Here is a 56,771-nt window from a genome sequence, read left to right as displayed (position 1 = left end):
ACATCCCACCACGCCTGGGCCGGGGGTGGGCCCGACACTGTGTCTGCCGTTTCGGTCTCGACGTAGACACATGTGGGAACGGTCGCCCGTCGTGCGTCCGCGAGGGCTTCTCGCAGGTCACGTACGGTGCGGGGGCGTAGCACCCGCATGCCGAGCGAGGCGGCGTTGGCGCCGAGGTCGACGGGGAGCGGCGCGCCGGTGAAGCGGCCGTCCGGGTCGCGGTGCCGGTAATCGGTGCCGTACCGCTCGGCGCCGACGGCCTCGGAGAGGCCGCCGATGGAGGCGTAGCCGTGGTTCTGCAGGATGACGAGCCGCAGGGGCAGCCGCTCCTGTACGGCGGTGACGATTTCGGTGGGGTTCATCAGGTACGTACCGTCGCCGACGAGCGCCCAGACGGGTCTGTCGGGCGCGGCGAGCAGCACGCCGAGGGCGGCGGGGATCTCGTAGCCCATGCAGGAGTAGCCGTATTCGACGTGGTACTGGTCCGGCGAGCGGGGCCGCCACAGCTTGTGGAGGTCGCCGGGGAGCGAGCCGGCGGCGTTGATCAGGATGTCGCTCGCGTCGACCAGGGTGTCGAGTACGCCGAGTACCTGGTTCTGGGTGGGGCGGGCGTCCTCGTCGGGGTGGGCGTAGGCGGCGTCGACGCGGGACTGCCAGCGGAGCTTCTCCTCGGCGTACTCGTGGACGTAGTGCGGGGTGACGTGGTGCGGGTCGAGGAGCGCGTGGAGCTGTTCCAGGCCTTCGCGGGCGTCCGCCACGAGCGGGAGCGCGGCCATCTTGTGGGAGTCGAAGGCGGCGATGTTGAGGTTGACGAACCGCAGGTCGGGGTGGCCGAAGAGGGTGCCGGACGCGGTGGTGAAGTCGGTCCAGCGGGTGCCGACGCCGAGGACCACGTCGGCGGTGCGGGCCAGGTGGTCGGCGACGGCGGTGCCGGTGTGGCCGATGCCGCCGACGTCCTGGGGGTGGCCGTGCGGGAGCACTCCCTTGCCGGCCTGGGTGGAGGCGACGGGGATGCCGGTCAGCGCGGCGAAGTCGTGGAGCGCTTCCTCGGCGCCGCTGTACCTGGCCCCGCCGCCGGCGACGATCAGCGGACGGGTGGCCCGGCCGATCGCCTCGACGGCGGCGTTCAGTTCGTCCTCGTCCGGGGAGGGGCGGCGGACCCGCCAGACCCGCTCTGCGAAGAAGTCCTCCGGCCAGTCGTACGCCTCCGCCTGGACGTCCTGGGGCAGCGCGAGGGTGACCGCGCCGGTCTCCACGGGGTCGGCGAGGACCCGCATCGCGGCGAGCGCGGCCGGGATCAGGGCCTCGGGCCGTCCGATCCGGTCGAAGTAGCGGGAGACGGGCCGCAGGCAGTCGTTGACCGACACGTCGCCGGCGTGGGGGAGTTGGAGCTGCTGGAGGACGGGGTCGGCGGGGCGGCCGGCGAAGGTGTCGCCGGGCAGCAGCAGGACCGGGAGGTGGTTGATGGTGGCGAGGGCGGCGCCGGTGACGAGGTTGGTGGCGCCGGGGCCGATGGAGGTGGTGACGGCGTGTGCGGAGAGCCGGTTCGACTGGCGGGCGTAGCCGACGGCGGCGTGCACCGCGGCCTGTTCGTTGCGGCCCTGGTGGAAGGGCATGCGGTCGGCCTCTTCGACCAGGGCCTGGCCGATCCCGGCGACGTTGCCGTGTCCGAAGACGCCCCAGGTGGCGGCGATCAGCCGGCGCCGTTCCCCGTCGCGTTCGGTTTGCTGGGCGGCGAGGAAGCGGACGAGCGCCTGGGCGACGGTCAGCCGGATGCTCATGCGTATCCCTCCGTGTGATCCGGGTGGAAGCAGATCTTCCACTCCCGTTCGGGTCCGGGGCCCGCCATGACGTTGAGGTAGTAGAGATCGTGACCCGGCTGGGCGATCGAGGGGCCGTGCCAGCCGTCCGGGACGAGGACCGCGTCGCCGTCGCGGACCTCGGCGAGGAGGTCGGCGCCGCCGGGGCGGGAGGGCGAGATCCGCTGGTAGGCGAGGGCGCCCGGGCCGGCGATCTCGTAGTAGTAGATCTCCTCCAGGACGGATTCGGCGCCGGGCCGGTGCTCGTCGTGCTTGTGCGGCGGGTAGGAGGACCAGTTGCCGCCGGGTGTGACGACCTCGACGGCGATGAGCCGGTCGCAGGCGAAGGCGTCCGCCGAGGCGAAGTTCCGCACCCGGCGGGCGCGGTCGTCGCTGCCCCGGGTCTCCACGGGAACCTCCGGCGCGGGGCCGTAGCGGGCGGGGAGTCGTCGCTCGCACTTCGCTCCTGCCAAAGCGAAGCGGCCTCCCGCACCGGAGGCGATCTGGGCGTGGGCGTCGCGCGGTACGTAGGCGAAATCGGTCACTCCGTCGAACACGCTCGCGCGGCCCCGGAGTTCGAGGATCTCGCCGTCGACGCGCACGCTACAGGCACCGGCGAGGGGAAGCACGACCCATTCGCCTTCTCCGCTGTCGAACGCGTGTGTCTCCCCCGGTCCGAGGGTGAGCACCCGGAGGGCGGAGTACGTCCATCCGGCCCGTCCGGGGTCGATGTCGACCGTGTACGGGCCGTGGGCGGCGGTCCCGGCGGGCAGGTGGAGGGAGCGGGGCGGGGCGGCGCTCGGGGCGGGGCGGTCGGGGCTCATGCCGGATCCCTACCCCCTCTCGGGGATCGTTCCCGTGCCCGTCGCGAGGGCTTCGGCGATCTCGGAGGCGTACGGCATGGCGGAGGAGCAGGGGAGGCGGCCGGCGACGATCGCGCCGGCGGCGTTGGCGTGGCGCAGGGTCCGTTCGAGGTCCCAGCCGGCGAGCAGGCCGTGGACGAGCGCCCCGCCGAACGCGTCGCCCGCGCCGAGGCCGTTGACGACCTCCACGGGCAGCGGCGGCACCTCGGCGCGGGTCCCGTCGGCGGAGAGCGCGAGGACGCCCTCGGGGCCCTGTTTGACGACGGCGAGCCGGACCGAACCGGTCGCGAGGAGCGCGCGGGCGGCGGCGTCCGGGGCGCGTTCCCCGGTCGCCACCTCGCACTCGTCGAGGTTGCCGACGGCGACGGTCGCGTGGCGGAGCGCCTCGGCGTAGTACGGGCGGGCCGCCGCCGGGTCGGTCCAGAACACCGGTCGCCAGTCCAGGTCGAGGACGGTCGTGCCCCGGCCCGCGCGGGCCCGCAGTGCCGCCAGGGTCGCGGTGCGGCTCGGCTCGGCGCACAGGCCGGTGCCGGTCGCCCAGAAGACCCGGGCGGCGCGGATCGCGTCGAGGTCCAGTTCGTGCGGGTGGATCTCCAGGTCGGGGGCCTGGGGGCGCCGGTAGAAGTAGAGGGGGAAGTCGTCGGGCGGGAAGAGCGCGCAGAAGGTGACGGGGGTGGGGTACGCGTCGACCTCGGTGACCCAGCGCTCGTCGACGCCGAAGCCCTTGAGCTCCCGGCGCAGGAAGGTGCCGAAGGGGTCGGCCCCGGTGCGTGAGACGAGGGCGGTGCGCCGGCCGAGCCGGGCCGCGGCGACGGCCACGTTGGCCGGGGAGCCGCCGAGGAACCGGCCGAAGCTGTCGACCCGGTCGAGTGCGACGCCGCTGGTCAGCGGGTACAGGTCCACGCCGAGGCGCCCCATGGTGATCAGCTCGTACGGCTCCGTCTCCACCCGCCACCTCTCGGCTCCGGCCCCGCCACCAGGTCTAGTCGTCGGCCGGGAGGACTGTCAACGATATGTCCGGACATCCGGACGACCGTCTTGACGCTCTCCCCGGCCCCGGTCAGGGTGGCATTCATGACGAAACCGTCGCCACCGTCCCGTATCCGTGTCGGCTCCGCCCCGGACTCGTGGGGGGTGTGGTTCGCCGACGATCCGCGGCAGGTGCCCTGGCAGCGCTTCCTCGACGAGGTGTCGGGCGCCGGCTATACGTGGATCGAGCTCGGTCCGTACGGCTATCTGCCCACCGATCCGGCCGTCCTCGCGGAGGAGACCTCGCGGCGCGGCCTGCGGGTCTCGGCGGCGACGGTCTTCACCGGGCTGCACCACGGTCCGGACGTCTGGGACCGCACGTGGGCGCACGTGGCCGAGAACGCGGCCCTCGCCCAGGCCGTGGGCGCCGCCCATCTGGTCGTCATCCCGTCGTTCTGGCGGGACGACCGGACGGGCGAGGTCCTGGAGGACCCGGTGCTCACCGCGGGGCAGTGGCGGGACCTGACCCGGCTGACGGAGCGTCTGGGCCGTGAGGTGCGCGAGCGGTACGGGCTGCGGATCGTGGTCCATCCGCACGCCGACACCCATCTGGACGGCGAGGAGAGCGTGACGCGCTTCCTCGACGCGACCGACCCGGAGGCCGTCGCGCTCTGCCTGGACACCGGGCACTACGCGTACGCCGGCGGGGACAGCGTCAAGCTCATCGAGACCTACGGGGAGCGGATCGGCTACCTCCACCTGAAGCAGGTCGACCCTGAGGTGCTGGCGGGGGTGGTGGCCGAGGGGGTGCCGTTCGGGCCGGCGGTGGCGCGGGGCGTGATGTGCGAGCCGCCGTCCGGGGTGCCCGCCCTCGAACCGGTGCTGGCCGCCGCGCGGGCCCTGGACGTGGACCTGTTCGCGATCGTCGAGCAGGACATGTACCCGTGCGAGCCGGACGCCCCGTACCCGATCGCCCTGCGCACCCGGCGCTTCCTCCGCTCCTGCGGCGTGTGAGGGGCACCGGGGCGCGCTCCGGGCGCCGGGCCGGGCGCGCGACCGGCGTACGGCTGGGCGCGCGACCGACGTACGGCTGGGCGTGAAGCCCGGCGCATACCCGCCTGACCAGGGGTGACGCACGGAGACACACCGGTGGACGCGTGTGCCGCTTCCGTCACACAGGTCCCTTCGCCGTCACACATGTCTCCGTTACGCGGGTTTTGCGTCACAGACGGTCGACAGGCGCTCTCCTCCTGTCGGGAAGGCCGTTGCACCGGGCACAGGCTCATCGATCGCTTGATCGCCAACGCCCGCCCGCAGCGCCCCCGAACGGCACCCCCTGCCACCGCTGCGCGGCGCGCAGGGAGGTACCGGGCATGACGGACAGAAGGCTCTGGTCGTACAAGGACATCGCCGCACACATCCGGGTGCAGCCCGACACGGTCCGCTCCTACCGGAAGCACGGACTGCTGCCGCCGCCCGACCATGTGGAGTCGGGCAAGCCCTACTGGTACGTGGACACGATCCGCGTCTGGGTCGCCGGCCGCCCCGGCAACCGGGCCCGCCGCGACTGACGGGCCGTCCCGCGCGGGTCACTGCGCCGGGTCCGAAACGCTCCGGGCCCGGCGCCGTGCCGTCTCACCGGCGCGCGGTCGCGGTCTCCCGCCGCTCCCCCGACGGGCGGGGGCCCTCCGGGTCCGGCGCGGGACCGGACGCGTCCGACTCGCTGATGCCGAAGCGGTCGTGGAAGCGGCGCAGCGGTGCCGGGGCCCACCAGGTGAGGCGGCCGGTCAGCTTCATGACGGAGGGGACGAGGAGGCTGCGGACCACCATCGCGTCCATGAGGACGGCGAGGGCGACGCCCAGGCCGAGCATCTTGGTGTTGGTGACGCGGGAGGTGCCGATGGCGACCATGACGACGGCGAGGATCACTGCGGCGGCGGTGATCAGGCCGCCGGTGTGGCGCAGCCCGAAGCGGACGGAGTGCTCGTGGTCGCCGGTGACGTCGTACTCCTCCTTGATGCGGGAGAGCAGGAACACCCCGTAGTCCATGGAGAGTCCGAAGGCCACGCAGAACATGAGGACGGGCAGGGTCGTCTCGATGTCGCCGGTGGAGGTGAAGCCGAGGAGTCCGGCGAGGTGGCCCTCCTGGAAGACCCAGACGACGGCGCCGAACATCGCGGTGAGGCTGAGGGCGTTGAGGACGACGGCCTGGACGGGGATGACGACGCTGCCGGTGAGCAGGAAGACGAGGAGCAGGGTGGCGAGGACGACGATCGCCGCCGCCCAGGGCAGCCGCTCGGCGAGGGCGTCCTTGGAGTCGACGAGGACGGCGGACTGGCCGGTGACGGAGGTGTCGAAGGGGGCCGGGACGGACCGGAGTTCACCGACGACCCGCTGGGCGGCGTCGCCGACGGTCTCGCCCTCGGGCACGACGGTGAAGTAGGCGTGTCCGGCGCCGCCGCTGCCCGTGGTCACGGGTCCGTCGGCCCGGGCGACGCCGTCGAGGACGGTGATCCGCTCGCGGAAGTCCGCGTACTGCGCGGGGGTGGCGGGCCCCTCGGCGAGCACCGTGATCCCGCCCCCGGGGTTGCCGGGGAAGCCGTCCCGCAGCTGGTCCTGGACGACCCGGGAGGAGGCGGTGACGGGGAGCTGGCGGTCGTCGGCCGTGCCGAACTTCACGCCGAGGAAGGGCAGTCCGAGGAGGACGAGCCCGGCGGTGGTGAGGACGGCGAAGACCGGCGCCCGGCGCATGACGAGGTCGGCGGCCCGCGCCCAGCCGGCCCCGTCGCCGGTGCGCCGCGGCCGGCCGCGGCGCAGGAGGCGCCGCAGGTCGAGGGCGTTGACCCGGTCGCCGAGCAGCACCAGGGCCGCCGGGAGCAGGGTGAGCGCGGCGGTCGCGGCGAGGAGGACGACCGCGATGCCGGCGTACGCGAAGGAGCGCAGGAAGTACTGCGGGAAGACCAGCATCGCGGAGAGCGAGACGGCGACGGTGAGGGCGGAGAAGAGCACGGTCCGGCCGGCGGTGCGCAGGGTGGTGCGGACGGCGGTGTGCGTGTCGGCGCCGGCCGCGAGCTCCTCGCGGTAGCGGCGGACGACGAACAGCGCGTAGTCGATGGCGAGTCCGAGTCCGAGCGCGGTCGTCAGGTTCTGCGCGAAGACGGAGACGTCGGTGAACTCGGTGATGCCGCGCAGCACCGCGTTGGTGCCGAGGATGGCGACGATGCCGACGCCGAGCGGCAGCAGGGCGGCGACGGCGCTGCCGAAGACCATGACGAGCAGGACGAGGGTGAGGGGCAGGGCGATGAGCTCGGCCCGGAGCAGGTCCTCCTGGATGACGGTCTGCATCTCGTGGCGGACGGCGAGGCCGCCGCCGAGGGAGACCCGGACGGGGCCGTGGGTGCCCCGGTACTCGGGGGCGATCCGGTCGAGTACGGCGGCGGCCGCCTTCTCCTCGCCGGCGATCCGGGCGGCGATGACCGCCTGGCGGCCGTCCTCGGAGCGGAGGGCGGGCGAGCCGGTGGACCAGTAGGAGCCGACGCCCTCGACGCCCGGCTCGGCGGCGAGCCGCTCGGCGAGCCTCCGGGCCTCGGCGGCGACGGCGGGCGCGTCCACGGCGGCCGCGCCGGCGGCCGGACCGGCTCCCGTCGCTCCGGCGTCGCCCGCCGCCCCCGGCTCCGCCGTGTCGACGAGGAGGAGCAGGTTCGGCTGGGAGCCGGGGAACTCCCGCTCCAGCGTCTTCGTCGCGTACGTGGACTCGGCGGCCGGGTCCTCCCAGCCGCCGCTGCCCATGCGGTCGGCGACCCCGCCGCCGGCCAGGACCGCGAGGGCGGTGAGGACGAGCGCCACGAGGAGGGTGAGGCGCGGCCTCGCGGTCACGAACCGCGTCCATCCACCACCCGGAGACCGTCCCTGGCCTGGGGCTCCGGCCCCGCCGGGCGTTGATTTCTTGACTTCGGCCATGACGCGGTGTCCCCTTCACCTGACCCCTGCGCTCGCTTCCCGGCAGGTCGCATGGGTCGCCCATTGCCATAGACTGGCAAACACGAGTGATCACTCGCATTTTCCAAGAATGCGAGCGACCTCTCGTGTTTGTCAAACGTGCCGAGGAGAGCTGGGGACAGTCATGTCCGAAGACACGCCCGAGGAACCGAAGCCGCGCCGCCGCCAGGCACGCGGTGAGCGCCGCATCGCACAGCTGCTCTCCGCCGCCGCGAACGTCTTCTGCACGAACGGCTACACGGCGACCAGCACCAACGCGATCGCCCGCGAGGCGCACGTGTCGCCCGGCACGCTCTACCAGTACTTCCCGAACAAGGAGGCCATCGCGATCGAGCTCGGCGGGCGCCTCCTGCACGAGATGCGGGCGGCCCACGGCCAGGCGTTCACCCCCGAGAACCTGACCCTGCCGCTGCCCGAGCTGCTCGACGTCGTGGTCGACCCGATGATCGAGTTCAACTGCGAGAACCCCGTCTTCCTCGCCCTGATGCACGGCTCCGAGGTGCCCGGCCGGATCGCCGAGGAGCACGACGCCCTGCACGCGTCGCTGCTCACCAGCGTGCAGGGGGTGATCGCCCACTACGCCCCCGCGCTGACCGCCGAGGAGCGCTCCCGCATCGCCGACATGACGTTCGCGATCTTCAAGGGCGGCCTGGGGCTGGTGCTCGCCGCGCCCGCGGGAGCCGAGCGGGACGCGACGGTCGCCGAGCTGAAGCGGGTCCTGCTGCGCTACCTCTCCCCACTGGCCGACGGGTCGGTCACCACGACTCCGACCCGCTGACCGCCTCGGACGGCAGCGTCTCCTCCCCCGCCCCCGCCCGCAGCCGCAGCGCGAGCAGCGGGAAGGCGAGGACGGAGAGCATGCCCGCCCCGACGAGCGCGGCCGCCTCACCCGCCGTGAGCGCCTCGTCGTCCACGCCGATCGTGGTGATCGCGACGACGAGCGGCAGCGCGGTGGAGCCGTAGAGCACGAGCCCCGTCCGGTCCTTGCGGTCGAGGTCGCGCGGCGCGAGGAACCAGATCGGGCCGCCGCGCACGGCGAGGAAGAGCAGCAGGAAGACCGGCAGCAGGAGCAGGGCCCTGCCCCCGTCGAGGAGGGAGTCGAGGTCGAACTCGATCCCGGTGACGACGAAGAAGACCGGGACGAGGAAGCCGAAGCCGACGCCCTCGATCTTCTCCAGGATCTGCGGCCCGGAGTCCGGCGCGGCCCCGGTCAGCACGAGCCGGGTGATGAGCCCGGCGGCGAAGGCGCCGAGGAGCACGTCGAGCCCGAGCGCCGTCGACGCCCCGAGCATCAGGGCGAGCAGCAGGAAGACGAACCGGACCGCGAACTGGCCGCTGCTGTGCAGGGTCTTGGCGATGACCTTCGAGAACCACGGCGGGCGGGGCCGCAGCGCCCAGTAGACGGCGCCGGCCGTGAGCGCGGCGAAGACGGCGAGGAGCGCGGTCGACTCGGCGGCACCCCGGCCGCTGAGCAGCAGCGCCATCGCGATGATGGGCCCGAACTCGCCGACGGCCCCGAAGGCCATGACCACCGAGCCGAACCGTCCGTGCAGCTCTCCGGCGTCCCGCAGCACGGGCAGGACGGTGCCGAGCGCGGTGCTGGTCAGGGCGACGCCGATGAAGACGCCCTTGGTGTACCCGCCGCCGAGCAGGACGCCGATGGAGAGCCCGAGCACGAGTACCCGCCCACCACCCGGACCCCATCGCCGCCCGCGGGCCCACCGACCCCGCCGGCCCCGCAGCCGCGCCCCGGACTCTGGAAGCGCTGCCTCCGGGGCGGCCTCGCGCTCTGGATCCTGACGGCCGCCGTCACGTACGCCACCGAGAACACCACCCTGCTCCCCACCCTCATCCTGCTCGACAGCTTCCTCGTGCCCGCGGTCTTCGCCCTCTGGGCGTACGAGCGGCACGGCCGCGACCTCGGGGTGCCGGTGATCCTGGGCTGCTTCGTCACCGGCGGGGTGCTCGGCGTGCTGGGCGCCTCGGTCATGGAGTACCACCTGCTCCACCCGTCCCTGTGGATGTTCCTGGGAGTCGGCCTCATCGAGGAGGCCGTGAAGCCGCTCGCCCTGATGTTCGTGGTGCGCCGCCACCCGAGCCTGCGCGGCTACCGCGCCGGCCTCGTCCTCGGCGGCTCGGTCGGCTTCGGCTTCGCCGCGTTCGAGAGCGCCGAGTACGCCTTCAACGCCGCCGTCACCATGGACGGCATCGACCTGCGCTCGCTCCTGGAGACCGAGATCCTGCGCGGGGTCCTCGCCCCCTTCGGGCACGGCCTGTGGACGGCGATCGCCGGTGCGGTCCTGCTGGCCTTCCGCCGCCCCGACGGGCGCTTCCGCTTCACGGGGCCCGTCGTCGGCACGTACCTCGGGGTCGCGGCCCTGCACGCGCTCTGGGACTCGACGCACGGCATCGCGCTCTGGCTGGTGCTGCGGATGACCACCACCGGCCTGGACCGTTCGCTGTTCGCCCAGGGGTACATCCCGCGGCCCACCGCACAGCAGGAGCACCTGTTCACGCTCTTCTCGGTGGCCGGGCTCGTCCTGGTGACGTCGGTGGGCCTCGTATGGCTGAGATCACTTGCGCGCCGGGGGTCCGGCCCGAGTGGAATCCATACCCCCTAGGGGTATAGTCTCGGTATCGTAAGAGCCTGAATCCCCCAGGAGGAGAGCGCCATGTCCGCAGAGACCAAGACCGAACTCACCACCGTCTACCAGGTCAAGGGCATGACCTGCGGCCACTGCGAGGGCGCGGTCTCCGGCGAGATCTCCGCGCTCCCGGGCGTCTCCTCCGTCACCGCCGTCGCCAAGACCGGCGAGGTCACCGTCGTCTCCGACACCGCCCTCGACCGCGAGGCCGTGGCCGCCGCCGTCGACGAGGCCGGCTACGAGCTGGTCTGACACCGTCGAACAGGGCTCCGCAGGGTCGTACCGTTACCTGGTACGGCCCTGCTCCCGTTTGGAACCGCACATGCCCAGCACCACCGTCACCGAGCTGACGATCGGCGGGATGACCTGCGCCTCCTGCGCCGCCCGCATCGAGAAGAAGCTCAACCGGATGGACGGCGTCACCGCCACCGTCAACTACGCCACCGAGAAGGCGCATGTCGAACACGTGCCGGACGTCGGCGTCGACGAGCTGATCGCGACGGTCGTGAAGACCGGCTACACCGCCGAGGAGCCCCTCCCTCCGGTGCAGGACCCGGAGGAGCCCGAGGAGCCGGCGGACCCCGAGCTCGCCTCCCTCCGACAGCGGCTCACGGTCTCGGCGCTGCTCTCCGCGCCCGTGGTCCTGCTCGCCATGGTCCCCTCGCTCCAGTTCGACAACTGGCAGTGGCTGTCGCTCACCCTCGCCTCCCCCGTCGTCGTCTGGGGCGGCCTGCCCTTCCACCGGGCCGCCTGGACCAACCTGCGCCACGGCGCCGCCACCATGGACACCCTCGTCTCCGTCGGCACCCTCGCCGCCTACGGCTGGTCGCTCTGGGCCCTCTTCCTCGGCGACGCCGGCATGCCCGGCATGCGGCACGGCTTCGACCTCACCGCCGACCGCGCCCACGCCTCCTCCTCGATCTACCTGGAGGTCGCCGCCGGCGTCGTCACGTTCATCCTGCTCGGCCGCTACCTGGAGGCCCGCGCCAAACGCAAGGTGGGCGCGGCGCTGCGGGCCCTCATGGAACTCGGCGCCAAGGACGTGGCCGTACTGCGCGCCGGGACCGAGGTGCGGATCCCGGTCGCCGAGCTGCGGACCGGAGACCTCTTCGTCGTACGCCCCGGGGAGAAGATCGCCACCGACGGCACCGTCGCCGAGGGCGCGTCCGCCGTCGACGCCTCCCTGCTCACCGGCGAGTCGCTGCCCCTCGACGTCACCGAGGGCTCCACGGTCACCGGCGGCTGCGTCAACGTCTCGGGCCGGCTCGTCGTCCGGGCCACCGAGGTCGGCGCCGGCACCCGGCTCGCCCGGATGGCACGGCTCGTCGAGGACGCCCAGAACGGCAAGGCCGAGGTGCAGCGGCTCGCCGACCGCGTCTCCGCCGTCTTCGTCCCGGTGGTGCTGCTCATCGCGCTCGGCACCCTCGTCGCCTGGCTCCTCCTGACGGACGACCCGACCGCGGCCTTCACCGCCGCCGTCGCCGTCCTGATCATCGCCTGCCCCTGCGCCCTCGGACTCGCGACCCCGACCGCCCTCATGGTCGGCACCGGCCGCGGCGCCCAGCTCGGCATCCTGATCAAGGGCCCGGAGGTCCTGGAGTCCACCCGCCGCGTCGACACGGTCGTCCTCGACAAGACCGGGACGGTCACCACCGGCCGGATGCGGCTGACCGGCGTGCACGTGCACGGCGGACGGTACGGCACCGACTCCGCCGACGAGACCGAACTGCTGCGGCTCGCGGGCGCCCTCGAGCACTCCTCCGAACACCCGGTCGCCCGCGCGATCGCGGCCGGCGCCGCCGAGCGCTGTGGAGAGCTCCCCACACCGAAGACCTTCGAGAACGTGCCCGGCCTCGGCGTCCGAGGCTCCGTCGACGGCCGGCTCGTCCTCGTCGGGCGCGCCGCCCTGCTCACGGGCGAGGGCGTCGAGGCCCCCGCGACGACGGAGCCCGGCGCCGTGCACGTCGCCTGGGACGGGGTCGCCCGGGGCACCCTGACCGTCGCCGACACCGTCAAGGACACCAGCGCCGAGGCCGTCGCACGGCTGCGTGGCCTGGGCCTGCGCCCGGTGCTCCTCACCGGCGACCACCAGGCGGTCGCCGACGCCGTGGCGGCCGAGGTGGGCATCGACGAGGTGATCGCCGGAGTCCTCCCCGAGGAGAAGGCAGAGGTCGTACGCCGGCTCCAGGCGGAGGGCCGGACGGTCGCCATGGTGGGCGACGGGGTCAACGACGCCGCCGCGCTCGCCACCGCCGACCTCGGCCTGGCGATGGGGACGGGCACGGACGCCGCCATCGAGGCGAGCGACCTGACCCTGGTCCGGGGCGACCTGCGGGTCGCGGCCGACGCCATCCGGCTGGCCCGCCGGACCCTCGCGACGATCAAGGGAAACCTCGGGTGGGCCTTCGGCTACAACCTGGCGGCGCTCCCCCTCGCGGCCGCCGGACTCCTCAACCCGATGATCGCCGGCCTCGCCATGGCCTTTTCGTCCGTGTTCGTCGTATCCAACAGCCTTCGTCTCCGTCGCTTCACGTGATTTCACCTACACGTGACGCACAGGACCTTCACAAAGAGATCTAGATCACAGATATTGGGGGGTAACCATCTGGGCTGTTCGCGAGTCTAAGTGGGCGATGCCGAGAACGTCTTGGGGGACGTTCATGGAATGTCTTGGGGGACGTTCCAGGCAAGCGTTGGCCGGGGCACGTGCACCGGGGAGCTTTGAGCGGCCCTCCCGTACGTACCCCGGCAGACCGCATCGCGCCCCACCCGCGTAGCTTCTGCACACCCGCAGACGCCCGGCCCGGATCCCGTGGGGGGAATCCGCACCGGGAAAAGGGAAGCGCCCCGCCCGTCGACCCGTGGGGGGATCGACGGCGGGGCGCCTCTCGTTCTCTTCGAGGCCCGTTCGCCTCCGGGGCGCTGGAGCCGGTGTCGAGACGACGATCGTGCTCGACCCTCCTTCGTCGGGCCTGCGCGCGTTCGTCGTCTCGACACCGACGCGCCCCTTCGGCTCACTCGCCGGGCGCGTCGGGTGAGGTCCGCGTCAGCGGGCCTCGACCGGGACGAAGTCGCGGAGGACCTCGCCGGTGTAGATCTGGCGCGGGCGGCCGATGCGGGAGCCGGGCTCCTTGATCATCTCGTGCCACTGGGCGATCCAGCCGGGGAGGCGGCCGAGGGCGAAGAGGACCGTGAACATCTCGGTCGGGAAGCCCATGGCGCGGTAGATCAGACCCGTGTAGAAGTCCACGTTCGGGTAGAGGTTGCGCGAGACGAAGTACTCGTCGGAAAGCGCGTGCTCCTCCAGCTTGAGCGCGATGTCGAGCAGCTCGTCGGACTTGCCGAGGGCCGAGAGGACATCGTGCGCCGCCGCCTTGATGATCTTGGCGCGCGGGTCGAAGGACTTGTACACCCGGTGGCCGAAGCCCATCAGGCGGACGCCGTCCTCCTTGTTCTTCACCTTGCGGATGAAGGAGTCGACATCGCCGCCGTTGGCCTTGATGCCCTCGAGCATCTCCAGGACCGACTGGTTGGCGCCACCGTGCAGCGGGCCCCACAGGGCCGAGATGCCGGCCGAGATCGAGGCGAACATGTTCGCCTGCGAGGAGCCGACCAGACGCACGGTGGAGGTCGAGCAGTTCTGCTCGTGGTCCGCGTGCAGGATCAGCAGCTTGTCGAGCGCGTTGACGACGACCGGGTCCAGGTCGTACTCCTGCGCCGGGACCGAGAAGGTCATGCGCAGGAAGTTCTCGACGTACCCGAGGTCGTTGCGCGGGTAGACGAACGGGTGGCCGATCGACTTCTTGTACGCGTACGCCGCGATCGTCGGCAGCTTGGCGAGCAGCCGGATCGTGGAGAGGTGACGCTGCTCCTCGTCGAACGGGTTGTGGCTGTCCTGGTAGAAGGTGGACAGCGCGGAGACCACCGAGGACAGCATCGCCATCGGGTGGGCGTCCCGCGGGAAGCCGCGGAAGAAGTTCTTGACGTCCTCGTGGACGAGCGTGTGCTGCGTGATCTCGTTCTTGAAGGTCGCCAGTTCGTCGACCTTGGGCAGCTCACCGTTGATCAGCAGGTACGCCACCTCAAGGAAGGTGGAGCGCTCCGCAAGCTGCTCGATGGGGTAGCCGCGGTACCGCAGAATGCCCTGCTCACCGTCGAGGTAGGTGATCGCGGATTTATAGGCGGCGGTGTTGCCGTATCCGCTGTCCAGGGTGACCAGTCCGGTCTGGGCTCGGAGTTTCCCGATGTCGAAGCCCTTGTCGCCGACGGTGCTCTCGACCACCGGGTAGGTGTATTCACCGTCCGCGTACCGCAGTACTACAGAGTTGTCGCTCACGTCATCCCTCACCGACGTAGTGCCTCTTCTTCGAGGTGCCCTGACTGTCTCTACCATCCCCCATTTGGCTCAGGAGAGTGCACTCGGGGTCGCTCATTGGGCCATTCGGCGGCACTCAGTGCCGCCAACCTACACATCCTGCCCCCTTCGCCCCGGTTCCGGTAGCCCCCGTGATCTTTCACACGAGGGACTCCCCTGTGAGCCGGTGGGCCAGTGCGGTAAAGCGCCTGCCCGCGGAGACCGTACGCACCGCCTGGGCGATCGCCCGGCGGGAGCCGACCAGCACGACCAGCTTCCGGGCCCGGGTCACGGCCGTGTAGAGCAGGTTCCGCTGGAGCATCATCCAGGCGCTCATGGTGACCGGAATCACCACCGCCGGATACTCGCTGCCCTGCGAGCGGTGGATGGTGACCGCGTACGCGTGCGCGAGTTCGTCCAACTCGTCGAAGTCGTACGGCACCTCCTCGTCCTCGTCCGTCCGCACGGTCAGCCGCTGTTCGACGGTGTCCAGCTCCGTGACGACGCCGACCGTGCCGTTGAAGACCCCGTTGGCCCCCTTCTCGTAGTTGTTGCGAATCTGGGTGACCTTGTCGCCGACCCGGAAGACCCGGCCCCCGAACCGCTTCTCCGCGAGGTCCGGACGGGCCGGCGTGATCGCCTGCTGGAGCAGGCCGTTGAGCGAGCCCGCGCCCGCCGGGCCGCGGTGCATGGGGGCGAGGACCTGGACGTCCCGGCGGGGGTCGAGGCCGAACTTCGCCGGGATCCGGCGGGCGGCGACGTCCACGGCGACCCGGGCGGCGTCCTCGGTCTCCTCCTCGACGAACAGGAAGAAGTCCGGCAGGCCCTGAGTGAGGGGCGGGGTACCGGCGTTGATCCGGTGGGCGTTGGTGACCACCCCGGACTGCTGCGCCTGCCGGAAGATCCGGGTCAGCCGCACGGCCGGTACGGGGCTGCCGGGGGCCAGCAGGTCGCCGAGGACCTCACCGGCGCCGACCGACGGCAGCTGGTCGACGTCTCCCACGAGCAGCAGGTGGGCACCCGGTGCCACCGCCTTGACCAGCTTGTTCGCCAGCAGGAGGTCGAGCATGGAGGCCTCGTCGACGACGACCAGGTCGGCGTCGAGGGGCCGGTCCCCGTCGTAGGCCGCGTCACCGCCCGGCTTCAGCTCCAGGAGCCGGTGGACGGTGGAGGCCTCGGCGCCCGTCAGCTCGGCGAGCCGCTTGGCGGCCCGGCCGGTCGGCGCCGCGAGCACCACCTTGGCCTTCTTCGCCCGCGCCAGCTCCACGATCGAACGGACCGTGAAGGACTTGCCGCAGCCCGGGCCGCCCGTCAGGACCGCGACCTTCCGGGTCAGCGCGAGCCGTACCGCCTCCTCCTGCTCGGGCGCCAGCGAGGCCCCGGTGCGGTCGGCGAGCCACGCCAGCGCCTTGTCCCAGGCCACGTCCCGGAAGGCCGGCATGCGGTCCTCCTCCGTCCGCAGCAGCCGTCGCAGCCGGCCCGCGAGCGACAGCTCGGCCCGGTGGAACGGCACCAGGAACACGGCGGTCACCGGCGTCCCCTCGGGGCCGGGCACCACCTCCCGTACGACCCCCTCGGGGTCCTCCGCGAGCTCGGCGAGGCACTCGATGACCAGGCCCGTGTCGACCTGGAGGAGCTTCACCCCGTCGGCGATCAGCCGCTCCTCGGGCAGGAAGCAGTGGCCCTGGTCGGTCGACTGCGACAGGGCGTACTGCAGGCCGGCCTTCACCCGGTCCGGGCTGTCGTGCGGGATGCCGACGGCCTGGGCGATCTTGTCGGCGGTGAGGAAGCCGATGCCCCAGACGTCGGCGGCGAGCCGGTACGGCTGGTTCCGCACGACGGAGATCGATGCGTCCCCGTACTTCTTGTAGATGCGCACCGCGATCGAGGTGGAGACGCCGACCCCCTGGAGGAAGACCATCACCTCCTTGATCGCCTTCTGTTCCTCCCAGGCGGCCGTGATCTTCTTCGTCCGCTTCGGGCCGAGCCCGGGGACCTCGATCAGCCGCGCGGGCGACTCCTCGAGGATGTCGAGGGTGTCGAGCCCGAAGTGCTGCGTGATGCGGTCGGCGAAGACGGGCCCGATGCCCTTCACGAGACCCGACCCCAGATACCGGCGGATGCCCTGGATGGTGGCGGGCAGGAGCGTCGTGTAGTTGTCGACGGTGAACTGCTTCCCGTACTGCGGATGGGAGCCCCAGCGCCCCTCCATCCGCAGCGACTCCCCCGGCTGGGCGCCCAGCAGCGCCCCGACCACCGTCAGCAGGTCCCCGGCCCCCCTGCCCGTGTCGACCCGGGCGACCGTGTACCCGCTCTCCTCGTTGGCATAGGTGATCCGCTCCAGGACCCCTTCGACCACCGCCGGCCCGCGACCCTCGTTCGACATACACCGACCGTAGCGAAGGCCTCGGACACCGGTGCCGGGTACCTGTGGACGCCCCTCCCCCGGGGTGCCGGGAAACGGGATGAACCGTAGCGTTTCCGCCATGGCTGACTCTTCATTCCAGGACGAGGTCCTGACCGAACTCGGCGACGACCGGCTCCAGGAGATCGCCGGGCTCGTCGGCACGGACGCCGCCGGGGCCCGGGAGCTCGTGGGCGGTTCGGTCGCGGAGCTCTCCGGCGAACTGCGCCAGGCCGCGTCCGAGCCGAGCAGCGCGGACGAGGTCCGCGCCGCCGTCGACGAGGTGACCTCGCCCGAGCCGCCCCTCCAGGGCGTCGCCACCCTCGGCGGCCTGGTGAGTGGCGGACTGATGGCCGGCGTGCTCGCCAAGCTCGCCAAACCGGCCGCGAAGGCCGTCGCCAAGCGCACCGGCCTCCCCCCTGCGACGGTCGACCGCGCCGTCGACATCCTCGTCCCGGTGGTCCTCGCCGCCCTCACCAAGCGCGCCGCCACGAAGAAGGGAGGCGGCCTGGGCGACCTGCTGGGCGGCGGCACGAAGAAGTAGCACCGCGGGAAACGTCCCCCGACTACCGTGTATGAAATGTGGGCCTTCCTCCCGCATGGAACACAGGGAGGTCGATCATGGCAGTGACCAACGTCGACGTGGACGACGACGTGCTCGCCGAGGCCGCGCGACTGCTCGGCACGACCACGAAGAAGGACACCATCAACACGGCGCTGGAAGAGGTCATAAGGCGTCACCGCCGCCGCGCCGCCTTCCAGCGCCTCGCGGAGCGTGGCGCGCGGGGGGAGCTGGAGGCCACACGCCGGCACTGGGAGGACCGTAAGGCCGCCCAGCGCGGCGGGAACCCCGAGTGATCACCTACCTCGTCGACACGAGCGCGTACGTCCACCTCGGCACCGATCCGGCGGCGCAGCGACGCTGGGAAGCGGAGATCGAGACCGGCGCCATCGGCATGTGCGAGGCCACCCGGGCGGAGATCCTGTTCAGCGCCACCAGTGCTGACGACCGCGACGAGATCGACGAGGACCTCTCCGCCATGTTCGCGGCCGTCCGCGTTCCGAAGGGCGCGTGGCGATGGGTGGAATCCGCCCAGTACAAGCTGACGCGGAAGGGTCAGCACAGGGCCGCGGGGGTGGTGGACCTCCTGCTGTGCGCCACGGCCGTCCATCACGGCCTGACCCTCCTGCACGGGGACAACGACTTCGCCACGGCCGCCCGCGTCCTCAAGGAAGTCGAACAACAGGACGTGCGGCACCCGGGCGGGTGACCCGGTCGCCCGCCCGGGGTCAGACGGCCAGGAACGCCTCCAGGGTCTCCTCCAGGACCTCGACGCCGTCCCTCGCCCACAGGTCGTCGTTGAAGAGTTCCACCTCGACCGGGCCCGTGTAGCCGGCCTTGTCCAGGAGGTCGGCCCAGGCGCGGAGGTCGATGGCGCCGGTGCCCAACTGGCCGCGGCCGTTGAGGACTCCGGCCGGGAGCGGGGTGGTCCAGTCGGCGAGCTGGAAGGAGTGGACGCGGCCGGCGGCGCCCGCGCGTTCCACGGCGGCCGGGGCCCGGTCGTCCCACCACAGGTGGTAGGTGTCGACGGTGACGCCGACCTGGGATGCCGGGAAGTGCTCGGCGATCTCCAGGGCCTGGTCGAGGGTGGAGACCGCGCACCGGTCGGAGGCGTACATCGGGTGGAGGGGCTCGATGGCGAGGCGGACGCCGCGCTCCCCGGCGTAGGGGGCGAGGGCGCCGATGGCCTCGGTGATGCGGGCCCGGGCCGAGGGGAGGTCGGGGCAGGCGGGGGTGAGGCCGCCGGAGACCAGGACGAGGGTGTCGGTGCCGAGCGTCACGGCCTCGTCTATCGCCGCGCGGTTCTCCGCCTCCCAGCCGTCCGAGGTGAAGAAGCCGCCCCGGCAGAGGGTGGTGACGGTGAGGCCCGCGTCCCGTACCAGGTCGGCGGCGGCCTCCAACCCGTACTCCCGGACCGGTTCGCGCCACAGCCCGACGCCCGGGACGCCGAGCCGGACGCACTGGGCGACCAGCTCGGGCAGGGCCAGCTGCTTGACCGTCATCTGGTTGATGCCGAAGCGGTCGAGGTTCACTGCGGGACTCCGTACACGGTGAGGAGCGAGCGCATCCGGGACTCCGCGCGGGCCGGGTCCGGGAACAGGCCGAGGCCGTCGGCGAGTTCGTAGGCGCGGGCGAGGTGCGGGAGGGAGCGGGCGGACTGGAGGCCGCCGACCATCGCGAAGTGGTCCTGGTGGCCGGCCAGCCAGGCGAGGAACACCACGCCCGTCTTGTAGAAGCGGGTGGGGGTCTCGAAGAGGTGCCGGGAGAGGGCGACGGTGGGGTCGAGGATCTTGCGGAAGCCGTCGACGTCACCGGTGTCCAGCGTCCTGACCGCCTCGGCCGCCAGCGGGCCCAGGGGGTCGAAGATGCCGAGCAGCGCGTGGCTGAAGCCCTGTTCGTCCCCGGCGATCAGCTCCGGGTAGTGGAAGTCGTCGCCCGTGTAGCAGCGGACGCCCTCGGGGAGGCGGCGGCGCAGGGCGACCTCGCGGCCGGCGTCGAGGAGGGAGACCTTGATGCCGTCGACCTTGTCGGGGTGGGCCGCGATCACCTCCAGGAAGGTCTCGGTGGCGGCGTCGAGGTCCGCCGAGCCCCAGTACCCCTCCAGGGCGGGGTCGAACATCGGGCCCAGCCAGTGCAGGACCACCGGTTCGCTCGCCTGGCGGAGGAGGTGGCCGTAGACGTCGAGGTAGTCGTCCCGGTCCTCGGCCGCGGCGGCGAGCGCGCGGGAGGCCATCAGGATCGCCTGGGAGCCGGTCTCCTCGACGAGCGCGAGCTGCTCCTCGTACGCCTCGCGGACCGCCACCAGGTCGGCGGGGCCGGTGAGTTGGTCGGTGCCGACGCCGCAGGCGATCCGGCCGCCGACGGCCTTCGCCTCGGCGGCCGAGCGGCGGATCAGCTCGGCCGCCCCGGCCCAGTCGAGGCCCATCCCGCGCTGCGCGGTGTCCATGGCCTCGGCGACCCCGAGGCCGTGGGACCAGAGGTGGCGGCGGAAGGCGAGGGTGGCGTCCCAGTCGACGGCGGCGGGGCCGTCGGGGGTGGTGTCGGCGTACGGGTCGGCGACGACGTGCGCGGCGGAGAAGACCGTACGGGAGGCCGGCGGGCCGGCCGTGGAGGTCGAGAGGGGCTCCGTGCGCGGGGTGTACGCGCGCGTGGAGCCGTCGGGAAGCGGCAGGCGGACCGTCACAGGGAGACCTCCGGGACGTCGAGGCGGCGGCCCTCGGCCGCGGACCTCAGGCCCAGCTCGGCGAGCTGGACGCCGCGGGCGCCCGCGAGCAGGTCCCAGTGGTACGGCTCGTCGAGGGCGACGTGCCGCAGGAACAGCTCCCACTGGGCCTTGAAGCCGTTGTCGAACTCGGCGTTGTCGGGCACCTCCTGCCACTGGTCGCGGAAGGACTCGGTGGCGGGGATGTCGGGGTTCCAGACCGGCTTGGGGGTGGCCGAGCGGTGCTGGACACGGCAGCCGCGCAGGCCGGCGACGGCGGAGCCGTGGGTGCCGTCGACCTGGAACTCGACGAGCTCGTCGCGGTTGACGCGGACCGTCCAGGAGGAGTTGATCTGGGCGATGGCACCGCCCTCCAGCCGGAAGATGCCGTACGCGGCGTCGTCGGCGGTGGCGGCGTACGGCTTGCCCTGCTCGTCCCAGCGCTGCGGGACGTGCGTGGCGACCTGCGCGGTGACGCTGGTGACCCGGCCGAAGAGCTCGTGGAGCACGTACTCCCAGTGCGGGAACATGTCGACGACGATGCCTCCGCCGTCCTCGGCGCGGTAGTTCCAGCTGGGGCGCTGGGCGTCCTGCCAGTCGCCCTCGAAGACCCAGTAGCCGAACTCGCCGCGCACGGACAGGATCTCGCCGAAGAAGCCGCCGTCGATGAGCCGCTTGAGCTTGAGCAGGCCCGGCAGGAACAGCTTGTCCTGGACGACGCCGTGCTTGATGCCCTTCGCCTCGGCGCGCCGGGCGAGTTCGAGGGCGCCGGCGAGGTCGGCGGCGGTGGGCTTCTCGGTGTAGACGTGCTTTCCGGCGTCGATGGCCTTGGTGAGGGCGTCGACGCGGGCGGAGGTGACCTGGGCGTCGAAGTAGACGTCGACGGTGTCGTCGGCGAGCACGGCGTCGAGGTCGGTCGACCACTCGGTGAGGCCGTGGCGCTCGGCGAGGGCGCGGAGGGCGTGTTCGCGGCGGCCGACGAGGACCGGCTCGGGCCAGAGCGTCTCGCCGTTGCCGAGGTCGAGGCCGCCCTGTTCGCGCAGCGCGAGGATCGAGCGGACGAGGTGCTGGCGGTAGCCCATGCGCCCGGTGACGCCGTTCATGGCGATGCGGACTGTCCTGCGTGTCACGAGAGGTTCCTCTCCCCGGTGCTCCGCGCCCTCGGAAGAAAGCGCTTTCTATCGAGGATGACGCTAGCCTGCCGACATCACCGTCGACAAGGGCCCCGGAGGTACGCACACGATGACCGTCACCCTGGCGGACGTGGCCGCTCGCGCCCGGGTCTCCCCCGCGACCGTCTCCCGCGTCCTGAACGGCAACTACCCGGTCGCCGCCTCGACCCGGGAGCGGGTGCTGCGGGCCGTCGACGAGCTGGACTACGTCCTCAACGGCCCCGCCAGCTCCCTCGCGGCCGCCACGTCCGACCTGGTCGGAGTGCTGGTCAACGACATCGCCGACCCCTTCTTCGGGATCATGGCGAGCGCGGCGCAGAGCGCGATCGGCGAGAGCGCGTCGGGGCGGGCCGGCGGGCAGAAGCTCGCCGTCGTCTGCAACACCGGCGGCTCCCCCGAGCGCGAACTCACCTACCTCACCCTGCTCCAGCGGCAGCGCGCCGCCGCCGTGATCCTCATGGGCGGCTCCCTGGAGGACCCGGAGCACCTCGCGGCCACGGCGGGCAAGCTGGCCAAGCTCGCCGAGGCAGGGACCCGGGTCGTGCTGTGCGGACGGCCGCCGGTGCCCGGCGACGCCCACGCGGCGGCCCTCGTCTTCGACAACCGCACCGGGGCGCGGCGCCTCGCCGAGCACCTGCTCGGCCTCGGGCACCGGCGCATCGGCTACGTGGCCGGGCCCGCCGACCGCACGACGACCCGGCACCGCCTCGAAGGCCACCGCGAGGCGCTCGCCGCGGCGGGTGTCGCCGAGGGCCCGACCGTGCACGGCCCCTACGACCGCCGCTCGGGTCACGAGGCGACCGCCGAACTCCTCGCCCGCGACCCGTCCCTCACCGCCGTCGTCGCCGCCAACGACACCGTGGCGCTCGGCGTCTGCGCCGCCCTCCGCGAGCGCGGCCTCTCCATCCCCGGCGACGTCTCCGTCGCCGGCTTCGACGACCTCCCCTTCTCCATCGACGCCGTTCCCGCCCTCACCACCGTCCGCCTCCCCCTCCACGAGGCGGGCGTCCGCGCCGGCCGCCTCGCCATGGGCACCGAGGAGGCCCCGGCCGGCGGCCGGGACACGGTCCCGGCGGAGCTGCTGGTACGGGGATCGACGGCGCCCCCGCGGGGGTGAGCGGGCGGACGCGCCGCCGGGATGCGGGCACGGGCGGGCACCCGAGCCGCGGGCACGGGCGGGCGGACGCACCCAGGGGGCGCCTCGCCGATCGGGTTTGATCGGCGAGGCACCCCCTGGAGGCCGGGGGGCCGAACGGAGGGACGATCCCGCCGGGCCCTCATATGTACCGCTTGACGGCTTTTCATGTGGTTAGCCTGGCGGCATGGGTACGCGTGTCATGGGGCGGGCCGCCGGACGGCACGGCTCGGGCTCTCGGCCGAGGAGCCGATCGGCGCCGGGGCCCGCTACGAGCCGGCTGGGCCGGTCGTCCTCGCGTCCGCATGGGTGCCGGTGACGGGCGCGGTCAGGCCGGTCGCGGCGAGGACGGCTTCGACGGTCTCCTCGACGGTCTGGTCCGCGTTGTCGATCCAGACGCCCTCGCCGGAGAGTTCGGCGCGCATGGCCTCGTCCAGGAAGGCCCAGTTCGTCGTCAGCTTCTTGTGGCGGGCGTTGTTGCGCTCCCAGGCCTTGTCGGGGCCGGGGGCGAGGATCACCACGTGGAGCGGGACGGCCTTGACGTGGGCGCGGTAGAAGTCCAGGTGGGAGCGGCGCACGACCACGTCGTCGAGGACGGGCAGGAAGCCCGCCGAGGCGAAGCTGTCCGCGAGCAGGCAGCCGTTGCGGGCGCGCAGCAGGATCTGGCGGTCCGCCTCGGGGTCGCCGTCCGGAGTCGGCCAGTGGCACCCCTGGACGATCAGCTCCTGGAGGTCGTCGACCTCGATGTGCGCGGAGCGGGCGAAGCGGGCCGCGAGGGCCGCCGCGACGGTCGACTTTCCGCTGCCGGGGATGCCGGCGAGCAGGACGGCGCCGGGGGCGGGCTCGGGGGTGTCGACGGTGATGCGCTCGAAGGTCATGCGCGCCTTTCCTCGCTGGTGGGACGCGACGAAGGTACGGTCACCGGGCCCCGGGCGCCAGCGAATTGCCGGCGGTCCGCGGTACCGGCGGTGCGGCGGGCGGGCGTGGCGCCGCCGACGGCGATTCCTGCGCGGGTCCTTGACCTGGCAGTTACTTTCGGGCTATCCGTGACACCTTGGAAGTTTCCTTCATCCACGCACGGCCGGAAGGAGCAGCAGTGCACCACCGCGCCCCCGCCCCCTCCCGACGCACCCTTCTCACGGTGACCGCCGCGGCCGCCGCGGCGGCCGTCACGGGAGTCACCGCCCCCGTGGCCCACGCGGACGCCGACGACCGGAGGCTCCGGCGGATCATCGACCGGATGTCCCTGGAGGAGAAGGTCGGCCAGCTCTTCGTGATGCGGGTGTACGGCCACTCCGCGACCGCGCCGGACCAGGCCGACATCGACTCCAACCTCGCGGAGATCGGTGTCCGCACGGCCGCCGAACTCGTCGAGCGCTATCACGTCGGCGGTGTCATCTACTTCGCCTGGGCCCACAACACCCGCGACCCGCACCAGATCGCGGAGCTCTCCAACGGCATCCAGCAGGCCGCGCTGGCCCAGCCCACCCCGATCCCGGTGCTGATCTCCACCGACCAGGAGCACGGCATCGTCTGCCGGGTCGGCGAGCCCGCCACCCTGGTGCCCGGTGCGATGGCCCTCGGCGCCGGCGGATCGCACGCGGACGCCCGCAAGGCCGCGCAGATCGCGGGCGCCGAACTCGCGGCCGTCGGCATCCGGCAGAACTACGCGCCGGTCGCCGACGTGAACGTCAACCCGGCCAACCCGGTCATCGGGGTCCGCTCGTTCGGATCCGACCCGCAGGCCGTCGCCGGCCTGGTGGCCGCGCAGGTGAAGGGGTACCAGCGCGCCGGCGTCGCGGCCACCTCCAAGCACTTCCCGGGACACGGCGACACCGCCGTCGACAGCCACTACGGCCTGCCGACGATCACCCACACCCGGGAGCAGTGGGCCGAGCTCGACGCCCCGCCGTTCCGGTCCGCGATCGCCGCCGGCATCGACTCGATCATGACCGCGCACATCGTGGTGCCCGCCCTGGACCCCAGCGAGGATCCGGCGACCCTGTCCCGGCCCATCCTCACCGGCATCCTGCGCGAACGGCTCGGCTACGACGGCGTGGTGGTGACCGACTCGCTCGCCATGGAGGGGGTGCGCACCAAGTACGGCGACGAACGCGTCCCGGTCCTCGCGCTCAAGGCCGGCGTCGACCAGCTCCTCAACCCGCCCAGGCTCGACGTGGCCTGGAACGCGGTCCTGAAGGCGGTCCGGGACGGCGAACTGACGGAGGCCCGGCTCGACGAATCGATCCTGCGCATCCTGCGGCTCAAGTCCCGGCTGGGCCTGCTCCGGCGGGCGTACGTCACCCGGGCCGGCGTCGACCGGGTCGTCGGCACCGCCGCCCACCTCGCGGCGGCGGACCGGATCGCCGAGGCGACCACGACCCTGCTCCTCAACGAGGACGACTTCCTGCCGCTGAGCCCGGCCGCCCACCCCTCGGTCCTCGTCGTCGGCGCCGACCCCGCCTCGCCCTCCGGTACGACCGGGCCGCCGACCACCACGCTCGCGACCGCCCTCACCGAGCTGGGCTTCACCGCGACCGCGCTCTCCACCGGGATCACCCCGAGCGCCGCGAAGATCGACGAGGCGGTGGCCGCGGCGGCCGGCAAGGACGTGGTCCTCGTCGGCACCTACAACGTGTCGGCGACCAGCCCCCAACGCACGCTCGTCGCCCGGCTCGTCGCCACCGGGGTGCCCGTCGTCACCGTCGCGATCCGCAACCCGTACGACGTCGCTCGGATCGCCGGGCAGCGGGCGAGCCTCGCGTCGTACTCCTGGACCGATGTCGAACTCCGGGCCGCCGTGCGGGTCCTCGCCGGTCGCGCCCGCCCCCTCGGGCGCCTCCCGGTGCCGGTCCAGGACGCGGCCGACCCGACGAAGGTCCTGTACCCGGTGGGCCACGGCCTGTCGTACCGCTGACACGACGGTGGGGTGCGTCCACCGGACGCACCCCACCCTCCGCGACGGACCGACGGACGTCGGTTACGGCCGCAGGCCGTGCTCGCGGGTCGTGTCCTCGTCGACGGGGGCGTCGAGGCGGGCGTCGAAGCGCGCGAGCGGCTGCGCCGCCTGCACCGCCGGGGCGGAGAGGCCGGCCCAGGCGAGGATGCGCGCGGTGGCGTTCTCGCGCTCGGCGTCGACGAGCCCGGCGACGTTGGCCCCGTGGTTGGCACCGGGAGCGACGTAGACGTAGCTGTCGCGCGCCCCCTTGCCGAGGCGGAACTTCTCGGCGCCCCACGGGTCGTTCTCGCCGTAGACGAAGAGCATGTGGTTCGCGTTCTTGCGGACCCAGTCGTCGACGTCGCGCATGACCTGCGGCTTGAACTTCATGGGGATCTCGCGCGGCACGAAGCTGCCGGCCGGCTGGTAGCCGTAGCGGCTCAGGCCGTCGAGGTGGGGCTGCTTGATGGTGGGCGAGCCGAGCTCGGTGGCCGCCTGGTAGTAGTACGGCGTGTAGTACTCCAGGCCCTGGTCGGAGTAGGCGGACCAGCCGGAGTAGGCGTCGATCGTCTCGTAGACGGCGTCGTCGCCGGCGGTCGCCGCGACCGGGATCTGGTCGCAGACGTCCTGGCCGTAGTACTGCCAGAAGCCCCACACGAAGTCGAGGACGACGGCCTCGTAGGCCTTGTCGAGCGAGCCGAGCGTGTTGAAGGTGGCGCCCTCGGACTCGGCCCAGGCCTGGAACTTCTTCTGCAGCGGCGCGCGGCGGACGAGCGCCTCGCGCTGCAGGTCGTTCAGGCGGTCGCGGCAGTCCTTGGTGCCGACGTTCTCGAAGAACCGGTCGTAGGCCGAGTCCTCCTTGTTGACCACGTCGTTCGGGGCGACGTACGCGACGACGCCGTCCATGTCGCGCGGGAAGAAGCGCTCGTAGTAGGTGGCGGTCATGCCGCCCTTGGAGCCGCCGGTGGAGATCCAGTTCTTGGGGTAGATCTTCTTCAGTGCCGCGAAGATCCGGTGCTGGTCGTTGGCCGCCTGCCAGATGTCCAGCTTGGACCAGTCGGCGGGCTGCGGACGCGACGGCGTGAAGAAGCGGTACTCCATGGAGACCTGGTTGCCGTCGATGATCCGGGTCGGCTCGGTCCGGCTCGGCGTGGTGCTCAGGCCGTATCCGCTGGTGCGGAAGACGGTGGGGCGGCCGGTGTCCTTGTGGAGGAGCGAGAGCCGCTGCTTGAACGTGCCCGCCCACGGGCGGTGGTGGTCGATCGGCTGGACGTACTCCAGGACGAAGTAGCGGTAGCCGGCGTACGGCTTCTCCTCGATCAGGCTCATCCCGGGGATCGCCAGGATGCGGTCCTTGATGTCCGTGCCCTGCGAGTCGGCGACGGCCGTGGTGTCGGTCTCCGTGTCCGCGGCGGTAGCCACGCCCGTCGAACCGACGGTGCCTATGAGCACCGACAGCGACACCAGCCATCCGAGCGACTTGCGCATTCGTCCTCCCCTTGGTTCACAACGGTGTCGCGAACCTAGCGGGGGCAACGTGTGGACCGCCAGACCCAGTTGGTCCTTACTCTTGGACTTTCCTTCACATCAGCACAGGATCCAGCCCGTGGCCGTGCTCTTTCCGGCCACCGCGCCGTACACCCGGACGCAGCGGTTGAGGGCGTGGACGGTGACGGGCCCGGCCTGCCGGTCGAACCGCCCGGACTTGACGGCGGGTCGGCCGCCGCGCGGCTGGAGGGAGACGGTCATCGGGCGGCGGACGCCGGGCCGCTTGGCCACGGTGACGGCGCAGACGTAGTGCCGGGTCCTGTACACCCGCACCTCGCCGGTGGGGAACGCGTAGGTCCTGGTGGGCCGTCCGCGGCAGACGGAAGCGGCGTCCGCCGTCCCGTCGCCGGGGCCCGGTCCCGGCAGCACGATCAGCGCGAGGGCGGCGAGGAGCGGCGCCAGCACACGCGCGAGCACGCGGCCGCGCCCCCGTCGGCAGCCGCGCCGGCCCGTGGCCGTCGGGTCCGTGGTCATGCACTCCCCTCCCGGGTGAATCGCCGTACTGGCATACGGCCGTACGACGCACCACACGCCGGAATGGTTGCCTCCGACGGCACGGGAGGGACGGCCGAGGCCGGAAAGAGCGGCCTCTCCCGCGCGCGAAAGGCCCGCCGAACAGCCCGGACGGCTACGACCCCGCCCGGCGGCGACGACACCGCGGCCGACCGGAAAGAGGTCTCCGCCGAACGCCCCGGAAAGCGCCACGCCCCGGAAAGCGCCGCGGCCGACCGGGAGGGCCGGCCGGCCGGGCGCGGATCCCGCCGGGGGTCAGACGCGCTCGGGCTCGGCCTCGCCGATGAAGGTGCTCCAGAGGGACGTGTAGCGCCCGCCGAGAGCGAGCAGTTCGTCGTGGGTGCCGTCCTCGGCGACCCGGCCGTGGTCCATGACGATCACCCGGTCGGCGCGGGCCGCCGTGGTGAGGCGGTGGGCGACGACGAGGGTCGTGCGGCGGCCGGCGAGGCGGTCGGTGGCGTGGTTGACCTGGGCCTCGGTGGCGAGGTCGAGGGCGGCCGTGGCCTCGTCGAGGAGCAGGATGTCCGGGTCGACGAGTTCGGCGCGGGCGAGGGCGACGAGCTGGCGCTGACCGGCCGACAGGTTGCGGCCGCGCTCGGCGACCTCGTGGAGGTAGCCGCCGTCGAGCGTGGCGATCATGTCGTGGGCGCCGACGGCGCGGGCCGCCGCCTCGACCTCGGCGTCGGTCGCCCCGGGACGGCCGTACGCGATGGCGTCGCGGATCGTCCCGGCGAAGAGGTACGACTCCTGCGGGACGACGCCGAGCCGGTGGCGGTACGCGGTGAGGTCCAGGTCCCGCAGGTCGGTGCCGTCGGCGGTGACCCGGCCGCCCGTCGGGTCGTAGAACCGCGCGACCAGCTTGACGAGGGTGGACTTGCCCGCGCCGGTCTCGCCGACGAAGGCGACGGTCTGCCCGGCGGGGATGCGCAGGTCGATGCCGGAGAGCGCCTCCTCGCCCGCGTCGGCTGAGCCGTAGCCGAAGGACACGTCCTCGAAGGCGATCTCGCCGCGCAGCGCGGGGACGTCCAGGGGCGCGTCCGCGGCGGCCGTCGACGTCGGCTCCTGGAGCAGCTCCCGCATCCGCTTCAGCGAGACGGAGGCCTGCTGGTAGCCGTCGAAGACCTGGGAGAGCTGCTGCACGGGGGCGAAGAAGAGGTCGATGTAGAGGAGGTAGGCGACGAGGGCGCCGGTGGTGAGCGTGCCCGCCTCGATGCGGTTCGCGCCGACGATCATGACGGCGGCGGCGGCCGCCGAGGACAGCAGCGTGACGAACGGGAAGTAGACCGAGATCAGCCACTGGCCCCGGACGCGCGCCGCGCGGTACTCCTCGCTGCGGGCGCCGAACCGGTCGGCCACGGACCGCTCGCGGCGGAAGGCCTGCACGATCCGGAGGCCGGAGACGGACTCCTGGAGGTCGGCGTTGACGATGCTGATCCGGTCGCGCGCCAGCTCGTACGCCCGCACGCTCGACCGGCGGAAGAAGTAGGTGGCGACCGCGAGGACCGGCAGGGTCGCGAAGACGACCAGGGCGAGCTGGAGGTCGAGCACGAGCAGCGCGACCATGATCCCGAAGAAGGTCACGACGGAGACGAAGGCGGTGACCAGGCCCGTCTGGAGGAAGGTGGACAGGGCGTCCACGTCCGTGGTCATCCGGGTCATGATCCGGCCGGTGAGCTCGCGCTCGTAGTAGTCCAGGCCGAGCCGCTGGAGCTGGGCGAAGATCTTGAGGCGCAGCGCGTAGAGGACCCGCTCGCCGGTGCGGCCGGTCATGCGGGTCTCGGCGGTCTGCGCGACCCATTGCACGAGCACCGTGACCAGGGCGAGCGCGGAGGCCGCCCAGACGGCGCCGATCGCGAGCCGGTTCACGCCCTCGTCGATGCCGTGCCGGATCAGGACCGGCAGCAGCAGGCCCGCGCCGGCGTCGAGCGCGACGAGGCCGAGGCTGATGAGCAGCGGGAGGCCGAAGCCGCGGAGCAGCCTGCGCAGCCCGTAGGCGTCCTCGGGGGAGACGGCCCGGGCCTCGTCGATGCCGGGGATGTCGGTGGCGGGCGGCAGGGCGGCGACGGCGGCGAGCAGCTCGGGGGTGGCGCCGGGCGCCGGGCTCTCCCGGTCGGCGTCCCCGTCCCGTACCCACAGGGCGGGGGTGATGCCCCGCTCGGCGTCGAACTCGGCGTCCAGTTCGGCCCGCAGGGTGCGGGCCTCGGGCAGCTCGGCGGGCGTCGCCGTACGGCCGGTCGCGACCGCTTCGGGCTCGCTCCGCCGCGCTCCGCCTTCGCTGGGCTCGAAGAAGTCCGCGGAGCCGAATCCGGGGTCGGTGAGGAGGCGCCGGTAGAGCTCCGAGCGCTCCTCCAGCTCGTCGTGGGTGCCGATGTCGGAGAGCCGGCCGCCGTCGAGGACGGCGATCCGGTCGGCGAGGCCGAGGGTGGAGCGGCGGTGGGCGATGAGCAGGGTCGTACGGCCCGCCATCACCGACTTCAGGGCCTCGTGGATCTCGTGCTCGACCTTGGCGTCGACGGCGGAGGTGGCGTCGTCGAGGAGGAGCAGCCGGGGGTCGGCGAGGATCGCGCGGGCCAGCGCGAGGCGCTGGCGCTGGCCGCCGGAGAGGGTGAGGCCGTGCTCGCCGACCTTGGTGTCGTACCCGTCGGGCAGCTCGGCGATGAACCGGTCCGCCTGGGCGGCGCGGGCGGCGTTCTCGATCTGTTCCCGGGTGGCGTCCGGGACGCCGTACGCGATGTTGGCGCGGACGGTGTCGGAGAAGAGGAACGAGTCCTCGGGCACGAGTCCGATGGCGGCGCGCAGCGAGTCGAGGGTGAGCTCGCGGACGTCGTGGCCGCCGACGAGGACGGCGCCGTGGGTCACGTCGTAGAAGCGGGGCAGGAGGAGCGAGACGGTCGACTTGCCGGAGCCGGAGGCGCCGACGACGGCGACGGTCTCGCCGGGCCTGATGTCCAGGGAGAAGCCGTCGAGGACGGGGGTGCCGTCCTGGTAGGCGAAGGACACGTCGTCGAACTCGACGGTGGCGGGGGCGTCGGCCGGGAGCTCCCTGGTGCCGTCCGCTATGACGGGCTCGGTGTCGATGAGCTCGCCGACCCGCTCGACGCCGGCGCGGGCCTGCTGGGCGACGGTGAGGACCACGGCGAGCATCCGGACCGGGCCGACGAGCGAGGCCAGGTAGGAGGAGAAGGCGACGAAGGTGCCGAGGGTGATCTGCCCGCGGTAGGCGAGCCAGCCGCCGAGGGCGAGGACGGCGACCTGGCCGAGGGCGGGGACGGCCTGGAGGGCCGGGGTGTACCTGGAGTTCAGCCGGATCGTCCGCAGGCGCCCGGCGAACAGCTTCCGTCCGGCCTCCCGGATCTTCCCGGTCTCCTGGTCCTCCTGCCCGAAGCCCTTCACGACCCGGACGCCGGTCACGGCTCCGTCGACGACTCCGGCGACGGCCGCGGCCTGCTGCTGCGCGTACCAGGTGGCCGGGTGGAGGCGGGCGCGGCTGCGCTTGGCGATGAACCACAGGGCGGGGGCGACGGCGAGCGCGACCAGGGTGAGGGGGAGCGACAGCCAGGCCATCACGGCCAGCGAGATGAAGAACAGCAGGAAGTTCCCGATGGTCATCGGGAGCATGAACAGCAGGCCCTGGATCAGCTGGAGGTCGCTGGTGGCCCGTCCCACGACCTGCCCCGTGGACAGTTCGTCCTGGCGGCGCCCGTCGAGCCGGGTGATCGTGCGGTACATGTCGGTGCGCAGGTCGTGCTGGATGTCGAGGGCGAGGCGGCCCCCGTAGTACCGGCGGACGTACGTCAGGAGGTAGACGACGATCGCGGCGCCTATCAGGAGTCCGGTCCACACCGCGAGGTCCCGGGTCTTCGTCCCGATCACGTCGTCGATGATCACCTTGGTCACCAGGGGCACCAGCGCCAGCACGGCCATGCCCGCCAGCGACGACCCGAGCGCCAGGAGCGTGTTCGTCTTGTACCGCCACGCGTACCCGGCGAGCCTCCGGGCCCACCCCCGCCGCCGCATGTCCGCCGGCTCCCGTTCCGTCGCCTGCTTCTGCCCCACCGCCGCCACGTGGCGCCTCCCGTCGTCCTGCTCTACCGGAAGGGCCAACGCCACCGACGTGCCATTTCATCCCCCCGCAACAAACCCGGGCCGGAAGTCGGACACACCTAGGTCCCGGGTCCTGGTACCCGGGACCTATGCGGGGCGCAGGGGACTAGAAGGGACCGGGCAGGGTCACGGAGATGCCGTTGCCGGTGTCCGTGACGACCACGTTGCTCCACACCAGGCTCATCGGAGGACTGCACTTGGGCTGGAAGGTGGCGGTGACGGTGACGGAGAAGTTGGCCTTGCCGTTCTGGACGGGGAAGGTGCCGCCGCCGCCGGTGGACTGCTTGTTGCCGGCGCTGGGGTCGTTGCCGCCGCGGTTGACGCACTGCGCGTCAGCGGTGACGGATATGTTCACGGACTGCTGGTTGCCGAGCCCGGCTTCCTTGCCCTTGACGGTCAGGCTGCTGCCGGAGGCCGTCGCGGTCGGGGTGCCGACGAAGTGAGCGCTCACCGCGCCGGCGGTCGGGGCGAGGAATCCGACGAGGCCGAGGGCCACGGAAGCGGGGAGGAGCACAGCGGAATGACGTCGCATGACGGGTCACCTCTCAGGGGAACGAACGCCGTCGTCGCGCGGAGTGCGCCGCTGTCCGCAGGATGCCCCCAGGATATGCCCGGGGGCGCCGCGCCGCGGGTTCAGAGGTGGGTCGGTTCGAACATGCGGAGGAGGGCCGGGAGGAGGACGAGGGAGGGGCCGGGGGTGGCGAGGGCTTCGGCGAGGTCGGTGGCGAGGGTGTCCGGGGTGGTGCGGACGGCGGGGACGCCGAAGGACTCGGCGAGGGCGACGAAGTCGGGGCGGGTGAGTTCGGTGCCGGTGGCCGCGCCGTAGGCGTCGGTCATGTACTCGCGGAGGATGCCGTAGCCGCCGTCGTCGACGACCAGCCAGGTCACGTCGAGGCCGTACTGCTTCGCCGTGGCCAGCTCGGCGATGGAGTACATCGCGCCGCCGTCGCCGGAGACGGCGAGGACCGGCTGCGAGGGGTCGGCGACGGCCGCGCCGAGGGCGGCGGGGAAGGCGTAGCCGAGGCCGCCGGCGCCCTGGGCGGAGTGCATGGTGTTCGGGTGCCGGGCGTCGAAGGCCGACCAGGCCCAGTACGCCAGGATCGTCATGTCCCAGAAGCTGGGGGCCCGGGCCGGGAGCGCCTCGCGGACGGCCGCGACGACCTGCTGTTCCAGGTCGAGGCCCTGGGCGGCGATCCGCTCGCGGACCTTGCCGAGGACGGCCGAGACCCGTTCGGGGGCGGTCGGGTCGGTGCGCTCGCGGGCCGTCTCCAGGAGGGCCTGGAGGGCGACGCGGGCGTCCGCGTGGATGCCGAGCGCCGGGTGGTTGGACTCCAGCTTCCCGGCGTCGGCCTCGATCTGGATCACCCGGCCGCGCGGGGCGAACGTGTGGTAGTTCGAGGACAGCTCGCCGAGCCCGGAGCCGACGACGAGGAGGACGTCGGCGTCCTCCAGGAAGTCGGTGGTGTGCCGGTCCTCCAGCCAGGACTGGAGCGACAGCGGATGCTTCCAGGGGAACGCGCCCTTGCCGCCGAAGGTCGTGACGACGGGTGCGTCGATCAGCTCCGCGAGGGCGCGGAGCTTGCCGGAGGCGTCGGAGCGCACGACCCCGCCGCCCGCGATGATCGCCGGCCGCTCCGCCTTCGACAGCAGGTCCGCGGCGACCGCCGTGAGCTCGGGGCGCGGCACGATGTCCTCGGGCGTCGCGTCCATCGCCGTCACCACGGGCAGGAGGGTCTCGGCGGTGAGCACGTCCTGCGGGATCTCGACCCACACCGGCCCGTGCGGGGCCGTCAGCGCCGACTCCCAGGCCGCCGCGATCGCGGACGGGATCTGGGACTGCGTACGGGCCGTGTGCACGGACTTCACGACGTCCCGGAACGACGCCTGCTGGTCGCGCAGCTCGTGCAGGTAGCCGTGGCGTCCGCCGCCGAGCCCGGCCACCGGGATCTGGCTGCCGATCGCGAGGACCGGCGCCGAGGCCGCCGCCGCCTCCTGGAGGGCGGCGAGCGACATCAGCGCGCCGGGTCCGGTGGACAGCAGCAGCGGGGCCGCCTCGCCGGTGACGCGGCCGTAGGCGTCGGCGGCGAAGCCCGCGTTGTTCTCCGTCCGGAGGCCCACGTACCGCAGCGAGGAGCGGCGCAGCGCGTCGAACATGCCGAGCGCGTGCTGGCCGGGGAGGCCGAAGACCGTCGTCGCGCCCAGACCCGACAGGGTCTCGATGACGAGGTCACCGCCGGTGCGGCCCTTCGGCGGGTCGAGCGCGGCGGCGGTCTGCGCCTCCGTGGGTCGCAGCACGAGGTCGTGGTCGTGGGTCATGGGGTCCCTCTGGGCGTGGCTCGACGATCGGGTGCGGCCCGGTGGTCGGGTCGTGCCCACCCGTTCCGCCCTGCGGAACGTATGCCCACGACCCGACCGGCGTCACATCGAGGTGCGGCTCGCCGCGATCTGGCGGCTCATGATCGTCGTCAGCTCGTACGCGGTGTGGGACGCGGCGACCGCGGTGATCTCGGCGTGGTCGTAGGCCGGGGCGACCTCGACGACGTCGGCGGAGACGAGGTTGCAGGAGGAGAGGCCGCGCAGGATCTCCAGGAGCTCGCGGGAGGTCATGCCGCCGGCCTCGGGGGTGCCGGTGCCGGGCGCGTGGGCCGGGTCGAGGCAGTCGATGTCGATGGAGATGTACAGCGGGCGGTCGCCGATGCGCTGGCGGAGCTGGTCGGCGACCTCGTCGGCGCCGCGGCGGTAGATGTCGGCCGAGGTGACGATGCCGAAGCCCATCTTCTCGTCGTCGGTGAGGTCCTGCTTGCCGTAGAGCGGGCCGCGGGTGCCGACGTGGGAGAGGGCGGAGGTGTCGAGGATGCCCTCCTCGACGGCGCGGCGGAACGGGGTGCCGTGGGTGTACTCGGCGCCGAAGTAGGTGTCCCAGGTGTCGAGGTGCGCGTCGAAGTGGAGCAGGGCGACGGGGCCGTGCTTCTTGGCGACGGAGCGGAGCAGCGGCAGGGCCACGGTGTGGTCGCCGCCCAGGGTCATCATGCGGGCGCCGGTGGCGAGCAGGTCGTCGGCGGCGGCCTCGATGGTCTCGACGGCCTCGTTGATGTTGAACGGGTTGGCCGCGATGTCGCCGGCGTCGGCGACCTGGGCGAGGGCGAACGGGGAGGCGTCCTGCGCCGGGTTGTAGGGGCGCAGGAGGCGGGAGGCCTCGCGGATGGCGTTGCCGCCGAAGCGGGCGCCGGGGCGGTAGGAGACGCCGCTGTCGAAGGGGATGCCGACCACGGCGACGTCGGCGGTGCCGACCTCGTCGAGCCGCGGCAGCCGGGCGAACGTCGCGGGACCGGCGTACCGCGGGATGCGGGACGAGTCGATCGGGCCGCGCGGGGTGTTCTGGTCGCTGCTGCTCATGGTCGGGGTCCTCCTGGGGGTGTCGGTCGGTCCGGCTCGACAGTAAGTGGCCCGAAAGGGACAGAGAAGTGTACGTTCCCTCCACTGTACGGACCGTGGATGTACGAAGGGGCCACTCCGATGACCGCACCGACCGGCCCGGAGCCCGGGCCCGGTTCCACTCCCCCCGCGCCGCCGGTGCCGCTCGCCGCGCTCCTCGCGCACCCGGACCTCGGCCTGCGGCTGCTCGCCGGGCCCGGCGACGTACCGCTGCACTGGGTGCACACCTCGGAGATGGCCGACCCCTATCCGTACCTGCTCGGCGGCGAACTGCTGATGACGGCGGGCGTACAGCTGGCCGACCCGGCGCACTACGTCGAGCGGGTGGTGGAGGCGGGCGCCGCGGCGCTCGCCTTCGGCGTGACGCCGGTGTACGACACGGTCCCGGCCGCGCTCGTCGAGGCCTGCGCGCGCCGCGGCCTCCCGCTGGTCGAGGTGCCGCCGAGGACCCCGTTCACGGCGGTCGCCCGGGCGCTGTGGCGGCTGATGGCGGAGGCCCGGCTGCGCGAGCTGCGCCGGGTCACCGAGGCCCAGCAGTCCCTCGCGACGGCCGCCGCCCGCCCGGCGCCCGTCCCGGCGGTGCTCGGCGCCCTCGCCTCCCGCCTCGGGGGGCGCGCGGTGCTCTTCGGCGCGGACGGCACGGAGGCGCTGGCCGCCGGCCGCGAGGTGCCGGCGGAGGCGGCCCGCGCCCTGCGGGAGCTGGCGGGCGTCCTCGGCCCGCGCCCGGGCGGTCCGGCCTCGGCGAGCGGGGACGGCGGCGGGCTGCGGCTCGCCGCGTACGCCCTCGGCGGCGGGGACGGCCTGACCCTCGGCGTGGCGACGGGCCACCGCGGCCCGGGCGACCACACGATCGTCGGCGTCGCCGTGGTGCTGCTGTCCCTCCTGACGGCCCCGCACCGGGGCGCCGACGCGGCCGTACGGGACGGCGCCCTGGTCCGGCTGCTGCTCGGCGCGGCCCCGGCGGAGGTCGCGGGCGCCCTGGGCCCGGGCCCCTGGACGGTGGTCCACGCCCGCGGCGGCGACGGCACCCCGTTCGCGGCGGCCTCGCTGGCCGCGGCGCTGGGGACACCGCTGGTGGACGCGGGCGGTACGGCTCCGGGGGGCGCGACCGGAGCCGTGCGCCTGCTCCTGCCCGCCTCCTCCCCCGTCACCGCTCAGTCCGGCTGGACGCTGGGGGTGGGCGTCCCCGCCGAGGCGGACGAGCTGTCGGCGGCCGACGCGCAAGCAGCGCGAGCCCTGCGGCGGGCGGAGGCCACCGGGGCGGATCTGGTGCGGCACCACCCGGGCGGGATCGCCGCCCTGGTGGACCCGGACGAGGCCGCCGCCCACGCGCGCACCCTCCTCGCCCCGCTGACCGGACCGCTCGCCGAGACCCTGCGCGTCTGGCTCTCGCTGCACGGCGGCTGGGACCGGACGGCCGCCGCGATGGACATCCACCGCAACACCGTCCGCCAGCGGATCGCCCGCTGCGCCGCGCTGCTGGGACGGGACCTGGACGATCCGGACGTGCGCATGGAGCTGTGGTTCGCGCTCAAGTCCCGGTGAGGGGCGAGGCCGGGTCGTCCGGCCGGGGCGGTCATGCGCGGATCGCGCCCCGGCCGAGGGCAGCGAGCCGCGGGTCGGGGCGCAGCTTCGCCATACGGAGGATCTCGGGGGTCCACGACAACGGCACGGGGATCACCACCCCGGTATCGCGGCGGCCAGTTCGGGTGTCGCGCCTTCGAGGCCATGGGCCCAGTTCACGCGGTCGGGGACCCCGGCGAAGTGCAGGCCGAGGACCTTCCGGCCCTCGGCCTCCAGGTCGACGACGAGCGAACCGGAGCTGCCGCCGAGCGTGCTGGCGTCGTGGCTGATGATCCAGCGCCGTTCGTCCTCGTCCACCTCGCCCCGGCCCTCGGTGAGCACCCCGGGAGTGAGGCGCTTCACGCCCTTGACTCCGGCGAACAGTTCGGCGAAGACGTCCGGACTCGTCGATCCCGCGCTGCCGGGGAAGCCGACGATGTAGACCTTGCGCCCACGGGAGGCGAGCGCTCCGCGGGTCGCCTCGTCATCGCCTCGGGCCACCTCGACCGGGGTGGGGAAAGGCCGTCCGCTCACCCGGTCGAGCTGGAGTACGGCCAGGTCGAGGCCGTCGAAGTTGACCCTCGGAACGGTGGGGTGAGCGCGTTCGGGTGCCCCCGCGCGCCCCACGCCCAGGACACGGCTGATCCGGAAGACGCGGTTCGGCGGCCCGCCGCCGACCTCCGCGCCGAAGTCGACCGCCACGCCGGGCTTGAGCTCTCCGCCGAACTGCCCGTCCGTACGGGACGGATGCGTGGAAATGGCCTCCAGGACGTGGTAGTTCGTCACGACGACACCCTCGTCGATCGCCCACGCCGTGCCCTGGTAGCCGAGGAGCGAGCTCGGGTCGTTCACCCGGCCGGCCGCCCGGCAGACGGTACGGAGCTCGGCTTCGATCCGCGACAGGGCCGCCGCCCACGTCGCCACCGCGGGTGCCGTGACGTCGAAGAAGTCGTCCTCGACGAAGAGCACCGGGCGGGTTCCGTCGCTGTGGACGACGGCCTCCAGCCGCGCCACGTCCCGCATGCCGAGCTGGGCGTCGACGCCGTGGTCGACGACCTCCCGCAGCGCGTACTCGGCGCCGCGCATCAGTCGCTTCCGCGCCTCGGGATCGGCCCTCTCCCCGAGGTGTTCCTCCAAGCGGCCGACCTCGTCGGACAGTTGCGTCATCAGACGTTCGGGATCCGGCGGGCCCGGCGCGCCGCCCCCGCCGGCGTGCTCGAGTCCTCCGCTCTGCGACTCGCCGAGGAGCCGCTCATAGGCGCTGCCGACGGACATGGCGTCCCCTGCTCGGCTCGGTCCTCGACTCGGTTCGGCTCAGTGGACGGCTGCCGCCTGGGCGGCGGCCAGCTCCGCGACCCGGCTGCGGTACGCCTCGACCAGACCTCCGCCGTTCGCCTCGGGAATCCCTTCCGGGCCGGCCCCGAGCGACTGCAGGACCGCGCCGGCACGGGCCTGACGGTCCGCCAACGCGCTTTCCGCGTGCGGGTACAGCAGTTCGAGCCCGCGCTTGTCGCCCTCCGACAGGTTCTGCCCGTTGCCGGCCGGCGCGCAACTGCTGGGGGCGGACTTGTAGAAGAAGTCCGGGAACCGGTACAGCATCACGGACAGCCGGTCGAAGGGCCCGAGGGTGAGGTCCGGGTCGTTCACGGTGCGCAGGTTGTGATCGACCTTCGCGCGCGACCATCTGTTCGGCTCGCCCGCGAGGAACGTGTAGATGCCGGGTTGCCGACCCTGGGCGTCCGCCACGAAGACACCGGCCGCGTTCTGCGTGGGGACGTACCCGGCATGGTCCTCCCAGCGGAACTCGCCCTCACAGGTGCCGCGCATGTTCTGGTGGGAGTGGTGGAACGCCAGTGCGTGCAGGAACTCGTGCCGCACGGTGCCCTCCCACTGGACGGGCCTGTTCGTCACGAACCGCCCGAGGTTCAGGCTGCGCTGGCCGGGGTTGCCCCCGACCTGGCCGCCTCCCGCGCCGATCATGCGGTCCGTGCTGTCGGTGCCCACCAGGGAGAAGAAGCCCGGCAGGTCGAAGCTGACCCGGATCTCGGCGGCGTAGGTGGTGTCGGCCGTGGTCCACCGCCGGAACGAGCCGTTCCCGTCGTCCTGCCCGAAATCGAGCGTCAGGTTGCAGACGTCGGTGATCTGCTTCGTCGCGCCCGCGATGTCCGCGTGCAACTGGTCGTTCCCATCGAGGAACGCGACCCTCACGGTCGAACCCACGGGCCACTTCGCGATGTCGGTGAAGATGAACTCCAGGCCGCCGTGGGCCATTCCGCGCCTCCAGCGGTCCCGTACCTCGATCTCGGCGACGACCTCATCGGGGAGAGCTTCGAGTTCCATGACGCGTCCTTTCGCATCACATTCGAAATGATCCCCCGCCGGATTCCCCCCGACCGGCCTGATGACGGATGGGCTGCTCGGCTCTACACACGAGCGCGCCGACATGAATTACTCATGTCCCAGTATCACCCGAATGGAGGTACTGCGCGACTTCACCGTCACCCTGAGTAGTCAAGCGTTCATCAGGATGACGCTGCGTCAGGTCCAGAGCTTGTTCACGGCAGTACGGGTCGTCGTCTTGAAGGCCGTCAGCGGGGCGTCGTCGAAGTCGCCCATCTGGCCCCAGCGGACGAGGGTGACGGTGCGGCCGTCGCGGCCGACGGAGAAGAGGTGGATGTCGGTGGTGCCGATCTGCGGGTCGGCGGTGTCCAGGCTGTAGACCCAGGCGCCCTCCTCGACGGCGAGCTTGCCGTGGGAGGCGCTGACGGCCCGCAGGCCCGGGTTCTGCCGCTCAAGGAGGGGGCCGCAGCCGGCGAGGGCCTTGCGGAGGGTGTCGACCAGCTTCACGGCGTCGGCCTCGGTGCGGGCGACGGTGGTGACCTGGACGCCGTTGGTGTCGAGCTCGGTGCTGAACTCGCGGTAGCGGGTGTTCTGCGCCGGGATCTTGTACGGGGCGCAGAGAACGCCGCCGTTCTCCGGGACGCCGGCGAAGACCTGGGTGGCGGTCCACGGCGTCGACGACGGCGGCATCTGGGAGGCGGCGAGGAAGGCGGGCTGGGCGGCGGCCTGCGCCGGGGCCGTGGCGAGGGCCGCGAGGCCCAGGGCGGCAGCGGCGGCGGTGGCGAGTGCGATACGGAGCTTGTTCATGGTGGTGGATCCCCCGTCGGGTCGTTCGGTCAGTGCTCCACCAGCGTCCGGCCGCCGCCCGCCGCCCGCAACGGTGACGCGCCCGTCATCCGTCCCGGAACCATTCCACCCCCGCTGACGTGCCAGAACGTGAAGGGTGGGACGCAGGGGCGAGGGGGATGGAATGCCGAAGGACGCCACCGTCGAGGAGTTCGCGCGGCTCGTGCGCGCGCTGAAGGCGCGGGACGGGAGGAGTTACGAGGCGCTGGGCCGGCGCCTGAGCGTCAGCGCGTCCACCCTCCACCGCTACTGCTCCGGCGCGACCGTCCCGGAGGAGTTCGCCGTGGTCGACCGCCTCGCCCTGCTGTGCGGGGCGGACGAGGAGGAGCGGCGGGCCCTGGAGGTGGCCTGGACCCGCGCGGACGGCGCCCGCCGCCCTCCGGTACCGGAACCCGGCGCGGGGGCGAAGCCCGAGCCGGAGGCGGCGGCCGAGCCCGGCGCGGGGGCGAAGCCCGAGCCCGAGCCGGAGGCGAAGCCGGCCCCGGAGCCCGCGTCAGCCCCGGAGCCGGAGCTGGAGCCGGAGGCCGTGCACGCGCCGCAGCCGGAACCCGTGCACGCGCGCGTGCCGGGCCTCCCGTCCGAGCGGCGGAGGCGCCGGTGGGGAGGGGTGGGCGTGGTCTGCGGGGCGCTGGCGGTGGTGGGGACGGTGACGCTCGGAGCCGTACTCCTGCCCGGGAAGACCCGGGAGCGGGCCGCCGAACCACCGGCGCCACTGACGTGGACGGTCGCCTCGGACCTCTGGAAGAACGGGTGCGGGCACACCTATCTCGTGCGGCGGACGCCCCCTCCCCCGCCGGAGGCGGCCGACGCGCGGAACTGGGCGACGGCGCAGGGGGCCGTGGACGGCGGGGAGACGCTGGTACGGGTGTCGGTGCAGGGGAAGAGCGCGGCGGCGGTGGTGCTCCAGGCGCTGCACGTGCGGGTGGTCGAGCGGGGCGCGCCGCTGCCGTGGGCGGCGTACCGGACGGACGACGGGTGCGGCGGGGCGGTGACGCCGCGCCGTTTCGAGGTGGACCTGGACCGGCCGCGGCCGGTGGCGCGGGCGCTGGACGGGTACGACGCCTCCGGGGAGGAGGGCCGGACGCTCCCGGCGGTCTCCTTCCCGTACGCGGTCAGCGTCGCCGAGCCGGAGGAGCTGCTGGTCTTTGCGGGGGCGGCGGGGTGCGACTGCCGCTGGTACCTGGAGCTGGAGTGGAGCTCGGAGGGGCGCCGGGGCACGGTCCGGATCGGGGACGAGGACGGCGCACCCTTTCGGACGAGCGGGGCGAAGGGGCGGCCCTTGTACGGGTACGACTCCGTGGGGCGGGCCTGGATCACAGGCGAGGAGTCTGGACAGGGTGGGTGACTGCTGGGTAACTTCGTTGACGACAGGCTGAGCAAGCGCTTAGACAATGGGCCCGCCCCGCACACCGGAGGAGTCGCACCGTGCGCCGTACCGTATTCAACGAGGACCACGAGGCGTTCCGGGAGACCATCCGCGCCTTCATCGAGGCCGAGGTCGTCCCCGTCTACGACGAGTGGTTCGCCGCGGGCCAGGCGCCGCGCGAGTTCTACGACAAGCTGGGCGAGCTGGGCATCTTCGGCATCAACGTGCCCGAGGAGTTCGGCGGCGCGGGCCTGGACACCCACAAGTTCGAGGCCGTCCTGTACGAGGAGACCTCGCGCGCTGGCGTCCAGTTCGGCGGCTCCGGCGTCCACGTGCTGCTCGCCCTCCCCTACATCAAGATGCTCTCCACCGACGAGCAGAAGAAGCGCTACCTGCCGAAGTTCGTCACCGGCGAGGAGATGTGGGCGCTGGCGATGACCGAGCCGGGCACCGGCTCCGACGTCGCGGGCATGAAGACCACCGCCAAGCTCTCCGAGGACGGCACCCACTACGTCCTCAACGGCGCGAAGACCTTCATCACCGGTGGCGTCCACGCCGACCGCGTGATCGTCTGCGCCCGCACGTCCGCCCCGACGGCCGAGGACCGCCGCCACGGCATCTCCCTCTTCGCCGTGGACACCAAGTCCGAGGGCTACTCCATCGGCCGCAAGCTGGACAAGCTCGGCCTGCGCACCTCCGACACCGCCGAGCTGGCGTTCGTCGACGTGAAGGTGCCGGTCGAGGACCTGCTCGGCGAGGAGAACAAGGGCTTCTACTACCTCGGCCACAACCTGGCCTCCGAGCGCTGGGGCATCGCCTTCGGCGCGTACGCCCAGGCCAAGGCCGCCGTCCGCTTCGCCCAGCAGTACGTCACGGACCGCACGGTCTTCGGCAAGCCGGTCGCGCACTTCCAGAACACCAAGTTCGAGCTGGCCGCCTGCCAGGCCGAGGTGGACGCGGCCGAGGCCGTCGCCGACCGCGCCCTGGAGGCCCTGGACGCCGGCGAGCTGACCCCGGCCGAGGCCGCGAGCGCCAAGCTCTTCTGCACCGAGGTCGCGCACCGCGTCATCGACCGCTGCCTCCAGCTGCACGGCGGCTACGGCTACATGAACGAGTACCCGATCGCCCGCCTGTACGCGGACAACCGCGTCAACCGCATCTACGGCGGCACCAGCGAGATCATGAAGTCGATCATCGCGAAGTCGATGGGCCTGTAAGTGCCGCAATCGCACGACGCACTGGATGACCTGCTCGATCTGCTCGACCTCGAGCAGATCGAGCAGGACATCTTCCGGGGCGAGTCCCGCCCCTCGATCGTCCCCCGCGTCTTCGGCGGCCAGGTGGCCGCCCAGGCGCTGGTGGCGGCGGGGCGGACCGTCCCGGCGGACCGGCTCGCCCACTCCCTGCACGCGTACTTCCTGCGGGCGGGGGACCCGGGCGCGCCGATCGTCTACACGGTCGACCGCATCCGCGACGGCCGCTCCTTCACCACCCGCCGGGTCGTCGCCGTCCAGCACGGCCAGCCGATCTTCCACCTCTCGGCGTCCTTCCAGGCGTACGAGGAGGGGCTCGACCACCAGGGCGACATGCCGCCCGCCCCGGACCCGGAGTCGCTCCCCACACCGGCCGAGATGCTCCCCCGCCACCTCCCCCGCGAGGTCGCGGACCGGCTGATCGAGGCCCGCGCGGCCGTCGACCTGCGCTACGCCGAGACGCCCCCGTGGGGAACGGTCGGCACCCCGCGCGAACCCCGCTCCCAGGTCTGGTTCCGCACCAACGGCAAACTGGCCGACGACCCCCTGCTGCACGTCGTCCTCGCCACGTACGTCTCCGACATGACGCTGCTCGACTCGGTGCTCCTCGCCCACGGGCGTGGCGGCTGGGCCGTCGGCGACGTCGTCGGGGCCTCCCTCGACCACGCCATGTGGTTCCACCGGCCCTTCCGGGCCGACGAGTGGCTCCTGTACGACCAGGAGTCGCCGACTGCGTCCGGCGGGCGCGGCCTGGGCCAGGCGCGGATCTTCACGCAGGACGGGCGGCTCGCGATCTCCGTCATCCAGGAGGGTGTCGTTCGCGTCCCGCGCTGACGACCGAACATACCGTCCGATTCATGACGGAAAACAGCGAAAGCACCTTCACGGTGATCGTGGCGGCGGTGGCGAACCTCGGGATCGCCGCCGCCAAGGTCGTCGCGGGCCTCGTCAGCGGCTCCAGCGCCATGCTCTCCGAGGCCGCCCACTCGGTCGCCGACACCGTCACCGAGGCCATGCTGCTCACCGCGCTCAAGCGCAGCGAGAAGCCCGCCGACGAGGACCACCCCCTCGGCTACGCGGGCGAACGGTACGTGTGGGCGATGCTGGCGGCCGTCGCGACCTTCGTCGGCGGCGCGGTCTTCTCCGTCTACGACGGCATCCACACCCTCACCCACGGCGAGGAGCTCGGCGACCCGACGATCTCGTACGTCGTCCTCGCCGTCGCCTTCGTCCTGGAGGGCTTCTCCCTCCGGACCGGCGTCCGGCAGGTCAAGGCCGAGGCCGAGCGCATGAGGGCCCCCTTCGCCGCCTACCTGCGGCTCACCCCCGACACCACCGTCAAGGCCGTCGTCATGGAGGACTCCGCCGCCCTCACCGGCCTCATGCTCGCGGCCGCCGGCCTCCTCGGCGGCCAGCTCACCGGCTCCGGCGTCTGGGACGGCATCGCGTCGATCCTCATCGGCGTCCTGCTCGTCTACGTGGCCTGGGTCCTCGGCCGCTCCAACGCCGAACTCCTCATCGGCCGCCCGGCCCCGTCGCGGATGCGGTCCGGCATCCGCGAGGAGATCCTGACCGTCCCGCACGTCGTCGACGTCCTCGACCTGATCACCCTGATCCAGGGCCCCGGGGAGGTCCTGGTCGCGGCGAAGATCGACTTCCGGGACGTGGCGTCCGCGGAGCAGGTGGAATGGGCGTGCGAGGACGCGGAGGCCCAGCTCCGCGAGCGCTTCCCGTCGATCCGCCGCGTGTACCTGGACCCGACACCGGGCGTGGCCCAGCGCCGGGCCGGGCCGTCGGGGCAGGCCTGACCCGGCCGGGGCCCGATCAGGCGAGGCCCGCCGCCTCCAGCGTGTACGCCGTCATCGGCTCGTAGAAGCGCGGGTCGAGGACGTGGTCGTCGAGGGGGACGGTGACCTGGAGGGTGCCCTCGGCCTCGGCGAGGAACAGCGCCGGGTCGTTGCAGTCCGCGTAGCCGACGGCGTCGATGCCGCGCTGACCGGCACGCCCCGCCCAGCCGTGGTCGGCGACGACGAGGTCGGGCCGCCCGGACTCCCCGAGCGCGTCGAGGATCGCGTTCATCGGCTCGGGAGAGTGGGTGTGCCAGAGGCTGGCCCCGCGCTCGAAGACGGCCACGTCCGCGAACTGCACCACGTACCCCTCGTCGGCGACGAGCCCGCCGGGGATGCGCACGATGTCGCAGCCCTGGGCGCGCAGCGCGGCGGCGACCCGGCTGTGGACGTCGATGAGCGCGCCGGGGTGGCCGGTCGCGAAGAGGACGCGCTCCCGGCCCGCGGCGGCCTTCCGCAGCCGGGCGGCCAGCCGGTCCAGGCCGTCGACGGTGAGTTCGGGGTCGATGGTGTCCTGGCCGACGCGGTGGGCGGGGTCGTCGATGACGCCGCAGCGTTCGGCCATGACGGCGAGCACGTCCTGCTCGTCGGTCCAGCGGTCGCCGAACTCCAGGCCGAACCAGTAGTGCCGGTCGCCGTTGGCGAGCTTGCGGTAGTGGGAGAGGTTGTTGTCGCGCGGGGTGGCGACGTCTCCCGCGATCCGGGTGCGGACGAGGTGCTCGACGAGGGCGGGGCGGCTGAGTATCGGCATGGTGCTCATTCTGTCCGAGTAAGGCCGGTACGGGGCAACCGGTTCCGCCTCGTGGACCCGTGTGTTCCCGCTCTCTTGGAGGAACGGCGGTCGCCCGCCACGGCCTCGCTCCCGCCGGGGGCCGGCTGATCCTCGCGTCCCCGCACCCCGCCGCGTCCGGGAACGCCCGGCCACCTTTCCCTGCCCCCGCCGCTGCCCTTCGGTTCCTGGTCGCGCCGGCCCCGGGCCCCGTATCCAGAAGGTGCCTGTATCCCTGTGCCGAAAGAGGCTCCTTTGCGCAGCGACGAGAATCCCGCGCCGACCAGGACCAGCCGTGGCCGTGCGCCGGAGGACGCGCGGGTGAGCGGGGCGGACGCGCGGCCGCCTCGGGGGCTGTTGGCGCTGCAGCGCGCCGCCGGGAACGCGGCGGTCGTCGGGTTGCTCCGCGGGACGGGGCACGCGTGGGCGCGGGAGTCCGGCGGGAGCGGCGCCGTGCAGGAGTCCGCGGGGGACGGCGCGGGCCTCGCCGTCCAGCGGATGTGGAACGGCCATCAGGGGAGCCTCGACGGGGACGGGGACCTGCACATGGGGACCCAGCAGTCCGACTTCGGCAGTCAGTCGAGCCAGGGCACGCTGAGCAGCCAGGCCTCGCAGCAGAGCTCGTCGTTCCCGTCCCTCGACCTGTTCAACCTGGCCTGGACCCCGTACCAGTTGAGCCGGCCCCGCGCCGAGAGGGACGTGCGCGAGGCGCAGGCGCAGGCCATGGCGGGCCTCGACACGCTGGTCATCCCCGCCGTGTGCGAGGGCGCCCACCCTTCCGTGCCCGAGGGCGCGGCGCATCCGGACGCCGACTACGGCGACGTGGAGACGATCACCGTCTACCGGGACGCCGGCTGGCGGCCGCCGAACACGGCCACTCGGGGCGGCTCCCTGCAGACCAGTTTCATCGCGAGCTACCACTCCGCCTATTTCAACTACCGGGTCGAACTCGCCAATGACGCGGCGTCCGCGACGCACATCAACCCGGAGATGCTCTTCCGGGTCCTCTCGCAGACGCCCCGGTCGAACGGGCGCGGCTCGCAGGGCAGGACGTACCTGTTCGAGCATCGCTGGACTCCCAACCCGCAGTACCCGTGGGCACCCGGCGCGAACGTGTCGGAGATCGCGGTACGCCACGGACTCGACCTGGACGAGCAGCTCGGCCCGCAGGAGCACGACGACTTCGCCGCCCTTCCCACGGACGCCACGCAGCCCTTCGTCTTCCACGTCGAGGAGGACCGGAGCGACGACCGGTTCCTGAACGACGACCGTCGGTTCAGGACCGAGGCCGCGTTCGACACCGCGTACCTCATGGCCGGCCTGACCGGGTCGACGCGCGAGCAGACGGGCGTGTCGAGGCCGCCCCTGCACGACCGGCGCACGGCGGGTCGGAGCACCTCCCAGGCCATGGCGGGAACCCAGGCACATGAGTGGATGGACGCCGGGGGTTCGATGGGCGGAGCGCCGGGCGTCCTGGCCAAGTACGAGTGGTGCCATCTGATCGGTGACGGGGACAGCGGGCCGAACATCCCGAACAACCTCGTGATCGGCACCAACGCCGTGAACACGGAGCAGCTGGCGATGGAGATAGGCCTGCGCCGCTATGTCCGCCAGCTGAGCACGGAGGGCTACCGCATCCAGCTGCGGGTGAGGGCGACCATGCAGCACGCCCCGGAGCAGGCCGGGTCCGACATGCCGCCCGTGCCGGGCAACACACCGCTGATGGCGGACTGGATCAGCTATGAGATCACCATCGTCGGACCGGGCACGGAGCACCTGGTCCACCGGCAGATCATGGACGCGCAGCGCGGCACGATCACGGAGTCCGAGTTCGCGTTCCTCCAGAACACCGTGGAGCTCGGGATCCGGGCGTTCATCGAGGCGGAGCTCGGGGCGGAGGCCGAGAGCGAGGACGAGGCCGCCGTGGGCGCCGACGTCGAACTGTGAGCGGACGCCGCCCCGTACCGCCCGCCCCCTAACGCCCCAGCGCCCCGAACGCCCCGTGGGCCAGGCGCCTCAGCAGATCTTCCATCGGGCCGCGGCCGAGGGCGGCGAGGTGGGGGGTGGAGTTGAGGAGGCCGAAGACGGCGTGGACGGCGGTGCGGGCCTCGGATTCGGCGGCGTCGGGGTAGAGCTCGCGGACGACGGCGACCCAGAGCTCCACGTACTGGCGCTGGAGCTGGCGCACCCGCTTGCGGTCCTCGTCCTTGAGGCGGTCGAGCTCGCGGTCGTGGAGGGTGATGAGCGGGCGGTCGTCGAGGGCGAAGTCGATGTGGCCGTCGATGAGGGAGCGGAGGAGGGTCCGGGGATCGCCGTCGGCTTCGCCGACCCGGAGCCGGCCGCCGTCGAGGAGCCGCTCGCTGATGCCGACGAGGAGCTCGGCGAGCATCGCGTCCTTGCCGGGGAAGTGGCGGTAGAGGCCGGGGCCGCTGATGCCGACGGCGGCTCCTATCTCGTCCACGCCCACGCCGTGGAAGCCACGGGCCGCGAAGAGGCGGGCCGCCTCCTTGAGGATCTGCTCGCGCCGCGTCGGGGCATCGGTCCTGCCGGTGGCCATCGAGGTCGGGGCGGGGGTCGTGGTCATGGATTCGATTCTAGACAACCCGGTTAGCGGTCGTTAACCTGGGCGACATACGTTAACGCTCATTAACCGAGCAAGGGAGCTCGAGGGATGCAGCAGGCACCTGTGCTGACGAGCGCGGCGGACCCCGCGTCCGCGGCCTGGCAGGCCAACGAGGCGGCCCATCACGAGCTGGCGGCGACCCTGCGCGCCAAGCTCGCGGCGGCCGCCCTGGGCGGCGGTGAGAAGTCCAGGGCGCGGCACACCGCGCGCGGGAAGCTGCTGCCGCGGGACCGGGTGGACACGCTCCTCGACCCGGGCTCGCCCTTCCTGGAGCTGGCCCCGCTCGCGGCGGACGGCATGTACGGCGACCAGGCCCCGGCGGCCGGCGTCATCGCGGGCATCGGGCGGGTCTCGGGCCGCGAGTGCGTGATCGTCGCCAACGACGCGACCGTCAAGGGCGGCACGTACTACCCGATGACGGTGAAGAAGCACCTGAGGGCCCAGGAGGTGGCGCTGGAGAATCGTCTCCCCTGCCTCTACCTGGTCGACTCGGGCGGCGCCTTCCTGCCGATGCAGGACGAGGTCTTCCCCGACCGGGAGCACTTCGGCCGGATCTTCTACAACCAGGCCCGGATGTCGGGCGCGGGCATCCCGCAGATCGCGGCCGTCCTCGGCTCCTGCACCGCGGGCGGCGCGTACGTCCCGGCGATGAGCGACGAGGCCGTGATCGTCCGGAACCAGGGCACGATCTTCCTCGGCGGTCCGCCGCTGGTGAAGGCGGCCACCGGCGAGGTCGTCACGGCCGAGGAGCTGGGCGGCGGCGAGGTCCACTCGCGGATCTCCGGCGTCACCGACCACCTGGCCGAGGACGACGCGCACGCGCTGCGGATCGTGCGGAACATCGTCGCCACCCTCCCCGAGCGCGGCCCGCTCCCCTGGTCGGTCGAGCCGGCCGAGGAGCCGAAGGTCGACCCGTACGGCCTGTACGGCGCGGTGCCGGTGGACTCCCGCACCCCGTACGACGTGCGCGAGGTCATCGCCCGGGTGGTGGACGGCTCCCGCTTCCAGGAGTTCAAGTCCGAGTACGGGCAGACGCTGATCACCGGCTTCGCCCGGATCCACGGCCACCCGGTCGGCATCGTCGCCAACAACGGCATCCTGTTCGCCGAGTCCGCGCAGAAGGGCGCGCACTTCATCGAGCTGTGCGACCAGCGCGGGATCCCGCTGGTGTTCCTGCAGAACATCACCGGGTTCATGGTCGGCAAGGCGTACGAGCACGGCGGCATCGCCAAGCACGGCGCCAAGATGGTCACGGCCGTCGCCACCACCCGGGTCCCGAAGCTGACGGTCGTCGTCGGCGGCTCGTACGGCGCGGGCAACTACTCGATGTGCGGCCGGGCGTACTCCCCCCGCTTCCTGTGGATGTGGCCCAACGCGAAGATCTCCGTCATGGGCGGCGAGCAGGCGGCGTCCGTCCTCGCGACGGTGAAGCGCGACCAGCTCGGCGACGAGTGGAGCGCGGAGGACGAGGAGGCCTTCAAGGCCCCGATCCGCGACCAGTACGAGACCCAGGGCAACGCCTACTACGCGACCGCCCGGCTGTGGGACGACGGGGTGATCGACCCGCTGGAGACCCGGCAGGTCCTCGGCCTCGCCCTGACCGCCTGTGCCAACGCGCCGCTGGGTGACCCCCAGTTCGGCGTCTTCCGGATGTGAAGGGCCCCCAGAAGATGCAGAGCATGTTCGACACCGTCCTCGTGGCCAACCGGGGCGAGATCGCCGTCCGTGTCATCCGCACCCTGCGGGAGATGGGCGTGCGCTCGGTGGCCGTCTACAGCGACGCGGACGCCGACGCCCGCCACGTGCGGGAGGCGGACACGGCGGTGCGGATCGGTCCGCCGCCGGCCGCCGAGTCGTACCTGTCCGTGCCGGCGCTGCTCGACGCGGCCGCCCGCACCGGCGCGCAGGCCGTCCACCCCGGCTACGGCTTCCTCGCCGAGAACGCCGGCTTCGCGCAGGCCTGCGCCGACGCCGGTCTCGTCTTCATCGGCCCCACCGCGGCCGCGATCTCCCTCATGGGCGACAAGATCCGCGCGAAGGAGACCGTGAAGGCGGCGGGTGTCCCCGTCGTCCCGGGCGCCGCCGACCCCGACCTGGAGGCGGCGGCCCGCGAGCTGGGCGCGCCCGTGCTCCTCAAGCCGAGCGCGGGCGGCGGCGGCAAGGGCATGCGGCTGGTCCGCGACCTGTCGACGCTGACGGACGAGATCGCCGCGGCCCGCCGCGAGGCGCGTTCGTCCTTCGGCGACGACACGCTGCTCGTGGAGCGCTGGATCGACCGCCCCCGGCACATCGAGATCCAGGTCCTCGCCGACACCCACGGCAACGTCGTGCACCTCGGCGAGCGCGAGTGCTCCCTCCAGCGCCGCCACCAGAAGATCATCGAGGAGGCGCCGAGCGTCCTCCTCACCCCGGAGATCCGCGCCTCCATGGGTGCGGCGGCGGTCGAGGCGGCCCGTTCCTGCGGCTATGTCGGCGCGGGCACGGTCGAGTTCATCGTCCCGGGCGGCGATCCGGCCTCGTACTACTTCATGGAGATGAACACCCGTCTCCAGGTCGAGCACCCGGTCACCGAGCTGATCACGGGCGTCGACCTGGTGGAGTGGCAGCTGCGGGTGGCGGCCGGCGAGCCCCTCCCGTTCGCCCAGGACGACATCCGCCTGGACGGCTGGGCCATCGAGGCCCGCATCTGCGCGGAGGACCCCTCTCGGGGCTTCCTCCCGTCGGGCGGCACCGTGCTCTCCCTCCACGAGCCGCAGGGCGACGGCGTCCGCACGGACTCCGGCCTGTCGGAGGGCACCGAGGTCTCCTCCCTGTACGACCCGATGCTCTCGAAGGTCATCGTCCACGCGCCGACCCGCGAGGCGGCCCTGCGCAAGCTGCGTGCGGCCCTGGCGGACACGGTCACCCTCGGCGTCCCGACGAACGCGGGCTTCCTCCGGCGGCTGCTGGCCCACCCGGACGTCGTCGCCGGCCGGCTGGACACCGGTCTGGTCGAGCGCGACGCGGACGGCCTGGTCCCGTCCGGCGTCCCGGACGAGGTGTACGCGGCGGCGGCGGCCGTGCGGGGAGCGGAGCTGGCGCCGGAGCCCCGGGAGGGCTGGACGGACCCGTTCTCGGTGCCGAACGGCTTCCGCCTCGGCGGCACGCCGAAGCCCCTCGCCTTCCCGTTCCGGGTGGCGGGACTCGAACCCGTGACGGTCGACGCCCCCGCCGGCGCGCGGGTCACGGACACCGCCGTGACCGTGACCGTGGACGGGATCACCCACCGCTTCCGGCGCGCCGGGTCCTGGCTCGGCCGGGACGGCGACTCGTGGCACGTCCTCGACCACGACCCCGTCGAGGCCGCGCTCAGCGGGGCCCGGCACGGGGGCGCGGACACGCTCGCGGCGCCGATGCCGGGAACCGTGACCGTGGTGAAGGTGGCCGTCGGCGACGAGGTGGAGGCCGGGCAGAGCCTGCTGGTGGTGGAGGCGATGAAGATGGAGCACGTCATCTCCGCCCCGCACGCCGGGACCGTCACCGAGCTGGACGTCACCCCCGGAACCACCGTCGCCATGGACCAGATCCTGGCCGTGGTGGCGCCCCGCGAGACCGCCGAGGAGGACGCGTGACGACCGGTCTGCCCATGACGGTGAAGGACCCCTCCCTGCCCGCCCGGGTGCGGATCCACGAGGTCGGGGCCCGGGACGGGCTGCAGAACGAGAAGACGGCGGTCCCGACCGCCGTGAAGGCGGAGTTCGTGCGGCGGCTCGCCGCCGCGGGGCTCGGCACGATCGAGGCGACCAGCTTCGTGCACCCGAAGTGGGTGCCGCAGCTGGCGGACGCCGAGGAGCTGTTCCCGCAGCTCCGGGACCTGCCCGTGCGCCTGCCCGTCCTCGTCCCGAACGAGCGCGGCCTCGACCGGGCCCTCGCGCTCGGCGCCCGCGAGGTCGCCGTGTTCGCCTCGGCTACCGAGTCGTTCGCGAAGGCCAACCTGAACCGGACCGTCGACGAGGCGCTCGCGATGTTCGCGCCGACCGTCACGCGGGCCATAGAGGCCGGGCTGAAGGTCCGCGGCTACCTCTCGATGTGCTTCGGCGACCCCTGGGAGGGGGCCGTCCCGATCGAGCAGGTCGTCCGCGTCACCAAGGCGCTGGCCGACATGGGCTGCGACGAGCTGAGCCTCGGGGACACGATCGGCGTCGCCACCCCCGGCCACGTCCAGGCCCTGCTGACGGGCCTGAACGAGGCCGGCGTCCCCACCTCCCGTATCGCCGTGCACTTCCACGACACGTACGGGCAGGCCCTGTCCAACACCCTGGCCGCGCTGCGGCACGGGGTGACCACGGTCGACGCCTCCGCCGGCGGCCTCGGCGGCTGCCCGTACGCGAAGAGCGCGACCGGCAATCTCGCCACCGAGGACCTCGTGTGGATGCTCGACGGTCTCGGCATCGAGACCGGGGTCGATCTGGCCGCCCTCACCGCCACGAGCGGGTGGATGGCCGAGCAACTGGGCCGCCCCAGCCCGTCCCGTACCGTCCGCGCCCTCTCCCACAAGGAGTGACGTCACCCATGTCCCTCGACCACCGGCTCACCGAAGAGCACGAGGAACTCCGCCGCACCGTCGAGGCGTTCGCCCACGACGTCGTCGCCCCGAAGATCGGCGACTACTACGAGCGGCACGAGTTCCCGTACGAGATCGTCGCCGAGATGGGCCGCATGGGCCTCTTCGGCCTGCCGTTCCCCGAGGAGTACGGCGGCATGGGCGGCGACTACCTCGCCCTCGGCATCGCCCTGGAGGAACTCGCCCGCGTCGACTCCTCCGTCGCCATCACCCTGGAGGCGGGCGTCTCGCTCGGCGCGATGCCGCTCCACCTCTTCGGCACCGAGGAGCAGAAGCGCACGTGGCTGCCGCGGCTGTGCGCCGGCGAGATGCTCGGCGCGTTCGGCCTGACCGAGCCCGGCGCGGGCAGCGACGCCGGCGGCACCCGCACGACGGCCGTCCGGGACGGCGACGAGTGGGTCATCAACGGCTCGAAGTGCTTCATCACCAACTCCGGTACGGACATCACGGGTCTGGTGACGGTCACCGCGGTCACCGGCCGCAAGCCCGACGGGCGCCCGCTGATCTCCTCGATCATCGTCCCCTCCGGCACCCCCGGCTTCACCGTCGCCGCCCCCTACTCCAAGGTCGGCTGGAACGCCTCCGACACCCGTGAGCTGTCCTTCGACGACGTCCGCGTCCCGGTGGAGAACCTCCTCGGCGAGGAGGGCCGCGGCTACGCGCAGTTCCTGCGGATCCTGGACGAGGGCCGGGTCGCCATCGCCGCGCTCGCGACGGGCCTCGCGCAGGGCTGCGTGGACGAGTCGGTGAAGTACGCGCACGAGCGCCACGCCTTCGGCCGGCCGATCGCCGACAACCAGGCCATCCAGTTCAAGATCGCCGACATGGAGACCAAGGCCCACATGGCCCGCATCGGCTGGCGGGACGCGGCCTCGCGCCTGGTCCTCGGCGAGTCCTTCAAGAAGGAGGCGGCCATCGCCAAGCTGTACTCCTCCACCGTCGCCGTCGACAACGCCCGTGACGCCACCCAGATCCACGGCGGCTACGGCTTCATGAACGAGTACCCGGTGGCCCGCATGTGGCGCGACTCCAAGATCCTGGAGATCGGCGAGGGCACCAGCGAGGTCCAGCGCATGCTGATCGCCCGCGAGTTGGGCCTGCCCGCCTGATCGGCCGCTCGCGACACCCGCGCCCGCCGCACCGGAACCGGTGCGGCGGGCGCGGCGCGTTCCCCGGGCGCCCGGAGCGCCCCGTTCAGAGCCAGCCGCGCTGCGCGGCCTTGAGGCCCGCCTCGAACCGGCTCGTCGCGTTGAGCCGTTCCATGAGGGCCGCCATCTGGCGGCGGACCGTACGGACCGAGATGCCGAGCCGCTTGCCGGCGCCCTCGTCCGTGAGCCCCGAGGCGAGCAGCCGCAGCAGTTCGCGGTCGCCCGCGCTGATGCCGTCCTCGGGTCGTTCCCGGTGGTCGGCACCGAGGGGGACGGCCGTCTCCCACGTCTGCTCGAAAAGGGAGAGGAGCGAGGCGACGATGCCGGGGGACGAGGTGCACAGGGCGCCGAGCTTCGAATCCCGGGGGTCGATCGGCACGAGGGCCGTCCGCCGGTCGAAGATCAGCATCCGGGGCGGCAGGACGGGGCTCGTGCGCACCTGGCCGCCCCGCTCCGTGGTCCACTGCGCGTAGGCGAGGGTCGGGCCGTCGTTGCGCGCGCTGTCCTGGTACACCGCCCTGATCTGGACCCCCCGCGCCAACGCGGCCCCGTCCAGGGGCCGTCCGGCGTCGAGGCTGCGCTGCGACTGCGCGCCGCCCGGGATGATCGACTGGCACTCCTCGACGAGGCCCCTGGCCAGTACCGCGAGCCGCTCCTGGATGGCGTCGAGACCCACGAGCCGCTCGGTCTGCTCGGTCTCCGTGTTCGGACGCAGGTCCGCGTACGCGGCGACCGCCCGGGCCACCGCCACCTTGCTCTGGGCCAACTGCTCCTGTCTTCGCGCGAGTTCGGCTTCCTGACGCTGGAGCATCAACTCCAGGCCGACCTCCGGAGAGAGGGCCCGCAGCCCTCCGGCGGACTCCCGCGACGGCGTCAGCAGGTCCCTGTCGACGAGCCGGTCGAGAGCGTCGCGCACCCGCGACTCGGCCATTCCCAGGCGCTCGGCGAGCTCCCCGATCCCGCCGGGCGGAGCCGCCAGCATGGCCCGGTAGACGGATTCCTCGTCGGCGTCGAGTCCCAGCACTTCGAGCATTTCAACCCCCCCATGGGTCGTGTCAGCCCTGACAGGGCCAGAAGTTACCGGATCTTGTACGGGGTGCGCCCCGGGAGTTCCGGTTCGGTGTCCTGATGCTGTCGGGCAGCTTCAGGACACCGGAGAAGCCTTACGGGCCCCGGGGACGGGGCGGCAAGGTAGGGGACACGAGGGCGGACGCGGTCACCGACCGGACGCCAGAGCAGTCACCACCGAACCTCTCCGGAAGGAAAACTCGTCATGTCGCGCATCGCCAGCCTCGCCGCCGCAGCCGGTCTCGCCGTCCTGATGTCCGTCGCCGCCGTCACCACCGCACAGGCCGCGGGCACCACGGGCACGGACGGGATCGTCCGGGACTCGGTGCGCGCCGCGTCGGGCGCCGGCGACGACGGGATCATCTGGGACTCGATCCAGGCCTCGTCCCCGGCCGTGACGGCCGGCGACGACGGCATCATCTGGGACTGACCCGGGGATGCGCGTGGTCCTGGCCTCCCTGACCACCACGCCCGCGGGCCCCCGCGCCGCCGGGACGCCGGCCGTCGTCACCGATCTGCTGTGGGCGCACGCCCGCCCCGAGGACGGCCTGGAGCACGTGACGCCGCGCGCCACCGGCTCCGGCATCGACCTCTACCTCTTCGTCCGCGCCGAGGCGGACGGCCCCGCCGTCACCCAGATGCGCCCCCTCCTCGAACGCGCCCGCACCTGCATCGCCGCGCTGGGTTACACGCTCGTCGCCGACTGAGCCCCCTTCCGGTCGCCTCCTCCCTCGTCTCCGTGCTTCCCGGCGCCTCCGTGCGCGCCGCCTCTCCTCACCCACCCCTTCCCAGGGCACCGCCATGCCCTTCGTCAGGAGTTCCCTCATGTCTCGCAGCGTCCTCCCCCGCACCGTCAGGACCGGCCTCGCCTCCTTCGTCGTCGCCGCCGCCCTCACGGGCCTCACGACCGTCCCGGCGTACGCCGACGAGTTCACGGACATGGCCGCTCGGGCCACCAGCCAGAACGGCAACGGCCCCTGCGCGAACGGCGGCTACGACAACGGTCTGAACCAGAACAACAGTTGCGACGGCTACGGCGGCCAATCCCACGCGTGGTGCGCCGACTTCGTGGGCTGGGTGTGGTCCAAGTACAACGTCAAGGGTCAGAGCATGCTGACCGACGCCGCGTCGAGTTTCTACCGGTACGGGCAGGAGTACGGCACGCTCTCCAGCACCCCGCACGTCGGTGACGCGGTCGTGTACGGCTACTCCAACGGCTGGGCGCAGCACGTGGCGATCGTGACGGGCGTCAGCAACGGCGTCGTCACGATCACGGGCGGCAACCAGGGGCACTCGACGCACCCCGAAGGCATCGTCTCGACGAACTCGACCACGTCCTACCGGGTGGGCCAGGCGCCCTGGGGCCAGACGATCAGCGGCTACATCTCACCGAAGCTCCAGCAGGCCACGCCGCCGGGTGTCGACCTCAACGGGGCGAGCGGCACCGTCTCCGGCATCGCGAACCTGACGTCGTCCGTCTCGGCCGGCACCTACTCGGTCGCCTCGGTGCGCTACTTCGTCGACGGCGAGCCGGTCAGCGGCAAGCTGACGTCCGCCCCGTACTCCTTCGCCCTCGACACCAGCCGCTTCCCGGACGGCAAGCACACCGTCACGGCGGAGGTCACTGACGTCAACGGCAACACCGGCGCGTCCCGTGCCCAGATCATCACGTCCAACGGCGAGGCCACGTCGACCTTCCACGCGGACTTCAACGGCGACGGCAAGGCCGACATCGGCGTCCTGTACGACTACGGCAAGCAGGCCGACGGCTCGTACCGCACCGGCCTCTGGACGTACCTGAGCAACGGCTCCGGCTTCAACCAGCCGGTCAAGGTGTGGGACAGCGAGACGTCCGGCTTCGGATCCTGGAACTGGGACCGCTCGAAGGTCACCACCGGCGACTTCAACGGCGACGGGAAGGACGACGTCGGCGTCCTCTACAACAACGGCCAGCAGGCCGACGGCACCAACGTCACTGCGATGTGGACGTTCACGAGCAACGGCACCGGCTTCGGTGCACCGTCGAAGAAGTGGGACAACGACTCCACCAACTTCGGCTCCTGGAACTGGAACCGCTCGAAGGTCACCACCGGCGACTTCGACAACGACGGCAAGGACGACGTCGGCATCCTCTACAACAACGGCCAGCAGACGGACGGCACCAACGTCACCGCCCTGTGGACGCTGACCAGCACCGGCACCGA

At 72.6% G+C, this 56,771-nt stretch carries 47 protein-coding genes (1 of these 47 running past the window's edge); 24 read left to right on the top strand and 23 right to left on the bottom strand.

Annotation, left to right across the window (positions count from 1 at the left end):
* The 3 genes in view from iolD to iolC are tightly spaced (at most 9 nt apart) and all read right to left on the bottom strand, a layout consistent with a single transcriptional unit that may run on beyond the window.
* Nucleotides 1-1,781, bottom strand: the 5' portion of a protein-coding gene (gene iolD / locus OO54_RS22000) for a 3D-(3,5/4)-trihydroxycyclohexane-1,2-dione acylhydrolase (decyclizing) (RefSeq protein WP_033205553.1). It extends 91 nt beyond the left edge of the window; the window shows 1,781 of its 1,872 coding nt (coding positions 1-1,781); its start codon is at nt 1,779-1,781; its stop codon lies beyond the left edge, outside the window.
* Nucleotides 1,778-2,623 carry a 5-deoxy-glucuronate isomerase gene (gene iolB, locus OO54_RS21995; protein WP_051787089.1) on the bottom strand — a complete coding sequence of 282 codons (846 nt, stop codon included), beginning with the start codon at nt 2,621-2,623 and terminating at the stop codon, nt 1,778-1,780. The genes iolD and iolB overlap by 4 nt, the downstream gene beginning before the upstream one ends.
* Before the next feature lie 9 nt (nt 2,624-2,632).
* Nucleotides 2,633-3,580, bottom strand: a complete 948-nt coding sequence (gene iolC, locus OO54_RS21990; protein WP_051787100.1) for a 5-dehydro-2-deoxygluconokinase — start codon at nt 3,578-3,580, stop codon at nt 2,633-2,635.
* A gap of 156 nt (nt 3,581-3,736) precedes the next feature.
* Here iolC and OO54_RS21985 point away from each other — a divergent pair, with 156 nt between their 5' ends.
* Both OO54_RS21985 and OO54_RS21980 read left to right on the top strand, forming a co-directional pair.
* Entirely contained in the window at nt 3,737-4,645 is a 909-nt protein-coding gene (locus tag OO54_RS21985; RefSeq protein ID WP_033205549.1) for a sugar phosphate isomerase/epimerase family protein, read from the top strand.
* 359 nt (nt 4,646-5,004) lie between these two features.
* A complete protein-coding gene (locus OO54_RS21980; RefSeq protein ID WP_033205546.1) occupies nt 5,005-5,202 on the top strand; it encodes a helix-turn-helix transcriptional regulator in 198 nt (65 codons plus the stop codon).
* Nucleotides 5,203-5,266: 64 nt separating this feature from the next.
* Here OO54_RS21980 and OO54_RS21975 read toward each other — a convergent pair whose 3' ends face one another.
* Nucleotides 5,267-7,591 carry an MMPL family transporter gene (locus OO54_RS21975; protein ID WP_200146653.1) on the bottom strand — a complete coding sequence of 775 codons (2,325 nt, stop codon included), beginning with the start codon at nt 7,589-7,591 and terminating at the stop codon, nt 5,267-5,269.
* Between the two features lie 163 nt (nt 7,592-7,754).
* Here OO54_RS21975 and OO54_RS21970 point away from each other — a divergent pair, with 163 nt between their 5' ends.
* Nucleotides 7,755-8,408: a TetR/AcrR family transcriptional regulator gene (locus OO54_RS21970; RefSeq protein WP_033205540.1), complete on the top strand. Its 654-nt coding sequence runs from the start codon at nt 7,755-7,757 to the stop codon at nt 8,406-8,408.
* Here OO54_RS21970 and OO54_RS21965 read toward each other — a convergent pair.
* Entirely contained in the window at nt 8,386-9,249 is an 864-nt protein-coding gene (locus tag OO54_RS21965) for a cation:proton antiporter (RefSeq protein ID WP_418953259.1), read from the bottom strand. The two genes, OO54_RS21970 and OO54_RS21965, sit on opposite strands and share 23 nt — an antisense overlap.
* On the opposite strand from OO54_RS21965, the gene OO54_RS21960 reads away from it, so the two are divergent.
* From OO54_RS21960 to OO54_RS21950, 3 genes are all read left to right on the top strand, one after another.
* On the top strand, nt 9,178-10,251 hold the full coding sequence (locus OO54_RS21960) for a PrsW family intramembrane metalloprotease (protein WP_234439376.1): 1,074 nt from the start codon (nt 9,178-9,180) through the stop codon (nt 10,249-10,251). The two genes, OO54_RS21965 and OO54_RS21960, sit on opposite strands and share 72 nt — an antisense overlap.
* 51 nt (nt 10,252-10,302) lie before the next feature.
* Nucleotides 10,303-10,527: a heavy-metal-associated domain-containing protein gene (locus OO54_RS21955; RefSeq protein WP_017237200.1), complete on the top strand. Its 225-nt coding sequence runs from the start codon at nt 10,303-10,305 to the stop codon at nt 10,525-10,527.
* 70 nt (nt 10,528-10,597) lie between these two features.
* Complete coding sequence (locus OO54_RS21950) at nt 10,598-12,811, top strand: heavy metal translocating P-type ATPase (RefSeq protein WP_051787088.1); 2,214 nt, start codon at nt 10,598-10,600, stop codon at nt 12,809-12,811.
* Nucleotides 12,812-13,321: 510 nt separating this feature from the next.
* Here the strand turns inward: OO54_RS21950 and OO54_RS21945 are convergent.
* On the bottom strand, nt 13,322-14,611 hold the full coding sequence (locus OO54_RS21945; RefSeq protein WP_026057844.1) for a citrate synthase: 1,290 nt from the start codon (nt 14,609-14,611) through the stop codon (nt 13,322-13,324).
* A 178-nt stretch (nt 14,612-14,789) separates the two neighbouring features.
* On the bottom strand, nt 14,790-17,015 hold the full coding sequence (gene recD2, locus OO54_RS21940; protein WP_033205534.1) for an SF1B family DNA helicase RecD2: 2,226 nt from the start codon (nt 17,013-17,015) through the stop codon (nt 14,790-14,792).
* Nucleotides 17,016-17,115: 100 nt separating this feature from the next.
* Between recD2 and OO54_RS21935 the strand changes: the two genes are divergently transcribed.
* The 3 genes from OO54_RS21935 (at nt 17,116) to OO54_RS21925 (ending at nt 18,304) form a co-directional block, all read left to right on the top strand.
* Nucleotides 17,116-17,577, top strand: coding sequence for a DUF937 domain-containing protein (locus OO54_RS21935; protein WP_033205531.1), 462 nt, complete (start codon nt 17,116-17,118; stop codon nt 17,575-17,577).
* A 77-nt stretch (nt 17,578-17,654) separates the two neighbouring features.
* Nucleotides 17,655-17,891 (top strand): type II toxin-antitoxin system VapB family antitoxin, encoded by a 237-nt coding sequence (locus OO54_RS21930; protein WP_033205528.1) that lies wholly within the window; start codon nt 17,655-17,657, stop codon nt 17,889-17,891.
* Nucleotides 17,888-18,304 (top strand): PIN domain nuclease, encoded by a 417-nt coding sequence (locus tag OO54_RS21925; RefSeq protein ID WP_033205526.1) that lies wholly within the window; start codon nt 17,888-17,890, stop codon nt 18,302-18,304. Before OO54_RS21930 ends, OO54_RS21925 begins: the two co-directional genes overlap by 4 nt.
* Nucleotides 18,305-18,323: 19 nt before the next feature.
* Here OO54_RS21925 and OO54_RS21920 read toward each other — a convergent pair whose 3' ends face one another.
* The 3 genes from OO54_RS21920 to OO54_RS21910 are packed head-to-tail and all read right to left on the bottom strand — an operon-like array spanning nt 18,324 to nt 21,426.
* Complete coding sequence (locus OO54_RS21920; RefSeq protein WP_051787099.1) at nt 18,324-19,097, bottom strand: sugar phosphate isomerase/epimerase family protein; 774 nt, start codon at nt 19,095-19,097, stop codon at nt 18,324-18,326.
* A gap of 26 nt (nt 19,098-19,123) precedes the next feature.
* Nucleotides 19,124-20,278, bottom strand: coding sequence for a dihydrodipicolinate synthase family protein (locus OO54_RS21915; protein WP_033205521.1), 1,155 nt, complete (start codon nt 20,276-20,278; stop codon nt 19,124-19,126).
* On the bottom strand, nt 20,275-21,426 hold the full coding sequence (locus OO54_RS21910) for a Gfo/Idh/MocA family protein (protein ID WP_033205518.1): 1,152 nt from the start codon (nt 21,424-21,426) through the stop codon (nt 20,275-20,277). Before OO54_RS21910 ends, OO54_RS21915 begins: the two co-directional genes overlap by 4 nt.
* A 112-nt stretch (nt 21,427-21,538) precedes the next feature.
* Between OO54_RS21910 and OO54_RS21905 the strand changes: the two genes are divergently transcribed.
* Nucleotides 21,539-22,585, top strand: a complete 1,047-nt coding sequence (locus tag OO54_RS21905; RefSeq protein ID WP_033205516.1) for a LacI family DNA-binding transcriptional regulator — start codon at nt 21,539-21,541, stop codon at nt 22,583-22,585.
* A gap of 287 nt (nt 22,586-22,872) precedes the next feature.
* Here OO54_RS21905 and OO54_RS21900 read toward each other — a convergent pair whose 3' ends face one another.
* The gene (locus OO54_RS21900) at nt 22,873-23,481 is read right to left on the bottom strand and encodes an AAA family ATPase (protein ID WP_033205513.1); all 609 of its coding nucleotides are present in this window, start codon (nt 23,479-23,481) and stop codon (nt 22,873-22,875) included.
* Between the two features lie 218 nt (nt 23,482-23,699).
* Here OO54_RS21900 and OO54_RS21895 point away from each other — a divergent pair, with 218 nt between their 5' ends.
* A complete protein-coding gene (locus tag OO54_RS21895; RefSeq protein WP_033205510.1) occupies nt 23,700-25,520 on the top strand; it encodes a glycoside hydrolase family 3 protein in 1,821 nt (606 codons plus the stop codon).
* Nucleotides 25,521-25,583: 63 nt separating this feature from the next.
* Here OO54_RS21895 and OO54_RS21890 read toward each other — a convergent pair whose 3' ends face one another.
* The 6 genes from OO54_RS21890 to speB form a co-directional block, all read right to left on the bottom strand.
* The gene (locus OO54_RS21890) at nt 25,584-27,029 is read right to left on the bottom strand and encodes an alpha/beta hydrolase family protein (protein ID WP_033205508.1); all 1,446 of its coding nucleotides are present in this window, start codon (nt 27,027-27,029) and stop codon (nt 25,584-25,586) included.
* 99 nt (nt 27,030-27,128) lie between these two features.
* A complete protein-coding gene (locus tag OO54_RS21885) occupies nt 27,129-27,563 on the bottom strand; it encodes a hypothetical protein (RefSeq protein WP_051787087.1) in 435 nt (144 codons plus the stop codon).
* 294 nt (nt 27,564-27,857) lie between these two features.
* Nucleotides 27,858-31,619: an ABC transporter ATP-binding protein gene (locus OO54_RS21880; RefSeq protein WP_033205704.1), complete on the bottom strand. Its 3,762-nt coding sequence runs from the start codon at nt 31,617-31,619 to the stop codon at nt 27,858-27,860.
* 193 nt (nt 31,620-31,812) lie between these two features.
* On the bottom strand, nt 31,813-32,238 hold the full coding sequence (locus OO54_RS21875; protein ID WP_157856501.1) for a hypothetical protein: 426 nt from the start codon (nt 32,236-32,238) through the stop codon (nt 31,813-31,815).
* A 101-nt stretch (nt 32,239-32,339) separates the two neighbouring features.
* On the bottom strand, nt 32,340-34,022 hold the full coding sequence (locus OO54_RS21870) for a thiamine pyrophosphate-binding protein (protein ID WP_033205504.1): 1,683 nt from the start codon (nt 34,020-34,022) through the stop codon (nt 32,340-32,342).
* A gap of 102 nt (nt 34,023-34,124) precedes the next feature.
* The gene (gene speB / locus OO54_RS21865; protein WP_017237185.1) at nt 34,125-35,102 is read right to left on the bottom strand and encodes an agmatinase; all 978 of its coding nucleotides are present in this window, start codon (nt 35,100-35,102) and stop codon (nt 34,125-34,127) included.
* 120 nt (nt 35,103-35,222) lie between these two features.
* Between speB and OO54_RS21860 the strand changes: the two genes are divergently transcribed.
* Nucleotides 35,223-36,686 carry a PucR family transcriptional regulator gene (locus OO54_RS21860; RefSeq protein WP_051787098.1) on the top strand — a complete coding sequence of 488 codons (1,464 nt, stop codon included), beginning with the start codon at nt 35,223-35,225 and terminating at the stop codon, nt 36,684-36,686.
* A 132-nt stretch (nt 36,687-36,818) separates the two neighbouring features.
* Here the strand turns inward: OO54_RS21860 and OO54_RS21855 are convergent, their stop codons facing one another.
* From OO54_RS21855 to OO54_RS21845, 3 genes are all read right to left on the bottom strand, one after another.
* A complete protein-coding gene (locus OO54_RS21855) occupies nt 36,819-37,979 on the bottom strand; it encodes a trypsin-like serine peptidase (protein ID WP_033205500.1) in 1,161 nt (386 codons plus the stop codon).
* Nucleotides 37,980-38,018: 39 nt separating this feature from the next.
* Nucleotides 38,019-39,044 carry a zinc metalloprotease gene (locus OO54_RS21850; RefSeq protein WP_051787086.1) on the bottom strand — a complete coding sequence of 342 codons (1,026 nt, stop codon included), beginning with the start codon at nt 39,042-39,044 and terminating at the stop codon, nt 38,019-38,021.
* Between the two features lie 198 nt (nt 39,045-39,242).
* Nucleotides 39,243-39,851: a hypothetical protein gene (locus OO54_RS21845; RefSeq protein ID WP_033205497.1), complete on the bottom strand. Its 609-nt coding sequence runs from the start codon at nt 39,849-39,851 to the stop codon at nt 39,243-39,245.
* A 163-nt stretch (nt 39,852-40,014) separates the two neighbouring features.
* On the opposite strand from OO54_RS21845, the gene OO54_RS21840 reads away from it, so the two are divergent.
* From OO54_RS21840 to OO54_RS21825, 4 genes are all read left to right on the top strand, one after another.
* The gene (locus tag OO54_RS21840) at nt 40,015-41,235 is read left to right on the top strand and encodes a helix-turn-helix domain-containing protein (RefSeq protein WP_033205494.1); all 1,221 of its coding nucleotides are present in this window, start codon (nt 40,015-40,017) and stop codon (nt 41,233-41,235) included.
* 80 nt (nt 41,236-41,315) lie between these two features.
* Complete coding sequence (locus tag OO54_RS21835; protein ID WP_017237177.1) at nt 41,316-42,473, top strand: acyl-CoA dehydrogenase family protein; 1,158 nt, start codon at nt 41,316-41,318, stop codon at nt 42,471-42,473.
* A complete protein-coding gene (locus tag OO54_RS21830) occupies nt 42,474-43,343 on the top strand; it encodes an acyl-CoA thioesterase (protein ID WP_033205491.1) in 870 nt (289 codons plus the stop codon). It abuts the gene before it with no gap.
* 23 nt (nt 43,344-43,366) lie between these two features.
* The gene (locus OO54_RS21825) at nt 43,367-44,317 is read left to right on the top strand and encodes a cation diffusion facilitator family transporter (protein WP_033205488.1); all 951 of its coding nucleotides are present in this window, start codon (nt 43,367-43,369) and stop codon (nt 44,315-44,317) included.
* A 16-nt stretch (nt 44,318-44,333) separates the two neighbouring features.
* Here the strand turns inward: OO54_RS21825 and OO54_RS21820 are convergent, their stop codons facing one another.
* On the bottom strand, nt 44,334-45,107 hold the full coding sequence (locus OO54_RS21820) for a phosphatase (RefSeq protein WP_033205485.1): 774 nt from the start codon (nt 45,105-45,107) through the stop codon (nt 44,334-44,336).
* Between the two features lie 339 nt (nt 45,108-45,446).
* Here OO54_RS21820 and OO54_RS46795 point away from each other — a divergent pair, with 339 nt between their 5' ends.
* A complete protein-coding gene (locus OO54_RS46795; RefSeq protein WP_078905292.1) occupies nt 45,447-47,072 on the top strand; it encodes a hypothetical protein in 1,626 nt (541 codons plus the stop codon).
* A gap of 28 nt (nt 47,073-47,100) precedes the next feature.
* Here OO54_RS46795 and OO54_RS21810 read toward each other — a convergent pair whose 3' ends face one another.
* Nucleotides 47,101-47,709 carry an SACE_7040 family transcriptional regulator gene (locus OO54_RS21810; protein WP_399522444.1) on the bottom strand — a complete coding sequence of 203 codons (609 nt, stop codon included), beginning with the start codon at nt 47,707-47,709 and terminating at the stop codon, nt 47,101-47,103.
* An 87-nt stretch (nt 47,710-47,796) separates the two neighbouring features.
* Between OO54_RS21810 and OO54_RS21805 the strand changes: the two genes are divergently transcribed.
* Genes OO54_RS21805 through OO54_RS21790 form a run of 4 tightly spaced genes read left to right on the top strand, consistent with a single transcriptional unit; the run spans nt 47,797 to nt 53,460 of the window.
* Nucleotides 47,797-49,404 carry a carboxyl transferase domain-containing protein gene (locus OO54_RS21805; protein ID WP_017237170.1) on the top strand — a complete coding sequence of 536 codons (1,608 nt, stop codon included), beginning with the start codon at nt 47,797-47,799 and terminating at the stop codon, nt 49,402-49,404.
* Nucleotides 49,405-49,418: 14 nt separating this feature from the next.
* Nucleotides 49,419-51,359: an acetyl/propionyl/methylcrotonyl-CoA carboxylase subunit alpha gene (locus tag OO54_RS21800; RefSeq protein WP_026057840.1), complete on the top strand. Its 1,941-nt coding sequence runs from the start codon at nt 49,419-49,421 to the stop codon at nt 51,357-51,359.
* Nucleotides 51,360-51,373: 14 nt separating this feature from the next.
* Nucleotides 51,374-52,291: a hydroxymethylglutaryl-CoA lyase gene (locus OO54_RS21795; protein ID WP_033205698.1), complete on the top strand. Its 918-nt coding sequence runs from the start codon at nt 51,374-51,376 to the stop codon at nt 52,289-52,291.
* Between the two features lie 8 nt (nt 52,292-52,299).
* On the top strand, nt 52,300-53,460 hold the full coding sequence (locus OO54_RS21790) for an acyl-CoA dehydrogenase family protein (RefSeq protein ID WP_200146652.1): 1,161 nt from the start codon (nt 52,300-52,302) through the stop codon (nt 53,458-53,460).
* A gap of 85 nt (nt 53,461-53,545) precedes the next feature.
* Here OO54_RS21790 and OO54_RS21785 read toward each other — a convergent pair whose 3' ends face one another.
* Nucleotides 53,546-54,532, bottom strand: coding sequence for a helix-turn-helix transcriptional regulator (locus tag OO54_RS21785; protein WP_033205476.1), 987 nt, complete (start codon nt 54,530-54,532; stop codon nt 53,546-53,548).
* A 240-nt stretch (nt 54,533-54,772) separates the two neighbouring features.
* On the opposite strand from OO54_RS21785, the gene OO54_RS21780 reads away from it, so the two are divergent.
* The 3 genes from OO54_RS21780 to OO54_RS21770 form a co-directional block, all read left to right on the top strand.
* Entirely contained in the window at nt 54,773-54,997 is a 225-nt protein-coding gene (locus OO54_RS21780) for a hypothetical protein (protein ID WP_033205474.1), read from the top strand.
* Between the two features lie 7 nt (nt 54,998-55,004).
* A complete protein-coding gene (locus OO54_RS21775; RefSeq protein WP_033205471.1) occupies nt 55,005-55,274 on the top strand; it encodes a hypothetical protein in 270 nt (89 codons plus the stop codon).
* A 118-nt stretch (nt 55,275-55,392) separates the two neighbouring features.
* Nucleotides 55,393-56,771 (top strand): FG-GAP-like repeat-containing protein (locus OO54_RS21770; RefSeq protein ID WP_033205469.1); only part of this gene is annotated, 1,379 nt, incomplete at its 3' end.

Origin of the sequence: Streptomyces wedmorensis (genome assembly GCF_000716445.1) — a bacterium.
Classification (GTDB): domain Bacteria; phylum Actinomycetota; class Actinomycetes; order Streptomycetales; family Streptomycetaceae; genus Streptomyces; species Streptomyces wedmorensis.
Note: the sequence above shows the minus strand (reverse complement) of the source record. Positions and strands in the feature narration are given on the sequence as shown.

Excerpts from the sequence above, each read along its gene's own strand:
- OO54_RS21970 (WP_033205540.1), top strand. The coding sequence starts at position 7,755 with ATGTCCGAAGACACGCCCGAGGAACCGAAGCCGCGCCGCCGCCAGGCA.
- OO54_RS21985 (WP_033205549.1), top strand. The coding sequence starts at position 3,737 with ATGACGAAACCGTCGCCACCGTCCCGTATCCGTGTCGGCTCCGCCCCG.
- OO54_RS21905 (WP_033205516.1), top strand. The coding sequence starts at position 21,539 with ATGACCGTCACCCTGGCGGACGTGGCCGCTCGCGCCCGGGTCTCCCCC.
- OO54_RS21955 (WP_017237200.1), top strand. The coding sequence starts at position 10,303 with ATGTCCGCAGAGACCAAGACCGAACTCACCACCGTCTACCAGGTCAAG.
- iolC (WP_051787100.1), bottom strand. The coding sequence starts at position 3,580 with ATGGGGCGCCTCGGCGTGGACCTGTACCCGCTGACCAGCGGCGTCGCA.
- OO54_RS21840 (WP_033205494.1), top strand. The coding sequence starts at position 40,015 with ATGCCGAAGGACGCCACCGTCGAGGAGTTCGCGCGGCTCGTGCGCGCG.
- OO54_RS21795 (WP_033205698.1), top strand. The coding sequence starts at position 51,374 with ATGACGGTGAAGGACCCCTCCCTGCCCGCCCGGGTGCGGATCCACGAG.
- OO54_RS21785 (WP_033205476.1), bottom strand. The coding sequence starts at position 54,532 with ATGCTCGAAGTGCTGGGACTCGACGCCGACGAGGAATCCGTCTACCGG.
- OO54_RS21870 (WP_033205504.1), bottom strand. The coding sequence starts at position 34,022 with ATGACCCACGACCACGACCTCGTGCTGCGACCCACGGAGGCGCAGACC.
- OO54_RS21860 (WP_051787098.1), top strand. The coding sequence starts at position 35,223 with ATGACCGCACCGACCGGCCCGGAGCCCGGGCCCGGTTCCACTCCCCCC.
- OO54_RS21950 (WP_051787088.1), top strand. The coding sequence starts at position 10,598 with ATGCCCAGCACCACCGTCACCGAGCTGACGATCGGCGGGATGACCTGC.
- OO54_RS21825 (WP_033205488.1), top strand. The coding sequence starts at position 43,367 with ATGACGGAAAACAGCGAAAGCACCTTCACGGTGATCGTGGCGGCGGTG.
- recD2 (WP_033205534.1), bottom strand. The coding sequence starts at position 17,015 with ATGTCGAACGAGGGTCGCGGGCCGGCGGTGGTCGAAGGGGTCCTGGAG.
- OO54_RS21855 (WP_033205500.1), bottom strand. The coding sequence starts at position 37,979 with ATGTCCGTCGGCAGCGCCTATGAGCGGCTCCTCGGCGAGTCGCAGAGC.
- OO54_RS21920 (WP_051787099.1), bottom strand. The coding sequence starts at position 19,097 with ATGACGGTCAAGCAGCTGGCCCTGCCCGAGCTGGTCGCCCAGTGCGTC.
- OO54_RS21850 (WP_051787086.1), bottom strand. The coding sequence starts at position 39,044 with ATGGAACTCGAAGCTCTCCCCGATGAGGTCGTCGCCGAGATCGAGGTA.
- OO54_RS21975 (WP_200146653.1), bottom strand. The coding sequence starts at position 7,591 with ATGGCCGAAGTCAAGAAATCAACGCCCGGCGGGGCCGGAGCCCCAGGC.
- OO54_RS21775 (WP_033205471.1), top strand. The coding sequence starts at position 55,005 with ATGCGCGTGGTCCTGGCCTCCCTGACCACCACGCCCGCGGGCCCCCGC.
- OO54_RS21880 (WP_033205704.1), bottom strand. The coding sequence starts at position 31,619 with ATGCGGCGGCGGGGGTGGGCCCGGAGGCTCGCCGGGTACGCGTGGCGG.
- OO54_RS21820 (WP_033205485.1), bottom strand. The coding sequence starts at position 45,107 with ATGCCGATACTCAGCCGCCCCGCCCTCGTCGAGCACCTCGTCCGCACC.
- OO54_RS21930 (WP_033205528.1), top strand. The coding sequence starts at position 17,655 with ATGGCAGTGACCAACGTCGACGTGGACGACGACGTGCTCGCCGAGGCC.
- OO54_RS21875 (WP_157856501.1), bottom strand. The coding sequence starts at position 32,238 with ATGCGACGTCATTCCGCTGTGCTCCTCCCCGCTTCCGTGGCCCTCGGC.
- OO54_RS21900 (WP_033205513.1), bottom strand. The coding sequence starts at position 23,481 with ATGACCTTCGAGCGCATCACCGTCGACACCCCCGAGCCCGCCCCCGGC.
- OO54_RS21845 (WP_033205497.1), bottom strand. The coding sequence starts at position 39,851 with ATGAACAAGCTCCGTATCGCACTCGCCACCGCCGCCGCTGCCGCCCTG.
- OO54_RS21935 (WP_033205531.1), top strand. The coding sequence starts at position 17,116 with ATGGCTGACTCTTCATTCCAGGACGAGGTCCTGACCGAACTCGGCGAC.
- OO54_RS21810 (WP_399522444.1), bottom strand. The coding sequence starts at position 47,709 with ATGACCACGACCCCCGCCCCGACCTCGATGGCCACCGGCAGGACCGAT.
- OO54_RS21885 (WP_051787087.1), bottom strand. The coding sequence starts at position 27,563 with ATGACCACGGACCCGACGGCCACGGGCCGGCGCGGCTGCCGACGGGGG.
- OO54_RS21780 (WP_033205474.1), top strand. The coding sequence starts at position 54,773 with ATGTCGCGCATCGCCAGCCTCGCCGCCGCAGCCGGTCTCGCCGTCCTG.
- OO54_RS21890 (WP_033205508.1), bottom strand. The coding sequence starts at position 27,029 with ATGCGCAAGTCGCTCGGATGGCTGGTGTCGCTGTCGGTGCTCATAGGC.
- iolB (WP_051787089.1), bottom strand. The coding sequence starts at position 2,623 with ATGAGCCCCGACCGCCCCGCCCCGAGCGCCGCCCCGCCCCGCTCCCTC.
- OO54_RS21805 (WP_017237170.1), top strand. The coding sequence starts at position 47,797 with ATGCAGCAGGCACCTGTGCTGACGAGCGCGGCGGACCCCGCGTCCGCG.
- speB (WP_017237185.1), bottom strand. The coding sequence starts at position 35,102 with ATGAGCAGCAGCGACCAGAACACCCCGCGCGGCCCGATCGACTCGTCC.
- OO54_RS21980 (WP_033205546.1), top strand. The coding sequence starts at position 5,005 with ATGACGGACAGAAGGCTCTGGTCGTACAAGGACATCGCCGCACACATC.
- OO54_RS21800 (WP_026057840.1), top strand. The coding sequence starts at position 49,419 with ATGCAGAGCATGTTCGACACCGTCCTCGTGGCCAACCGGGGCGAGATC.
- OO54_RS21790 (WP_200146652.1), top strand. The coding sequence starts at position 52,300 with ATGTCCCTCGACCACCGGCTCACCGAAGAGCACGAGGAACTCCGCCGC.